Source organism: Fusibacter paucivorans, from assembly GCF_018390735.1.
Taxonomy (GTDB): domain Bacteria; phylum Bacillota; class Clostridia; order Peptostreptococcales; family Acidaminobacteraceae; genus Fusibacter; species Fusibacter paucivorans.
Genome location: NZ_JAHBCL010000015.1, coordinates 1 through 57,671, shown reverse-complemented (window position 1 = coordinate 57,671; position 57,671 = coordinate 1). Strand labels below are relative to the sequence as shown.

The 57,671-nt window shown below is 42.8% G+C and carries 51 protein-coding genes and 1 riboswitch (1 of these 52 running past the window's edge); of the genes, 49 read left to right on the top strand and 2 right to left on the bottom strand.

The genetic code is table 11. The features are described from left to right. The 5 genes from KHM83_RS09900 to KHM83_RS09880 form a co-directional block, all read left to right on the top strand. A protein-coding gene (locus KHM83_RS09900) for a formate/nitrite transporter family protein (RefSeq protein ID WP_213236853.1) crosses the window boundary here: on the top strand, nucleotides 1-615 show its 3' portion. It extends 201 nt beyond the left edge of the window; the window shows 615 of its 816 coding nt (coding positions 202-816); the start codon falls outside the window, past its left edge; its stop codon occupies nucleotides 613-615. A gap of 76 nt (nucleotides 616-691) precedes the next feature. Then, nucleotides 692-783: riboswitch (THF riboswitch) on the top strand. 54 nt (nucleotides 784-837) lie between these two features. Beyond that, the gene (locus KHM83_RS09895) at nucleotides 838-1,365 is read left to right on the top strand and encodes a folate family ECF transporter S component (RefSeq protein WP_246543009.1); all 528 of its coding nucleotides are present in this window, start codon (nucleotides 838-840) and stop codon (nucleotides 1,363-1,365) included. Further along, nucleotides 1,362-2,624 (top strand): bifunctional folylpolyglutamate synthase/dihydrofolate synthase, encoded by a 1,263-nt coding sequence (locus tag KHM83_RS09890; protein WP_213236852.1) that lies wholly within the window; start codon nucleotides 1,362-1,364, stop codon nucleotides 2,622-2,624. The genes KHM83_RS09895 and KHM83_RS09890 overlap by 4 nt, the downstream gene beginning before the upstream one ends. 181 nt (nucleotides 2,625-2,805) lie before the next feature. Continuing rightward, nucleotides 2,806-4,641, top strand: coding sequence for an NAD(P)-binding protein (locus KHM83_RS09885; protein WP_425513870.1), 1,836 nt, complete (start codon nucleotides 2,806-2,808; stop codon nucleotides 4,639-4,641). Then, a complete protein-coding gene (locus KHM83_RS09880) occupies nucleotides 4,635-6,419 on the top strand; it encodes a [FeFe] hydrogenase, group A (protein ID WP_213236850.1) in 1,785 nt (594 codons plus the stop codon). The genes KHM83_RS09885 and KHM83_RS09880 overlap by 7 nt, the downstream gene beginning before the upstream one ends. 131 nt (nucleotides 6,420-6,550) lie before the next feature. Here KHM83_RS09880 and KHM83_RS09875 read toward each other — a convergent pair whose 3' ends face one another. After that, the gene (locus tag KHM83_RS09875) at nucleotides 6,551-7,126 is read right to left on the bottom strand and encodes a 5-formyltetrahydrofolate cyclo-ligase (RefSeq protein WP_213236849.1); all 576 of its coding nucleotides are present in this window, start codon (nucleotides 7,124-7,126) and stop codon (nucleotides 6,551-6,553) included. 233 nt (nucleotides 7,127-7,359) lie between these two features. On the opposite strand from KHM83_RS09875, the gene ftsE reads away from it, so the two are divergent. From ftsE to uvrA, 7 genes are all read left to right on the top strand, one after another. Next, nucleotides 7,360-8,046 carry a cell division ATP-binding protein FtsE gene (gene ftsE / locus KHM83_RS09870; RefSeq protein WP_213236848.1) on the top strand — a complete coding sequence of 229 codons (687 nt, stop codon included), beginning with the start codon at nucleotides 7,360-7,362 and terminating at the stop codon, nucleotides 8,044-8,046. Then, complete coding sequence (ftsX, locus tag KHM83_RS09865) at nucleotides 8,036-8,929, top strand: permease-like cell division protein FtsX (RefSeq protein WP_213236847.1); 894 nt, start codon at nucleotides 8,036-8,038, stop codon at nucleotides 8,927-8,929. Before ftsE ends, ftsX begins: the two co-directional genes overlap by 11 nt. Before the next feature lie 10 nt (nucleotides 8,930-8,939). Then, entirely contained in the window at nucleotides 8,940-10,076 is a 1,137-nt protein-coding gene (locus KHM83_RS09860) for a murein hydrolase activator EnvC family protein (RefSeq protein WP_213236846.1), read from the top strand. A gap of 10 nt (nucleotides 10,077-10,086) precedes the next feature. After that, complete coding sequence (locus KHM83_RS09855; RefSeq protein ID WP_213236845.1) at nucleotides 10,087-11,295, top strand: S41 family peptidase; 1,209 nt, start codon at nucleotides 10,087-10,089, stop codon at nucleotides 11,293-11,295. A gap of 101 nt (nucleotides 11,296-11,396) precedes the next feature. Then, nucleotides 11,397-11,618: a hypothetical protein gene (locus KHM83_RS09850; RefSeq protein ID WP_213236844.1), complete on the top strand. Its 222-nt coding sequence runs from the start codon at nucleotides 11,397-11,399 to the stop codon at nucleotides 11,616-11,618. A 254-nt stretch (nucleotides 11,619-11,872) separates the two neighbouring features. Then, complete coding sequence (gene uvrB, locus KHM83_RS09845; protein WP_213236843.1) at nucleotides 11,873-13,855, top strand: excinuclease ABC subunit UvrB; 1,983 nt, start codon at nucleotides 11,873-11,875, stop codon at nucleotides 13,853-13,855. A gap of 15 nt (nucleotides 13,856-13,870) precedes the next feature. Then, nucleotides 13,871-17,008, top strand: a complete 3,138-nt coding sequence (gene uvrA, locus KHM83_RS09840) for an excinuclease ABC subunit UvrA (RefSeq protein WP_213236842.1) — start codon at nucleotides 13,871-13,873, stop codon at nucleotides 17,006-17,008. A gap of 106 nt (nucleotides 17,009-17,114) precedes the next feature. On the opposite strand, the gene KHM83_RS09835 is transcribed toward uvrA, so the two are convergent. Beyond that, on the bottom strand, nucleotides 17,115-17,789 hold the full coding sequence (locus tag KHM83_RS09835) for a hypothetical protein (protein ID WP_213236841.1): 675 nt from the start codon (nucleotides 17,787-17,789) through the stop codon (nucleotides 17,115-17,117). 200 nt (nucleotides 17,790-17,989) lie between these two features. On the opposite strand from KHM83_RS09835, the gene uvrC reads away from it, so the two are divergent. The 37 genes from uvrC to KHM83_RS09650 all read left to right on the top strand — a co-directional run bounded on the left by uvrC (nucleotide 17,990) and on the right by KHM83_RS09650 (nucleotide 57,453). Then, on the top strand, nucleotides 17,990-19,897 hold the full coding sequence (gene uvrC, locus KHM83_RS09830; protein ID WP_213236840.1) for an excinuclease ABC subunit UvrC: 1,908 nt from the start codon (nucleotides 17,990-17,992) through the stop codon (nucleotides 19,895-19,897). A 332-nt stretch (nucleotides 19,898-20,229) separates the two neighbouring features. Next, the gene (locus KHM83_RS09825; RefSeq protein WP_213236839.1) at nucleotides 20,230-20,709 is read left to right on the top strand and encodes an NADH-quinone oxidoreductase subunit NuoE family protein; all 480 of its coding nucleotides are present in this window, start codon (nucleotides 20,230-20,232) and stop codon (nucleotides 20,707-20,709) included. 52 nt (nucleotides 20,710-20,761) lie between these two features. Further along, entirely contained in the window at nucleotides 20,762-21,130 is a 369-nt protein-coding gene (locus KHM83_RS09820; RefSeq protein ID WP_213236838.1) for a (2Fe-2S) ferredoxin domain-containing protein, read from the top strand. A 21-nt stretch (nucleotides 21,131-21,151) separates the two neighbouring features. Beyond that, nucleotides 21,152-22,948, top strand: coding sequence for an NADH-quinone oxidoreductase subunit NuoF (gene nuoF, locus KHM83_RS09815; RefSeq protein WP_213236837.1), 1,797 nt, complete (start codon nucleotides 21,152-21,154; stop codon nucleotides 22,946-22,948). A 36-nt stretch (nucleotides 22,949-22,984) separates the two neighbouring features. Beyond that, complete coding sequence (locus KHM83_RS09810) at nucleotides 22,985-24,736, top strand: NADH-dependent [FeFe] hydrogenase, group A6 (RefSeq protein WP_213236836.1); 1,752 nt, start codon at nucleotides 22,985-22,987, stop codon at nucleotides 24,734-24,736. A gap of 262 nt (nucleotides 24,737-24,998) precedes the next feature. After that, nucleotides 24,999-25,880, top strand: coding sequence for a DUF6282 family protein (locus KHM83_RS09805; RefSeq protein ID WP_213236835.1), 882 nt, complete (start codon nucleotides 24,999-25,001; stop codon nucleotides 25,878-25,880). Nucleotides 25,881-25,889: 9 nt separating this feature from the next. Then, nucleotides 25,890-26,612 carry a PIG-L deacetylase family protein gene (locus KHM83_RS09800; RefSeq protein WP_246543008.1) on the top strand — a complete coding sequence of 241 codons (723 nt, stop codon included), beginning with the start codon at nucleotides 25,890-25,892 and terminating at the stop codon, nucleotides 26,610-26,612. 23 nt (nucleotides 26,613-26,635) lie between these two features. Continuing rightward, nucleotides 26,636-27,682, top strand: a complete 1,047-nt coding sequence (locus KHM83_RS09795) for a TAXI family TRAP transporter solute-binding subunit (protein ID WP_213236833.1) — start codon at nucleotides 26,636-26,638, stop codon at nucleotides 27,680-27,682. A gap of 24 nt (nucleotides 27,683-27,706) precedes the next feature. Continuing rightward, on the top strand, nucleotides 27,707-29,587 hold the full coding sequence (locus KHM83_RS09790; RefSeq protein WP_213236832.1) for a TRAP transporter permease: 1,881 nt from the start codon (nucleotides 27,707-27,709) through the stop codon (nucleotides 29,585-29,587). Between the two features lie 119 nt (nucleotides 29,588-29,706). Next, a complete protein-coding gene (locus tag KHM83_RS09785; protein WP_213236831.1) occupies nucleotides 29,707-30,393 on the top strand; it encodes an RraA family protein in 687 nt (228 codons plus the stop codon). A gap of 136 nt (nucleotides 30,394-30,529) precedes the next feature. Then, the gene (locus KHM83_RS09780) at nucleotides 30,530-31,171 is read left to right on the top strand and encodes a GntR family transcriptional regulator (protein WP_213236830.1); all 642 of its coding nucleotides are present in this window, start codon (nucleotides 30,530-30,532) and stop codon (nucleotides 31,169-31,171) included. A 217-nt stretch (nucleotides 31,172-31,388) separates the two neighbouring features. Beyond that, nucleotides 31,389-32,078 (top strand): dTMP kinase, encoded by a 690-nt coding sequence (locus tag KHM83_RS09775; RefSeq protein WP_213236829.1) that lies wholly within the window; start codon nucleotides 31,389-31,391, stop codon nucleotides 32,076-32,078. Between the two features lie 247 nt (nucleotides 32,079-32,325). Continuing rightward, nucleotides 32,326-32,673, top strand: a complete 348-nt coding sequence (locus KHM83_RS09770) for a DRTGG domain-containing protein (RefSeq protein WP_213236828.1) — start codon at nucleotides 32,326-32,328, stop codon at nucleotides 32,671-32,673. A 10-nt stretch (nucleotides 32,674-32,683) separates the two neighbouring features. Beyond that, nucleotides 32,684-33,133: an ATP-binding protein gene (locus tag KHM83_RS09765; protein WP_246543006.1), complete on the top strand. Its 450-nt coding sequence runs from the start codon at nucleotides 32,684-32,686 to the stop codon at nucleotides 33,131-33,133. Nucleotides 33,134-33,206: 73 nt separating this feature from the next. After that, entirely contained in the window at nucleotides 33,207-34,469 is a 1,263-nt protein-coding gene (locus KHM83_RS09760; RefSeq protein ID WP_213236827.1) for a [Fe-Fe] hydrogenase large subunit C-terminal domain-containing protein, read from the top strand. 157 nt (nucleotides 34,470-34,626) lie between these two features. Further along, entirely contained in the window at nucleotides 34,627-34,962 is a 336-nt protein-coding gene (locus tag KHM83_RS09755) for a DRTGG domain-containing protein (protein ID WP_213236826.1), read from the top strand. After that, nucleotides 34,962-35,660, top strand: coding sequence for a PHP domain-containing protein (locus KHM83_RS09750; RefSeq protein WP_213236825.1), 699 nt, complete (start codon nucleotides 34,962-34,964; stop codon nucleotides 35,658-35,660). Before KHM83_RS09755 ends, KHM83_RS09750 begins: the two co-directional genes overlap by 1 nt. A 5-nt stretch (nucleotides 35,661-35,665) precedes the next feature. Beyond that, entirely contained in the window at nucleotides 35,666-36,226 is a 561-nt protein-coding gene (locus KHM83_RS09745) for an ATP-binding protein (protein ID WP_213236824.1), read from the top strand. Beyond that, nucleotides 36,223-36,396 (top strand): hypothetical protein, encoded by a 174-nt coding sequence (locus KHM83_RS09740; protein ID WP_213236823.1) that lies wholly within the window; start codon nucleotides 36,223-36,225, stop codon nucleotides 36,394-36,396. The genes KHM83_RS09745 and KHM83_RS09740 overlap by 4 nt, the downstream gene beginning before the upstream one ends. A gap of 385 nt (nucleotides 36,397-36,781) precedes the next feature. Next, nucleotides 36,782-38,629, top strand: a complete 1,848-nt coding sequence (gene typA, locus KHM83_RS09735) for a translational GTPase TypA (RefSeq protein WP_213236822.1) — start codon at nucleotides 36,782-36,784, stop codon at nucleotides 38,627-38,629. Between the two features lie 508 nt (nucleotides 38,630-39,137). Further along, nucleotides 39,138-40,388, top strand: coding sequence for an amidohydrolase family protein (locus KHM83_RS09730; protein WP_213236821.1), 1,251 nt, complete (start codon nucleotides 39,138-39,140; stop codon nucleotides 40,386-40,388). Between the two features lie 281 nt (nucleotides 40,389-40,669). Next, nucleotides 40,670-42,049 carry a sigma-54 interaction domain-containing protein gene (locus tag KHM83_RS09725; protein ID WP_213236820.1) on the top strand — a complete coding sequence of 460 codons (1,380 nt, stop codon included), beginning with the start codon at nucleotides 40,670-40,672 and terminating at the stop codon, nucleotides 42,047-42,049. A 180-nt stretch (nucleotides 42,050-42,229) separates the two neighbouring features. After that, entirely contained in the window at nucleotides 42,230-42,607 is a 378-nt protein-coding gene (locus KHM83_RS09720) for a hypothetical protein (protein WP_213236819.1), read from the top strand. Nucleotides 42,608-42,612: 5 nt separating this feature from the next. Further along, nucleotides 42,613-44,433 carry a DUF5702 domain-containing protein gene (locus KHM83_RS09715; RefSeq protein WP_213236818.1) on the top strand — a complete coding sequence of 607 codons (1,821 nt, stop codon included), beginning with the start codon at nucleotides 42,613-42,615 and terminating at the stop codon, nucleotides 44,431-44,433. Continuing rightward, nucleotides 44,426-45,040, top strand: a complete 615-nt coding sequence (locus KHM83_RS09710) for a hypothetical protein (RefSeq protein ID WP_213236817.1) — start codon at nucleotides 44,426-44,428, stop codon at nucleotides 45,038-45,040. Before KHM83_RS09715 ends, KHM83_RS09710 begins: the two co-directional genes overlap by 8 nt. Before the next feature lie 94 nt (nucleotides 45,041-45,134). Further along, nucleotides 45,135-45,737 carry a protein kinase domain-containing protein gene (locus KHM83_RS09705; protein ID WP_213236816.1) on the top strand — a complete coding sequence of 201 codons (603 nt, stop codon included), beginning with the start codon at nucleotides 45,135-45,137 and terminating at the stop codon, nucleotides 45,735-45,737. Between the two features lie 89 nt (nucleotides 45,738-45,826). Beyond that, a complete protein-coding gene (locus KHM83_RS09700) occupies nucleotides 45,827-47,497 on the top strand; it encodes a glycosyl hydrolase family 18 protein (protein ID WP_213236815.1) in 1,671 nt (556 codons plus the stop codon). Between the two features lie 557 nt (nucleotides 47,498-48,054). Further along, nucleotides 48,055-49,245, top strand: a complete 1,191-nt coding sequence (locus tag KHM83_RS09695; protein WP_213236814.1) for a carboxylate--amine ligase — start codon at nucleotides 48,055-48,057, stop codon at nucleotides 49,243-49,245. A gap of 47 nt (nucleotides 49,246-49,292) precedes the next feature. Then, nucleotides 49,293-50,123: a PHP domain-containing protein gene (locus KHM83_RS09690; protein WP_213236813.1), complete on the top strand. Its 831-nt coding sequence runs from the start codon at nucleotides 49,293-49,295 to the stop codon at nucleotides 50,121-50,123. Between the two features lie 145 nt (nucleotides 50,124-50,268). Beyond that, nucleotides 50,269-51,636: a polysaccharide deacetylase family protein gene (locus tag KHM83_RS09685; protein WP_213236812.1), complete on the top strand. Its 1,368-nt coding sequence runs from the start codon at nucleotides 50,269-50,271 to the stop codon at nucleotides 51,634-51,636. 255 nt (nucleotides 51,637-51,891) lie between these two features. After that, nucleotides 51,892-52,782, top strand: a complete 891-nt coding sequence (locus KHM83_RS09680; protein ID WP_213236811.1) for a Rossmann-like and DUF2520 domain-containing protein — start codon at nucleotides 51,892-51,894, stop codon at nucleotides 52,780-52,782. 1 nt (nucleotide 52,783) lies between these two features. Next, nucleotides 52,784-53,614: a 3-methyl-2-oxobutanoate hydroxymethyltransferase gene (panB, locus tag KHM83_RS09675; RefSeq protein ID WP_213236810.1), complete on the top strand. Its 831-nt coding sequence runs from the start codon at nucleotides 52,784-52,786 to the stop codon at nucleotides 53,612-53,614. A gap of 20 nt (nucleotides 53,615-53,634) precedes the next feature. Continuing rightward, on the top strand, nucleotides 53,635-54,486 hold the full coding sequence (gene panC / locus KHM83_RS09670) for a pantoate--beta-alanine ligase (protein ID WP_213236809.1): 852 nt from the start codon (nucleotides 53,635-53,637) through the stop codon (nucleotides 54,484-54,486). Between the two features lie 145 nt (nucleotides 54,487-54,631). Next, a complete protein-coding gene (gene panD, locus KHM83_RS09665) occupies nucleotides 54,632-55,015 on the top strand; it encodes an aspartate 1-decarboxylase (protein WP_213236808.1) in 384 nt (127 codons plus the stop codon). Nucleotides 55,016-55,065: 50 nt separating this feature from the next. Then, nucleotides 55,066-55,971, top strand: a complete 906-nt coding sequence (murB, locus tag KHM83_RS09660) for a UDP-N-acetylmuramate dehydrogenase (RefSeq protein ID WP_213236807.1) — start codon at nucleotides 55,066-55,068, stop codon at nucleotides 55,969-55,971. A 226-nt stretch (nucleotides 55,972-56,197) separates the two neighbouring features. Continuing rightward, nucleotides 56,198-56,500: a hypothetical protein gene (locus KHM83_RS09655; protein WP_213236806.1), complete on the top strand. Its 303-nt coding sequence runs from the start codon at nucleotides 56,198-56,200 to the stop codon at nucleotides 56,498-56,500. A gap of 134 nt (nucleotides 56,501-56,634) precedes the next feature. Next, complete coding sequence (locus KHM83_RS09650; protein ID WP_213236805.1) at nucleotides 56,635-57,453, top strand: DUF6597 domain-containing transcriptional factor; 819 nt, start codon at nucleotides 56,635-56,637, stop codon at nucleotides 57,451-57,453. Nucleotides 57,454-57,671: the final 218 nt, after the last annotated feature.

The following is a 57,671-nucleotide window of genomic DNA, read 5'->3' as shown; positions in this document are numbered from 1 at the left end:
CCAATTGGACTCATTATGGTTATTTTAACGGGTTCGGAACTTTTTACAGGTAATTGCCTTATCACTATATCAGTGCTGTCAAAACGAACGACATGGCTTAAAATGGGGAGAAATCTCGTCATAGTATATGCAGGCAACTTTGTCGGTTCGATTTTGGTTGCGGCGGGATGTGCCTATTTCGGTCAATTAAACTATGCAGGTGGTGCACTTGCCGTTTACACCGTGAAAATTGCCAGTGCCAAATGTGCGCTGCCATTTGCAAATGCCTTTGTATCAGGTATATTCTGTAATATTTTAGTATGTGCAGCCGTTATGCTGTCTCTCAGTGCAAAAGATATCATGGGAAGAATCGCTGGCGCCTATGTGCCGATTGTTTTCTTTGTCATTTGCGGTTTTGAGCACTGTATTGCCAATATGTATTATATAACAGCAGGCCTATTCGCAATGAATGTTCCTAAATATGCAGCATTCGTTGCAAACGCGGGCATTGATGTCTCTCACTTGACTTGGGGGACGATGTTCAGTGCTAATCTGCTGCCGGTGACTTTAGGCAATATCGTGGGCGGTGTTTTCTTTGCAGCGGCTATGTGGTGGAGCCATCGCAAAGTTGCATAAAAAAATCGTGAGATTCGCCAACAATGAAATACAGACAGTTAGCAAGGTTACAATAATGATACAACATTAAAAAGATTACAGAGTAGGTACGACGCGTTAAGTGCCGCCGGATGGGAGGTTGCCGACGGACGAAAGAGTTTTCTGCGATGACGTACCGCATCCGCTGATGAGAAAGAGAAACCCTCTTTTCAATACAGCGAAATTAAAGGAGGGTTAAATAAGATGAAAATGAGATTAATGGGCGTAAAATGGTCGACGAATGTGATGGTGACACTCAGTGTCTTAGTGGCAATGGAAATTGTGTTGTCGCGATTTCTATCTTTCTCAGTTTGGAATATGAAAATTGGATTGAGTTTTATACCGGTCGTTATTGCTGCGACTGCATTAGGACCGATTTATGCGGGGATCGTTGGCGCATTAGGCGATTTTATAGGTGCAATTCTATTTCCAATTGGCGCATATTTCCCAGGTTTTACATTGACAGCCTTTTTGGTGGGGATGACTTTTGGCTTGTGTTTATACCATCGTCAGACACTATGGCGTTCATTCGTTGCCGTTAGTATTAATCAATTGGTCTTTGGTTTGTTTGTCAATACGTATTGGATCTCACTATTGTATGGTGCACCGTTCCAAGGGTTATTACCGGCGCGTTTGCTTCAAGTGTTATTGATGGTGCCAATCCAAATCATTGTGATTATGCCGGTATCAAAGGCATCTGAACGCGTTTTAGAGAGAAGGGCAGCTGCATGACCGTTTTAGAAGCTGCTGCATCTTTAGAAGCCTATACATCGCCGGGAAGCCGACTGGGGCTGGAACGCATACAGACCCTGATGCACGCGCTCGGCGATCCTCAGGACGGCTTGCGCTATATCCATGTAGCGGGAACAAATGGCAAGGGTTCTACTGCTGCGATGATCGCAGCGATTCTGTCGGCAGACGGTTATAAAACGGGCCTTTATACGTCGCCGGCACTCAATCGATTTAACGAGCGCATTCGCATTGACGGCAGAGAAATTGATGAGGTCAGTCTTGTGAAAATCGTGAAGACCGTGACAGCGCATGCAGCCGTTATGCAAGATAAACCGACGACATTTGAATTAATGACGGCTATCGCTTTTGTATACTTTAAGACAATGGCCTGTGATTTTATTGTTTTGGAAGTGGGATTGGGCGGCAGAATGGATGCTACCAATATCATAAAAGAAACAGAGGTCTCGGTGATCACGCAGATTGCAAAAGATCATACGGCTGTGCTCGGTGATACGCTTTCAAAGATTGCAGGTGAAAAAGCTGGGATTATTCGTCGGCAGACGCCGGTCGTTGCCTTGGAACAATCGGAAGCGGCGATGAATGTTGTGAAGAAGGCGTGTGCTTTGCACGATGCACCATTGACCGTCGTATCAAAGACGGCAATTCATCAAAGTGTATGGCAGGTAGATAAACAATGTTTTGATTACGGTGTATTCAGGCAATTAAAAATACCGCTGCTGGGATCGTTTCAACTCATCAATGCATCATTGGCCATTGAAACGATTAGCATCTTAAAGACAAGGGGCTATAAGATTACAGAGACAGCTGTTAAAAACGGCCTTGAAATGGTTCGGTGGCCGGGTAGATTTGAACAAATGAGCCAAAAACCGATGTTTGTTATAGACGGCGCTCATAATGTCAATGGCATTAAGGCTGTGCTGGATAGTCTGAAGATTTATTTCCCAAATGGAAAAGCAACGTTTTTAATCGGTGTCATGGCAGATAAAGACTATCGAGAGATGATCGAATTGATCTTGCCGCATGCAGAGCGCTTTATTTGTGTTACACCTGAGAATGAACGCGCGCTGCATTCCCACTTGCTTCAAAAACACATTTCAAGTGTCTTTGACGGCAGTGTTTTAGAGGCATCTAACGTCGAAAGCGGTGTTGAGATGGCTTTGGCAATGGGATGGGATACTTGTGCTCTTGGGTCACTCTACATGGTTGGGAGTATACGTGCGCAATTCGAAAAAACATAACGTAAAGCATGTCCAACCATTTTATAAATAATTGAGAAAACGTAAAGGCGTATGGTTTGTCTTTTACGGGGGATTCGTGCGCACAAAATTATTGTGAAATAAGTAACAATAAATGTCTATAAAGATTGAAAAATGGACCTATAGGTAATTTTAAGTTAATGTGATTAGGAAGGACAAAATGTTGGATAGGTTGACTTTGCAAAATAAGAGCCATTCACAAGAGGTGCTCGAAATGCTTTATGAGGATGTTGAACGTCGACTGGCAACGAGCATCTCTGGCGCGTGCCCCGTTGATGTGGCTTTGAATCTGTTAACGCTTTGCCACGCGCAAAGTTGCGGCAAATGTGTGCCGTGCCGCATTGGTTTGCAGCAGTTGGCATCAATGATAAGGGCGATACTGGATGGCAAGGGGGAGGCGTCAGATCTCGAAAGAATTGAAGAGCTCGCCATGGTCATTATGGATACGGCGGACTGCGTCATTGGCGCAGAAGCAGCTAAACAAGTATTTTTAGGTGTCAGAGGATTTGCAAGTGATTATTTATCACATATTATGACCGGTCACTGCAGCGGCGATTTCAAACAGGCGATTCCGTGTGTATCGGCTTGTCCGGCAAATGTCGATATTCCAGGGTATATTGCACTTGTGGAAGCAGAGCGATATGAAGATGCCATCCGATTAATTCGAAAAGATAATCCTTTTCCCACTGTCTGCGCCTATATTTGTGAGAACCCATGCGAAGCGCATTGTCGAAGAAATATTATTGATAGCGCTGTCAATATTAGAGGCATTAAAAAAGCTGCAGTGGATTATGCCGGCGATGTACCGGCACCTATGCCTGAAAATAAAACCAATAAGAGAGTTGCAGTTATTGGTGGAGGGCCAGCTGGTTTGACAGCGGCCTACTATTTGAGGCTCATGGGGCATCAAGTGACGATCTTCGAAAAAAGGACGCAGCTTGGCGGGATGCTTCGCTATGGCATTCCCAGTTATCGATTGCCGAGAGAAAAGTTAGATTCGGATATTTACACGATTCTTTCTTTGGGTGTTCAGGTTAAAACCAGTTTTGAGGTTGGCAGACAGTTGTCTATGGAAGATTTAAAGCAGTCTTTTGACGCGCTGTATATTTCAATAGGTACGCATGCAGGGAAACAGCTGGGTATTCTAGGTGAAGATGCGCGTGGCGTCTATTCAGCAGTGACGATGTTAAGACAAATTGGTGATGGTCAAATGCCGAATTTTAGCGGTATGAAAGTAGCTGTAATCGGCGGCGGCAATGTGGCAATGGATTGTGCACGAACAGCTGTTAGGCTTGGCGCAGAACGCGTATCCTGTGTTTATCGACGCCGTCAGGAAGATATGACTGCTTTGGCAGAAGAAATTGAGGGAGCAGTGGCTGAAGGCGTTATACTGGAGACACTGCAAGCACCAGTTGCGATTGAAACGAATGAGGATGATTCGGCAGTTGCACTGATTGTACAACCCCAAATGATCAGTTATGTTGATCGTGGTGGAAGGCCGAAACCAACCGAAGCTTCGCTGAGTGAAAAACGCATTCCCGCTGATATTGTCTTAATTGCCGTTGGACAGGCAATTGAGCCATTAAAGGGCGATCATGCGGCAGATAAAATGAATGGCAGTCGCATTCAAACCGATGCTGCCGGTCGTGTTGGCAATCTTAGCGGTGTTTTTGCTGGCGGTGATTGTGTGACGGGGCCGGAAACGGTCATCAAAGCCATTGCAGCGGGTAAGACAGCAGCTGCAAATATTGACAGTTATTTGGGCTATGAACATCAGATTACTTCAGAGATCGCTATTCCACAGCCCCATCTTATCAATCGGCCGCCATGCGGCAGATCGACAATTGCCCATCGTCATGCAGCAGAACGCAAAAATGATTTTAGCAGCATCGTATGTGAGATGTCTGAACGAGAAATAAAACAGGAAACATCGCGATGTCTGCGCTGTGATTGTTATGGCTATGGTAGTTTTAAAGGGGGGAGACAAGTCAAATGGTAACGGTTGAAATTGATGGACACATCATAACGGCAGAAGCAGATATGACAATTTTAAGTGCGGCGAGAGCTGCTGCTATTCACATCCCCAGTCTTTGTTATCTTGAGAATATTAACGAGATTGCTGCCTGCCGTGTCTGCGTGGTGGAAATTGAAGGATTAGATCACCTAGTACCGGCTTGTGCAACGAAGATTCAGGAGGGGATGCGCGTTTTTACAAACACGATGCGCGTTCAAAAGGCAAGGCGAATAAATGTAGAACTTTTACTGTCTCAGCATGACTGCCAATGTGCACTTTGTCTTCGAAACGGCAATTGTGAACTTCAAAATTTGGCAGGTGATCTGGGGATATTAACGATACCCTTTCCAGTTGAACCGCGGACCGGTTCGTGGGATTCGCTTGCGCCATTTGTAAAAGAGACTGAGAAGTGTATTCAGTGTATGCGTTGTGTGCAGGTTTGCGACAAGATTCAGGAAATGCATATCTGGCAGGTATTTGGTTCAGGCGGACGTTCGACCATTGGGATACCGACAGCTGTGCTCAGTGACACGGATTGCACTTATTGCGGCCAGTGCGTAACACATTGCCCGACGGGAGCGCTTCATGAACGCGATGATACAGCTGCGGTAAGGCGAGCACTTGCAGATCCGGAAACGACGACTATTATTCAAGTAGCACCTGCTGTCCGTGTTGCGTGGGCTGAAGGAATGGGTCTTTCCGAAACTGAGATGTCGACTGAGAAAATGGTTGGGATTTTAAAAGCTATGGGCTTTGACTATGTATTTGACACGAATTTTGCTGCGGATTTAACCATTTTGGAAGAGGGATCGGAGCTTCTTGAGCGTTTGCAGGATAAAGAATCACATCAATGGCCAATGTTTACCTCGTGCTGCCCGGCGTGGGTTAAATTTTTAAAGCAACAGTACCCGTTGTTCAATGATGCACTGTCGACGGTAAAGAGTCCTCAGCAGATGTTTGGTGCAGTAACCAAAAGTTATTTTTCCGACACATCCGGTATTGATCCGCATAAGATGATGGTGATTTCCATTATGCCGTGTATTGCCAAAAAAGAAGAAAATAAGCTGGAAAATATGCGATCGGCATGCGGCGATTTAGATGTTGATGTCATATTGACGACGCGTGAGCTGATCAGATTGATGAAAGCACAGCACGTTAACATCAATCAAATTGACAGTCAGCCGTTTGATTCGCCTTTAGGAAGCAGTACGGGTGCCGGTGTTATCTTTGGTGCATCAGGAGGCGTGATGGATGCTGCATTGCGAAGTGCTTACTACCTTATCGAAGGGAAAAACGCCGATGCGGATGCTTTTAATGTCGTTAGAGGGATAAAAGGCTGGAAAGAGGCAACCTTTACAATACCAAGTTTTGGCCAAATACGCGTAGCCGTCGTATCGGGATTGGGAAATGCAAAAGCACTTATGGAAGCGGTTTCAAAAGGTGAAGCAGCTTATGATTTTGTGGAAGTGATGGCGTGCCCGGGTGGCTGTGCAGGCGGCGGTGGACAGCCGATACACGAAGCGATGGAATGTGCCGAAGCAAGAGGTGAGCAATTGTGGTTAATTGATCAACGCGCTGCAATACGTTATTCCCACGAAAATGAAGCAGTTTTAACGCTTTATCGAGATTTCTTAGGCAAGCCGCTGGGGGCAAAAGCACATGCCTTACTGCACACAGATGAAAATTGGCATCATAAGGCTGCCTATAAGTCGCAAGAAATGGTTAAGGCAATTGCAATTAATATTGCCATGAGCAGAAAATAATGCCAGTTAAGCATGGGCATTTCATCATTCCCTTAAGTATTTAAAAGATGATAGACAGGTTTAAATGAGGACAGTGATTCGTTAATCACTGTCCTCGCCGATTCATCGATAAGGTATCATTTACAAAAGGATTACTTAAAAGAAACTTCATAAATATGCTGCTCCGTAACGACACAATGAACGCGAATATCATGGGATTCATGCGGTATTTCCGGGAGCATTTGCAGTTCAAAAGCAAGGCCGACCCGTTGAACATCTTCACTAATCGTTTGGAAAAAGCGATCGTAATACCCACCGCCATAACCGAGGCGATAACCGTCTTGCGTAAAGGCAACACCTGGCGTCAGCACGATGGAGAGCTGCTGAGGGTCACCTAATTCACAACGGCTGGGATCGGGTTCCTTAATCCCCAAACGACTTGTTTTCAAATGTTCCAGGGTATTGACTTGATAGAAAATCATTTGCTTGCCGTCATCGCTGATTCTTGGCAGCATTAACGGCATATTCGCTTGCAGTATAGATTCTAAAATTGGTCGCATATAGACTTCATTGCGAAAATCGACAAAGCCTGCTGCGGCACGTGCAAACTTGAAGGCGGGTAAACTAAGTACTTTCTGCTGAATTTGCTTACTCAATGCAAGACGTCTTTCGACGTCAAGTGAATTTCGAGCCGTGATAACCTGTTGACGCAATTGCTTTTTATCCATTCTCAGCACTCCGTTCGTGTAATATTTATTTAATAATTATACTATTAAAAATGCCGAAAATACAGGTATAATAGTTAGTAGATAAGAAAATTGCATCATTCAAATTATAGTTCTTTCGCTGTAATACGCATCACCTTCTTAAGACGGGAATTCAATACATATTGATGAAAGGCCAACTTAGGGACAGTATGCAATTTTTTTCGATAAAACTTTGCTTAGATTAGGAGCAACTTATGATTGAATTTCAGAATGTATCCAAGAAGTATGACAATGGTGTCATGGCGCTGGATAATGTTAACATAAAAATTGAAAAGGGAGAATTTGTCTTTATCGTCGGTCCAAGCGGCGCAGGTAAATCAACTTTTATCAAGACAATTCTCAAGGAAGTGGACGTATCGACCGGCAAAGTATGGGTTGACCAAACCAATATCACACGACTTCATCAAAGGCGTGTTCCCTATTTGCGACGGAAAGTCGGCGTTGTCTTTCAGGATTTCAGACTACTGCCCAATAAAACAGTTTACGAAAATATTGCGTTTGCCATGGAGATTATTGGCACGAATCAGCGAATTATTCGAAAACAAGTCCCCATGATTCTAGCATTGGTTGGTTTAATGGGAAAAGGCAACGTCTACCCCAACCAGCTTTCAGGCGGCGAGCAGCAACGCGTCTCCATTGCACGCGCTATGATTAATAATCCTCCGATTCTTATTGCAGATGAACCGACGGGGAACCTCGACCCAGAGACATCTTGGGAAATTATGAAAATTTTAAGAACCATCAACCGCCGCGGCACGACGATTTTAATGGCAACGCATGATCGGGAAATTGTGGATATTATGCGCAAGCGCGTCATTGCACTTGAAAAGGGCAACGTAGCAAGAGATGATAAAATAGGAGTTTATGGATATGACGATTAAGCCCATTTTCACAATAAAGACAGCACTCAAGAGCTTGTGGCGAAACCGTATGATGAGTGTTGCTTCGATCTCATCTGTTTCTGCAACACTGATTATATTAGGGATTATTTTTGCATTGATTATCAACATTAACGCGATGGCTCAGTCGGCAAAAGATCAATTTAACTCCATACAGGTTTATATTGGCGACGAAGTCAGCGCTGAAGATCGCGAAGCGCTTCAAACGACGATTGAAGGGATTACAGGCGTTGATCAGGTTATTTACGAAAGTCGTTTGGATGCACTTGAGCAGATGAAAGAATCCTGGCAGGATAATGCCTATTTGTTAGAAGGGCTGGAAGAAAATCCACTGCCAAATTCTTTTGTCGTCTACTTGACGGATATTTATTATTCAGCACAAGTGGTAAGTACAATGTCGGCGCTGCCAGGTGTTGAGGAAGTAAAGTCGTATCAGGATATCGTCGAAACGCTGCTGAACTTTACAGAAATGATGCGCAAGGCGGGAATGATCATTATGTTTGTGCTCATTGCGATTTCAACATTTATTATCCATAACACCATTAAACTTGCCGTGAATGCACGACGACGTGAGATTAATATCATGAAATACGTCGGTGCTACCAACTGGTTTATACGATGGCCTTTTCTGACAGAGGGAACCTTGCTCGGCATGATAGGAGCAGGGGTATCCACTTTGGTAATGAAATTTTTATATACTTATGTGTATGATTTGTTGAATTCTGACTTTTATGCACTGATATCAGCCTATGTTGTAAAGCCGGAAGCACTGGTTGGCGATTTGATTTTTCTGTTCTTTATTATTGGCGCAGGGATTGGTGCGCTCGGCAGTATCTGGTCGATGCGCAAGTATTTAAATGTCTAGGGGGCATAACATGATGAGATGGCGAAAAATTTTAGTCATATTGCTTTCACTGATCATTCTAGGGAGTTCAATCGCATGGTCTAACAATGATGAACTTAAGAAAAGAGAGCGAGAACTGGAAACATTAAAGGGAAAGATTGAAGCGCTTGATGCCTCCATCAGTCAGAACAAATCACTTCAAAATACAACCAATACAAAGATTGTCAACACAACTGAGGCCATAAAAGGGCTTGAACGGGAGATCGAGAAACTTGATGCGGATATCGCGCAGACAGAGGATAATATTGGTGTTAAGACAGAAGAATTAGCAGTTGCGGAAACACAAATTACCGATAAAAACGATTTGTTGGATTCAAGGCTTCGCGTCATGTATAAAACGGGAACGATCGGCTATCTCGAAGTGCTGTTTGGTGCTGAAGATTTTTCAGATCTCTTGAGTCGTATTGACATGCTTCAAAAGGTACTTGCGCACGATCAAAATCTCATAAAAGAATTAAAAGCACAGCGCGATGCTATTATTGCAAAAAAGGCTGAACTCGAAGCAGTCAAGCAGGAGCTCGAAACGTTGTTTCAAGATAAAAGCAGTAAACAGGATCAACTGGAAGTTCAGCTAAAAGATTTAGTAGCTTACAAAGAAGACCTTAAAAAAGATGAAGCCGCTTTGAATGAGGCGGAAGGTGAACTGCTGGATGAAGCAAATCAGCTCACAAATGTCATCAAGAACTTAAAACTTTCTGAAACATATGTAGGCGGCGAGATGATGTGGCCCGTGCCGGGCAATACGATTATCACTTCTGATTTCGGCGTGCGCGTTCATCCGATTACGAAAAAGGAGACGATGCACACGGGGGTTGATATTTCTGCGTCTATGAACTCAACGGTTGTCGCGGCACAATCCGGTACAGTCATTTATGCCGACTGGTACGGCGGTTATGGCAAAGTTGTGATTATTGATCACGGCGGAGGCTATTCGACATTGTACGCACATAATAACAGCTTGCTCGTCGCAGTGGGGGATGCCGTTTCAAAAGGTGATTCAATTGCAAAATCAGGCAGCACTGGTTTTTCAACGGGACCACATGTCCATTTTGAGGTTCGCGTCAATGGTGAGTACGTGGATCCAATCCCATATGTAAAAGGAAATTGAGGTGTAAATTTTGAGGAAATCAAATGTTGTAATATTAAGTATATTTTTAGTGCTGATCAGTGTCATGGGAACATTTTTTGTAACTAATTTTATCGAGCTCACCGTTGGTGACAAAGTCGTCATTAGCCGTGAGAGTATGGATGCTTACCAGAAACTCTATTCGGCGTATTCGGAAGTGAACGATCTCAAATCGTACATTGAGACCAATTATTATAAGGAAGTCGATGATGAACTGCTTTATGAAGGCATGAAAAAGGGGATGTTTGAAGTGCTGAATGATCCCTATTCCGTGTTTATGAATGCCGAAGAATTTTCCAGCTATATGGAATCTTCTTCCGGTGAATATCCAGGGATCGGCATCTATCTGACGCCCAATGACAATAATGAAATTGAAATCGTTTCACCAATAGAAGATACGCCGGCAGACCGTGTAGGCCTTCAGGCAAAAGATCTCATCGTCGCCGTCAATGGTGAGGAAGTTAACGCAGACGTTATGGATGATGCGATCAGCAAAATTAAGGGTGAACCCGGAACTGCTGTAACGATTACGATTTACAGACCTGCTAAACGTGAAAAATTCGACGTCGAAATCGTTCGGGCATGGATTGATGTTAAAGTTGTTAAATCGAGAATGATTGATGATGAAATCGGTTACCTTAGACTGTCGATGTTTGATGAAAATGCAGCAGAAGAATTTAAAAAGCATATGGATGAACTGGTGTCACAAGGTGCAAGTAAAGTGGTGATTGATCTCAGACAGAATCCAGGCGGCTATTTGGATCAATGTGTAGAAATTGCCGATAGTTTACTGGGCAAGAATCTGATTGTCTATACGGACAGCCGGAACGGCGGCCATGAATCGTTTGAATCCGATGCAAAGCATTACGATGTGAAAATGGCAATACTCGTTGACGAAGGATCGGCAAGTGCTTCAGAAATTTTGACAGGTGCATTAAAAGACAATCAAGCTGCGACTATTATCGGTGTCACGACGTTTGGCAAGGGCATCGTTCAGGTGGTCAGACCTTATTTAGATGATACGGGTTACAAACTGACAACAGCACAGTACTTTACACCAAACGGTGAAAACATTCATGGGATCGGCATCGAACCTGACATTGTCATACCGCTGGATGATGCTTATTTGGAAAAAGAAGACCCCACTGATGAAGATGATAACCAGCTTCAAAAGGCCCTTGAAATTTTAAGGGCTGAATAAATATGACTGCATGTGTTGGTGATGATGCTGCGATGATTGTCGAATCATGAGCTGGTATCGCTGAGGCGGCTTTAGTGATCAATAAGGAGGCGAAGGCTTTTATGTTTAAAAAGTATTTGACACATGCTAAACGTATCCAGCAGGATGTTGCATCAATCAGCAGCACGTATGGTAAGGCGGCGGATGCACCGGCACAGGCCAAACCGCCAGCACAGGCCAAACCGCTTGTCGTTGAACAGCGCGACATGAAAATGCTCATTGGATTAATTGGCGGCGTGATCCTTTTAACCATCATCGGCATACATTTCTGGCTGTTGAATTGAAATGGTTTGGCAGTTGGAAAGACAATTTGATATTTAGATTTGTGCGTAACAGCATTTTAATAGAAACAATGTAGGCCTTTCGTCATACATTGTTTCTTTTTTTTAACTTGGCATTCATAAATTCGTGGTATAATGTTGGTCTATAAATTGGATTGTCAATAGGGAAGAAAATTTTGACCCTTTTAAGACACGCGTTGACGAATGGAATCAAAAATCATATAATAGAAAAAACGAACACACGTTTGGAGGTTTGCTTGGATAAATTTGTCGTCAAATCAGAATATCAACCAACCGGCGATCAGCCTGCTGCTATTCAGGAGATTGCCAATCGCATTGATGCCAATGAGAGGGCGAGTATCCTCTTAGGTGTCACGGGGTCAGGCAAAACATTTACAGTGGCCAATATCATTGAAGCCGTTCAGCGACCTACGCTGATTATTGCCCACAATAAGACGCTTGCAGCTCAGTTGGCGTCAGAATTCAAGGAATTCTTCCCTGACAATGCCGTTGAGTTCTTTGTCAGCTACTATGACTACTATCAGCCTGAAGCTTATGTTGCCGCCAGTGATACGTACATTGAAAAGGATGCATCGATTAATGATGAAATTGATAAACTCAGACACTCCGCAACCTCTGCACTCTTTGAGCGTCGGGACGTTATCATCGTTGCCTCGGTTTCCTGTATTTACGGCTTGGGAGACCCAATTGATTATGCCAACATGACGTTATCCATTAGGCCGGGGATGACAAAGTCGCGAAATGAAATATTAAAGCGTCTCGTCGACATTCAGTATTCACGAAACGATATTAACTTTACGCGGAACACCTTTCGAGTACGCGGTGACGTCATTGAAGTCATGCCTGCCTACGAGTTTGAAAAAGCTTATAGAATTGAGCTCTTTGGCGATGAAATTGAACGCATTGGGGAAATCAATGCGTTGACGGGTGAGATACTGGGTTATCGCACGCATATAACCATTTATCCGGCATCTCACTACGTCACGCCGAAAGAAAAACTGGAAACGGCAATTGTAGAAATTGAAAAGGAACTTGATTCCCAAGTTAAACAGTTTAAAGATGAGAACAAACTCATCGAAGCACAGCGCATTGACCAGCGGACGCGCTATGATATTGAAATGCTCAAAGAAGTTGGATTTTGTCAGGGCATTGAAAACTATTCACGTGTTTTATCCGGGAGGCCGCCGGGGAGCAGGCCGTTTACGCTGCTCGATTATTTTCCGGATGATTTCCTACTGGTAATTGATGAATCCCATGTTACGATTCCGCAGATACGCGCCATGTACGGCGGCGATAAGACACGTAAGGAATCTTTGGTCGATTATGGTTTTAGACTGCCTTCGGCGCTTGACAACAGACCACTTAATTTCAATGAATTTGAATCGCTGATCAATCAGATTATCTTTGTCAGTGCAACACCGGGGCCGTATGAATACGATCAGACGGCACATATTACAGAACAAATCATCAGACCGACAGGACTTTTGGATCCAATCATAGAAGTGAGGCCGATAAAAAATCAGATTGACGATCTCTACAGTGAAATCATGAAGCGCGTCGAACAAAATGAACGCGTCCTCATCACGACGCTGACGAAAAAAATGGCTGAGGATTTGACAGATTACTTTAAAAAACTGGAAGTAAAAGTTAGATACATGCATTCAGATATCAAAACGATGGAACGCATGACAATCATTCAGGATCTTAGACGCGGCCAATTTGACGTATTGATTGGAATCAACCTGCTGAGAGAGGGGCTCGATTTACCGGAAGTGTCGCTGGTGGCGATACTCGATGCGGATAAAGAAGGGTTCCTACGATCAGAAACATCACTGATACAAACGATTGGCAGAGCTGCGCGGCATGAACACGGCAAGGTCATTATGTATGCTGATCAGATGACGCGTTCTATGAATGTTGCCATCAGTGAAACCAATAGAAGACGCGAGATACAGGAAGCTTATAATCATGCACATGGGATTATACCGCAAAGTATCAAGAAAGGTATTCGCGATGTCATTGAAGCAACGGTGGCTGCGGAAGAAACAGCGCCTTATGGCATTGATCGTATTGAAGAAATGACGAAACCAGAATTTAATCAATACCTTGAATCGCTGGAAAATGAAATGTATGATGCCTCTAAACAGCTGCAATTTGAACGCGCGGCGGAACTGAGGGATTTAATTATTGAACTGAAACAGACACGAAAGCGAAAATAGTGACGAGGCGGAGACATGAGTAAGAATGAAATATTTGTAAAATGTGCAAAGGAACATAATCTAAAGGGCATTGATGTCCATATTCCCAGAGATCAAATGGTTGTTATCACGGGGCTTAGCGGCTCCGGCAAATCATCGCTTGCATTTGATACCATTTATGCAGAGGGACAGAGGCGCTATGTGGAGAGCTTGTCGGCATATGCCAGACAGTTTCTCGGACAGATGGAAAAGCCAAATGTAGAATATATAGAAGGGCTGTCGCCGGCTATTTCAATTGACCAGAAGACGACCAGCCGGAACCCAAGGTCTACTGTTGGAACGGTTACAGAGATATACGATTACCTAAGACTGCTTTACGCCAGGGTTGGCATTCCGCACTGCCCTGTTTGCGGCATTGAGATTTCACCGCAAACAGTTGACCAGATTGTCGATAAAATACTGGCACTTGATGAAGGCACGCGTATTCAAGTATTGGCCCCAGTGGTTGTTGGCAAGAAAGGTCAGCATCAGAAGCTGCTGGCACAGTTGAAAAAAGAAGGTTATGTGCGTGCCCGCATTGATACAGAGACTTTTGATCTCGCAGATACGATCGAACTCGATAAAAATAAAAAGCATACCATCGAAGTGGTCATTGACCGCCTTGTTGTGAAACCGGAAATTCAGCAGCGCCTTACTGACGCACTGGAATCTGTTTTAAAATTAACAGAGGGATTAATTATCATTGATGTTATCGGCGGTGAAGATCTTTCGTTTAATACACAGTTTTCATGTCCTGAGCACGGTGAGGGCATTACTGAAATGGAACCGAGGATGTTTTCCTTCAATGCGCCTTATGGTGCGTGTCCGACTTGTAACGGACTTGGTTTTACAAAAAAGGTTGACCCGGAACTGCTCGTACCGGATACGAAACTCAGTATTGAAGAAGGGGCACTGCTGCCAATTGCCAATAGTTCAGAGGGTTCTTTCTATGTGAGCATGATTAATGCCATGCTCGAATCATATGGCGTAACACAGCAGACGCCATTTAGAGCATTCCCTGAAAAACTTAAAAATGAAATCTTTTATGGTACTGGTGATCGTGTGGTCACTTTTGAATACGACAGTAAATATGCAGGGTATACTTCGTTCAGCCGCCCTTTTGAAGGGCTTGTTAATAACTTTGAAAGGCGTTATGCTGCGACGAATTCTGAGTACATCCGCGAAAAAATTGATGAATTTATGAGTTTGATCGAATGCGAAACCTGTCATGGCAAGCGTCTTAAGGATGAAGTGTTAGCAGTGACCGTGGGGGACATGCGCATTAGTGACATCACAGAGATGTCCGTTAAAGATGCACTGATCTTTTTTGATCAACTGACACTGTCGGCGACAGAGCGGAAAATTGCAGAACAGATATTAAAAGAAATCGTGGCGCGCTTGACTTTTCTCCAGAATGTCGGCTTGGAGTATCTCAACCTTTCACGAGCTGCGAGTACTTTGTCCGGTGGAGAGTCACAGCGTATCAGACTGGCGACACAGATTGGCTCCGGCTTGGTTGGCGTCCTCTACATTCTAGATGAGCCTAGTATTGGTCTGCATCAAAAAGACAATCAAAAACTATTGAAGACCCTTCGAAGCTTAACAAATCTCGGCAATACCCTTATCGTGGTTGAACACGATGAAGAGACGATTACTGCGGCGGATTACATTTTAGACTTGGGACCCGGCGCCGGAGAACACGGTGGTTATATTATTGCCGAGGGCCCCTATGAAACAATTCTCAATTCGGAAGATTCAATTACGGGACAATACCTCTCCGGCAGAAAGCACATTGATTTGCCGAAGGTCCGAAGACTGCCAAGACCGGAACACATTACCATCACGAAAGCAGTAGAAAATAATTTGAAAAGCATAGATGTTGATTTCCCACTGGGCGTACTCTGTGTCGTGACGGGTGTTTCAGGTTCCGGCAAGAGTACACTGGTCAATGAAATTCTCTATAAAAGCTGTGCGCTTAAAATCAATAAAAGTCGAGTGAAACCCGGGAAACACGAAGATATATTGGGGCTTGAACACATAGACAAGATTATTGATATCGACCAATCGCCGATTGGGCGCACACCGCGTTCGAATCCTGCTACCTATACAGGTGTCTTTGATCATATTCGCGATATTTTTGCACAAGTGCCGGAATCGAAAATGAGAGGCTACCAAAAGGGGCGTTTCAGTTTTAACGTTGCAGGCGGCCGATGTGAGCATTGTAAGGGTGACGGTATTATCAAGATCGAAATGCATTTTCTGCCGGATGTTTATGTCCAGTGTGATGTGTGCAAGGGCAAGCGCTATAATCGCGAGACATTGGAAGTTAAATACAAGGGAAAGACAATTTCAGATGTTTTGGATTTGACAGTAGAAGAAGCGCTTGAATTCTTTGCCAATATTCCGAAGATTAAGCGTAAAATAAAAACACTGCACGATGTCGGACTGGATTATATTCGCCTTGGTCAGCCGTCAACACAGCTTTCTGGCGGTGAAGCACAGCGAATTAAACTCGCGACAGAACTTAGTAAAGTCAGTACGGGCAAGACACTCTATATTCTAGATGAGCCGACAACCGGACTGCATACGGCTGATGTTCATAATCTTATCCATGTTCTGCAAAAACTTGTTGACGCAGGCAATACGGTGATTGTCATTGAACACAACCTCGATGTTGTAAAATCTGCGGACTATATTATTGACTTAGGTCCTGACGGTGGTGATAAAGGCGGCTGTATTGTAGCGCGTGGGACGCCGGAAGAAGTGGCACGCATTGAAGGCTCTTATACAGGTGCGTTTTTAGCGGATATGCTTGCAAAAGAACCTTTTGTACCAGAAGTAGCTGCGCCTGTTATCAAGCGCGCTGGCAGAGCGACGACGAAGACAGACACAACTGCCTCAAAAAAATCAAGTCAAAAAGCGACCGCTAAAACGAAAGCGTCAGCGAAACGCAAGCCGGCAGCTAAAGAAAAGTCATCTGTAAAAGCGACGACGAAGACCAAAACGACTGCGAAGCCAAAATCAGAGACAGCCGCTAAAACAACTGCGAAGACAACCGAGAAGGCGACCGAGAAGGCAACCGCTAAAACAAAAGCGACAGCAACCGTAAAAAGCAGTCAAAAAGCATCTAATTAATGGCTGTTGATTATTAAAAAAAGACACCTGACAAGGTGTCTTTTTATCGGTATCTCCAGAATCGGCACGCGCTGGTTTGAGAATAATCGGCTAGTGTTTGCTCGCTTCAATAGATGTTCTGACGTTTTTTGGGCTTATCAAGTTGTTGTGCTTTTAAGTATTCCCCGACCTGCTCTTGCATTTCGGAAGGAACAATGAGAACAATCTTTCCAAGTTCTCCCTTTAACCGAAGTGTCAGTCGACCGTTATCAAAAAAGTAGTATTCAAAATCGCTGTAAGCATAGACGCCTGAGTGACTGTAGAGCGGGTTGCCAAAGGGAAAATCCATTCTTAGATCCCAACCATAGATGAGGATGTGCTCACGGCAAAACTGCGCCTTGGTCGTTCGATAGGTGAAAGTGATAAAAACTTGACCAGCAGCGAGCCAACCGATGAAGCTGATCCAATTGACTGCTTCAACATGGCTAAAATCTGTTAAAGATGTCGTCAACGGCCGGATGAGCATGAGATAACCGATCACGAGATAAATGAGATATTGAACGGCAATGGCATCGTGAATACGAAATTCATAGAGGTGATCATCTTTAAATCGCGCTAAAATACGTCGCCTAAGCAGCATTTGCGTGGCGGGAACACAGATAAAAAAGGATGAAAAGGAATAATTAGCGTAAAGGATGGCATTATCGAATGCCATTGGCAAACGCGGGATAATCATGAGATAATATAAGAACATCATCACGAGGCTTGAAAAGAAAATAATGGTTCGCGTCGTTTGATTCATAAAATCACCTTTCTAAAGTTAAGTGTCTGATCGATCTGTCTTTGGTAAAGTTAAACGGTCGTCATCTCTGCGTATGATGGATAAATGCTATAAATTGATTGTTAGAATATGCTAAGATGCAATTGGTATAGAAAACGGCACTATTACTATTATAACGATTATCCTAAGAAATGTCTTTAAAAATTATAGAAGGAGTCTGCATGTCAACATCTAAATTCGTTGTTAAAGAGCATATTAAGGAGCAGCTCAAGCGCCTGCCGCACTTGCCGGGGATTTATATAATGAAGGATAACCGCGGCGAGATTATTTATGTTGGCAAATCGAAAAATCTAAAAAATCGTGTAAGCTCTTATTTTAGAGGTTTTAATACACATATGCCAAAAGTACAGACGATGGTTGTCAACATTGCCGATTTTGATTATATCATTACCGACAGTGAAACCGAAGCACTCGTCCTTGAAGCAAACTTAATCAAGAAACATTTACCGAGATTCAACATTTTATTAAAAGATGATAAAATGTATCCCTATATACGGATTACACTTGAGGAAGATTTTCCGCGTGTCTTTATGACACGAACGGTTGTGAAAGGAAAGTCTAAATATTTTGGTCCCTTTACAGGTGCTGATCAAGTTAAAAAGACACTGGACGTCATTCAAACTATTTTTCCCATACGAGAATGCAGTAAAAAAATAACGGAGAAGATAGATCGACCGTGTCTTAATTACCATATTGGCAGGTGTGCCGGTGTCTGTAATCATAAAATTACAAAAGAGGATTATGCCGCTTATATCGAACAGATCATTCGTTTTCTAAACGGTGACAAGGCATGGCTGATTAATGATCTCGAACAGCAAATGAAGCATGCCGCATCAAAAATGAATTTTGAGGATGCGGCGGTCCTGCGGGATAAAATCATTGCCTTAAAAGCATTGAATGAAAAGCAGAAAGCGATTCAGAACAATGACAAAAATCAGGATTTTATTGCCTACTATCGCTTTGAGTCGCGTACATGTGTCATGCTTTTTCAAGTACGAGGCGGCAAGATTGAGGGGAGAGAAGCGTATAATATTACTGGCGGTGAAGGCGAAGCCGGCAGTGCATTGCTGAGTTCTTTTCTCCTTCAGTATTATGCAGGCGCACTCTTTATACCAAAGGAAATCTATTTATCAACGGAGATTGACGAGCGTGAAGCTTACGCCAGCTGGCTGACAAAACTCGCCGGCAGCAAAGTGGAGATTGCCGTACCGCATAAAGGTGAAAAACGACAGATGATGGCTCTTGTTGAAAAAAATGCAAAGGAATATATTATTAAGTTTCAAGAACGCATTGAAAAAGAGAGTGCGCTAAAACAGCAAACCGTTGAAGAACTCCGAATGCTGTTAGGATTGCCTGATAATCTGCCGCTCAATCGCATCGAAGCTTATGATATTTCCAATACATCTGGGGTCTATACAGTTGGCAGCATGGTCGTCTATGAAGATGGCAAGAAAAAACGAAGTGATTACAGGCGCTATCGCGTGAAAACTATTGAGGGCGCTAACGATTATGGGGCCATGCAGGAAGTACTGTACAGACGTTTTAAACGTGGTCTCGAAGAACAAGCAATTGCAGCGGATACAGGTGTCGATACCAATAAATTTTCAGTATTTCCGGATTTATTGTTGATTGATGGTGGAAAGGGCCACGTCAATGCTGTCTTGGATGTTTTGAACGCACTGGAGCTGCATATTCCAGTTGCGGGGATGGTGAAAGATGACTATCACAAAACGGAAGACCTCTACTATAACGGTGAAATATGCGGATTAAAGCAAAAAAGAGCAGCATATCGTTATATTTATGACGTTCAGGAAGAAGTCCATCGATTTGCAATTGAATACCATAAGTCGCTTAGAACAAAGGCAATGACAGCATCTGAACTAGACGAGATTGAAGGCGTCGGCGAAAAGCGTCGAATCGCCTTGATAAAGCATTTTAAGTCGATTGAAGCGATTCGAAAGGCTTCAATTGAGGATTTGGCAGCACTATCCGAAATACCAAATAGCGTTGCCGAATCAATTTATGCCTTTTTCCATACCGTCGATTCTAAAGATGTTACGGAAAGTTAACAAAATTCGTTCAGCAGGTGAAAAACAACTCGAATTTTCCTAAAAACAAAACATAATCGAAATAAACATTACAAAAAAGACACATTTCGACGATAGGACGAAGTGTGTCTTTTCCATATATTGAGCTAAATTCTATACAATAATATTACGATTTGTTAATATTTCTTTATCCCGAATAAGCTGTATACATACAGAAAAATCTGTGTTATAATCATTTCGAATAAAGGTTAATTTATTAACAAACAACCTTAAACCTAGTAAATTACTAGGATTTAAACGATTAGGGTGTTGCTTTAACTCAATCGTTACGATTGTATAAGGAGGAACGATTAATGGCAAAAAACTTTTTGACGGCAGAGAATTTTGCGAAGCTTGAAAGTGTCATCGAAGCGCATAAGGACATGCAGGGACCCTTAATGCCGGTGTTACACGAAGCGCAGCATATTTTCGGTGCTATTCCTATGGCAGTTCAAAAGGTCATCTCGGAAAAGTTAAATGTCCCGCTTGCTGAGATTTATGGCGTCGTGACATTTTATTCGCAATTCACACTTGAACCAAAAGGCGATTTCCTCATCAGCGTTTGTTTGGGAACGGCTTGCTATGTTAAGGGTTCTCAAAAGCTAATTGACAAAATTACCGAGTTGACAGGTGTCTCAGTGGGAACGACATCTGCAGACGGTAAATTTTCACTTGAAGCGACACGCTGCATTGGTGCGTGCGGTCTGGCACCGGTAATGACGGTAAACGATGATGTCTACGGAAGATTAGTTGTCGAGGATGTTCCAGGTATTATCGCGAAATATCAAGGTTAATGATGGATCTGTTATTTCAGAGTACATCGGAATACACTGAGGAGGAAGCTTAATGAAATCGTTAGCGGAATTAGCGAAAATTAGAGAAGAAGCACTTAAGCGCGTCGATTTGAGAACAGACAGAAAAGGTACGCGTATTGTCGTTGGCATGGCTACTTGCGGGATCTCGGCTGGGGCAAGACCTGTTTTAACAGCGCTGCTTGACGAAGCACAAAAAAGAGGTTTAAAAGAAGTTGAAATCACTCAAACCGGTTGTATTGGCGTATGCAGATTAGAACCGATTGTCGAGGTATACAGTGAAGGGCAAGAAAAAGTCACATATGTAGAAATGACAGAAGAAAAAGCGAGACGTGTCATTGCAGAACATATCGTGAATGGAAACGTCGTAACGGAGTATACCATCGGCGCTGCTGATAAATAGACGATTTGAGGAGGTATTTTAATGGATTTTTATAGAGCGCACGTGCTCGTATGCGGCGGAACTGGCTGTACGTCATCCGGCTCTTTAACGATTGAAGAGATGTTCAATACGGCACTAAAGGCAAGAGGATTAGAAAAAGAAGTAAAGGTCGTCAGAACGGGTTGCTTCGGTCTTTGTGAAGCGGGCCCTATTTGTATTGTTTATCCAGAGGGATCTTTCTACTCGCATGTTAAAATGGCAGATGTTGAGCGCATCGTCGAAGAACACTTGCTCAAAGGTAGAATCGTTAAAGATTTACTCTATATCGACCATGCCAATGAAGTTAGAGATATCACCACTTCAATTAGCGAAGTGAATTTTTATAAAAAACAGAAACGCGTTGCCCTCAAAAATTGCGGTGTGATCAATCCAGAAATCATTGAAGAATATATCGCATTTGACGGTTACCGTGCACTTGGTAAAGCCTTGACGGAAATGACGCCGCAAGATGTTATTGATACGATTAAAAAGTCTGGTTTAAGAGGCCGTGGCGGCGGTGGGTTCCCAACTGGGCTGAAATGGGAATTTGCCAGCAAATCTGAAGGCGACGTCAAATATGTTGCCTGCAATGCCGATGAAGGCGATCCAGGTGCATTTATGGACCGTTCTGTCTTGGAAGGCGATCCACATGCTGTTATTGAAGCGATGGCGATTGCCGCTTATGCGATTGGTGCAAAAAAAGGTTATGTTTATATCCGTGCTGAGTATCCAATTGCCGTTAAGCGTTTAGGGATTGCGATAGCACAAGCAAAAGAAATGGGCCTGCTCGGAACGGATATTTTTGGTACTGGGTTTGAATTTGACCTCGAAATTCGCTTAGGTGCCGGTGCATTTGTCTGCGGTGAAGAAACAGCGCTGATCGCATCAATCGAAGGCGAACGCGGTATGCCGAGACCAAAACCACCATTCCCGGCAGTTAAAGGTATTTTTGGCAAACCGACCATTATTAACAACGTTGAAACGTATGCTGTTATTGCACAGATTATTTTAAATGGCGCCGATTGGTTTACATCAATGGGAACTGAAAGATCACCAGGTACAAAAGTATTTGCACTTGGCGGTAAAATTAATAACACGGGTCTTGTGGAAATTCCAATGGGAACAACGCTTAGAGAAGTTATTTATGACATCGGCGGCGGTATTCCCGGCGGCAAAGAATTTAAAGCGGTTCAAACTGGCGGACCGTCAGGCGGCTGTATAACGAAACAACATTTGGACACACCAATTGATTTTGATAACTTGACCGCAATTGGCTCCATGATGGGCTCTGGCGGTATGATCGTCGTTGACGAAGACAACTGTATGGTAGACTTTGCACGCTTCTTCTTAGACTTTACAGTTGATGAATCCTGTGGGAAATGTGTGCCGTGTCGTGAAGGAACAAAGCGTATGCTTGAAATCCTGGAAAAGATCACTTCTGGCAAAGGAACGCTCGAAGATCTTGATACATTGGAGCAGCTTGCTTACTCAATTAAGGATTCGGCACTTTGCGGTTTGGGACAAACTGCACCAAACCCAGTATTATCGACACTTAGATATTTTAGAGATGAATATGTTGCGCACGTTGTCGACAAGAAATGTCCTGCGGGCGTATGTCAAGATCTCTTGCAAATCGTTATTGGCGATGGCTGCATTGGTTGTACAGCATGTGCACGCGTTTGTCCAGTCGGCGCCATTAGCGGCGAAGTGAAAGGACAGCATGTCATTGACCAATCGAAGTGTATCAAGTGTGGCGCTTGTATTCCTAAATGTCCTAAAAAGGTCATCTACAAGCAGTAATTTTGGGTTGAACATTAAAAGAAAGAGGTGTGCATCGTGAAGAATGTTACGATTACGATAAATGGCAATCAGTACGCAGTGCCGAGTGACTTAACGGTACTTGAGGCTGCTAGAACAGTCGGCATTGATATCCCGACGCTTTGTTTCTTAAAAGATATCAATGAAGTGGGCGCATGCCGTGTCTGCGTTGTCGAAGTGGAAGGGGCTAGAGCGCTTCAAGCATCGTGTGTCTTGCCTGTTAGAGAAGGCATGGTCGTTAAGACAAACAATCAACGCGTCCGGAATGCGCGTAAAACAACGGTTGAACTCATTCTCGCCAACCATAACAGAGAATGTACAACTTGCGTTAGAAGCAAAAACTGTGAACTGCAATCCGTGTCTGAAGAACTCGGCATTCGAGATATTCGTTACACTGGTGCAAAACGCGAAGGCAAATACGATAACTTTTCGCATTCAATTGTCAGAGATTCCAGCAAATGTATTCTATGCGGACGCTGTGTAAGCGCTTGTAAAAACGTACAGGGAATCGGCATCTTGGATTTCGTCAACAGAGGTTTTGAGACGACTGTTGGCCCTGCTTTTGAAGTGAGTATGAAAGATGCGCCTTGTATCTACTGCGGTCAGTGTATGGTCGTCTGTCCTGTGGGCGCGTTAACTGAGAAACCGGCGATTGACAAAGTTTGGGATGCACTTGAAGATCCTAAGAAACATGTAATCGTTCAGTCAGCACCGGCTGTTAGAGCGGCACTGGGCGAAGAATTCGGTTATCCAATTGGCACCAATGTGACTGGCAAATTAGCGTCAGCGCTTCGCAATTTAGGTTTTGATAAAATTTTCGATACGAACTGGGCGGCAGATGTTACCATTATGGAAGAAGGAACAGAACTGCTTGGCAGACTCCAAAACGGCGGAAAATTGCCGATGATTACATCGTGTTCGCCAGGATGGGTTCGCTTCATTGAATTTAACTATCCGGATCTCTTAGATCATCTGTCTTCGTGCAAATCGCCGCAAAATATGTTTGGTGCTCTTGCAAAGAGCTACTATGCTGAGAAGAACAATATTGATCCAAAAGATATTTTTGTCGTTTCCGTTATGCCGTGTACTTCTAAGAAATCGGAAATTGAACGTCCTGAACTCGCTGTTGAAGGTGTTCGCGATGTCGATGTTTCCATTACGACGAGAGAGCTTGCGCGCATGATTAAAGAAGCGCGTATGGAATTTGATAAACTTGAAGACGGTACCTTTGATCCATTTATGGGTGACTATTCAGGTGCAGGTGTTATCTTTGGTGCAACTGGTGGCGTTATGGAAGCGGCTATTCGAACAGTCGCGGATGTCCTGACCGGTGAAGATCTTGAAAATGTCGACTACACAGCTGTTCGCGGCGTTGAAGGCATTAAAGAAGCAACTGTTAATATTGCAGGCAAAGATATTAAAGTTGCTGTTGCCCACAATACAAAAAATGCAGCGATTATCCTTGATAAAATCAGAGCTGGCGAAGCGGATTACCACTTTGTCGAAATCATGGCTTGCCCTGGCGGCTGTGTTAACGGCGGCGGACAGCCAATTCAGCCTGCTAGTGTGCGCAATGTCATTGATATCAGAGCGGAACGCGCAAAAGCACTTTACAGTGAAGATGCGGCTTTGACAGTGCGTAAATCGCATAAAAACCCTGAAATCAAGCGTTTGTATGATGAATATTTGGGAGAACCTAATTCTCATAAAGCGCATGATCTCCTGCATACGCATTACTATGCAAGAGAAAAATATCCAGTTCAAGATTAATGAACGATCTGAGATTGAATAGCAATCCATGATCTCTTGACCAGTGAACATTTAGCCGTTAAAAAGTGAAATGCATGAAAGTGCCATAACGTTTGAAAACCCTTTGCAATTGTCGTTTGTGATTATTGCAGAGGGTTTTTTTATGTATTAATTTTAAAAATAGACATTGACAGAAGAAAAATTGAAATATATAATGTAGATACAATATTGTAACACAATAAAGTCGACTAATTAGAAATACAATGTGGCTCAGGAGGTTTACATGAAGTCATTAATTGATGGGGCGTATGATTTACACGTCCATTCAGCACCAGATGTTCTTCCCAGAAAAATGAATGATATTGAGATGGCAAAGCGCATTATCGATGCGGGTATGAAAGGTTATGCGATAAAGTCGCATTATTTTTGCACATCTGAACGGGCAGAACTTATGAATACATTATATCCCGAATGTCATACAGTTGGTACGATTACTTTGAATAATTCAGTTGGCGGCATCAATCCATCGGCTGTTGAAATGGCAGGGCGATCAGGGGCAAAACTCGTTTGGTTTCCAACTTGTGACGGTGCTTATGAACAATCGCATGTCTTTTCGGGTGATCCCAATAAAAAGATGCCGTATTGGGCGAAGATCGTTTTGGATATGAAGGCAGAAGGCATTGTTGCACCGCCAATCAGTGTATTAAAAAATGGCAAACTGACGGATGAAACGATTCAGGTCTTGGAAATCATTACGAAGTACAATATGATATTAGCGACGGCGCATCTCTCACATGAAGAGGTATTTGCACTGCTTAAGGAAGCCAAAAATAGAAAAGTTGAACGCATTATTGCAACACATGTTGATTTTCCAACAACTTTCTACAGTGTTGATGAACAACGTGAATTGGTAAGACTCGGCGCCGTAATGGAACACTGTTATACGACTTTTGCCACTGGCAAGGTTGATTTTGAGACGACATTGACCCAGATTAAAACAATTGGTGCGGATCATGTGGTACTTGGAACGGATTTGGGACAAAAGACGGCGTTATACCCAGATGAAGGTCTCTTGCTATTTGCAGAAAAATTGTTTGAGGCCGGTATCTCAGAATCGGATATTGAAAAAATGACCGTGCATAACAACACGGCATTACTGAAATAGGAGGCTGTGTTGAAAGACAAGAAATTACTGGTCGTCAGTGCACATGCAGCAGACTTTGTGTGGCGTGCCGGCGGAACAATTGCAAAATATATTAAACATGGCGCTGAAGTAAAGATCATTGTGTTGAGTTTTGGTACCAGAGGAGAGTCCAATGATCTTTGGAAGCAGGAAGGTCAAACGGCGGAAAGTGTCAAGGCTATTCGGAAAGGAGAATCTGCCGGGGCAGCGGCAATTCTTGGGGTTGAGCAAATTGAATTTTGGGACTTTGAAGATTATCCGATGACAATCACGCGTGAGCGCCTCGATCGTATGGCAGAGACCATTCGCATGTTTAGACCGGACATCATTTTGACACATGACAAAAAAGATGCGATTAATCCAGACCATGATGCCGTTCGAAACTTTGTTTTCCAAGCGAGCATTATGTCAAATTCGGCGGGTGTGAGATTTGGTGAGACATTGGCGACGAAGCAGATGCAGCTTTATGGTTTCGAACCGCATCAAACAGAGATCAGCGACTTTATGCTGGGAACGATTATTGACATTACCGAAACCTATGAACAGAAAGTACAGGCGATGAAATGCTTTAAAGCACAAGGGCATCTGATTGAATATTACACACAGCGCGCCTTTATGCGCGGCAATCATGCAAGGCGGCTGTCTGGTGTTAAAGACTATCAATACGCGGAGAGTTTTTCGAATTTCTTTCCGAGGGTGGCAACGGAATTTTAATAACTTTTTTGGAGGGTGAAAACATGAGGAATAAGGTAAAGTTTAGTGGTTTATTGAGCTTATTATTGGTTATCATCATGGTTATGACAGCTTGCGGATCGACGTCGCCGGAAGCAGCTGGTGAAACTGCTTCTGAAGGTGCATCATCAACAGAAGCAGAATCATCTGAAACTGTTGAATCCACTGCAAGAGAAGACGTTATTCTAGGAACAGGGGGGACAGCTGGAACCTATTATGTCGTTGGTGCAGCAATGGGGAAAGTGATTACAGAACGCTCTGATAAAGTCAATGTTATTGTTCAAGCGACAAAGGGTTCCATGGAGAATATTAATTTAACCAATGTTGGTGATATTCAAATGGGGATGTCCAATGCAGATGGTGTCTACTTTGGCTACTATGGTACTGGCAGCTATGAAAATATCGGTACGCAAGATATCGTAGGTTTAATGTCATTGTATATGAGTGCAGGCCATATGGTTGTCAAGTCGGATTCAGGCATTGAAAGTTATGCAGATTTAAAAGGCAAAAAAGTGTGTCTTGGACCACCGAGTACAACCATTGTTGAAATGTCAAAAGCTATTTTAAGAGCTTATGGTGTCGATCCTGAAAATGATATTAAGCCCTACTATCTTTCATTTGACGAGGGTGTTTCAAAACTCGTTGACGGCGATTTGGATGCAACATTCTTTGTTGCAGGGATACCAACTGCCGCGTTAATGAATGCCAGTGCAACAGCTGATGTAGATCTTGTGACCGTTGATGATAATATACTAGATGAAATCGTTGCTGAATCACCTTATTACGAAAAATACACTATTCCTGCTGGAACGTACAAGGGTATTGACCATGATACGGAAACACTCAAAATTATGACGAATATTTTTGCAAAATCAACACTTTCTGATGAAGCGGCCTATGACTTTGTAAAGCATGCGCTGGAAGGTGTCGAAGATTATGCAACAGCGCATAACGTGGTAAAGGAAATTACGCCTGAAACTGCTTGGCAAGTACCTGTACCGCTTCATCCTGGAGCAGAAAAATACTATCGTGAAATTGGCGTTATCCAGTAATTGTACATTGTGCAGGAGGGTTAAATGAATCAGCAAAACATCAGTGATGCGAAACGTCATAACTGGGTAGATATCAGTATTGTCGTCATTATCGCCGCACTGGCATCTTTTCATTTATATACCGCTTCTGTCGGCATTTTACCGAGCTACGCCCAAGCATCCGTGCATTGGGCGCTGGTCTCGGCCTATATACTGCTGACAAAGCCGTTAAAATTCAAATTTGGCAGACTGATTGACCTCGCCATTATTGCCGTCAATGTCTACCTGACCTATTACCAAATGGTTATTCAAGAGGATATGATCTTCAGAGCGGGCATTTATTATAAGTATGAAATCGTTTTTTCCATTATTGCACTCCTTATTGCACTCGAAGTGTCTAGGCGCGTGATTGGTTTCATTCTTCCTGTCATTTCCATTTTATTTTTAAGCTATGCACTATTGGGCTCGCATCTTACGGGACTCTTTAAAACCGTAAGTTTTTCGATTAGTCGAATTGCCCCATATCTTTATACATCGACCGATGGTCTGTTTGGGCAGACCTTGCTCGTATCAGCACAGTTTATTTTTCTGTTTGTACTCTTCGGAACGATTTTGGACATGACAGGTGCCGGTAGTTTTTTCGTGGATATGTCATTTTCGCTGACGGGGCGTGCTCGAGGCGGTCCTGCTCAGGCAGCAATTTATTCATCCATGCTCATGGGAACGATTAATGGTTCTGGTGCAGCTAACGTTGTGACGACCGGAACGTTTACTATTCCATTAATGAAAAAAGTTGGCTTTAAGCCAAGTATGTCTGGGGCTATTGAAGCTGTTGCTTCCAGTGGCGGCCAGATTATGCCGCCGGTTATGGGAGCCGTTGCTTTTCTCATGAGTGAAATTACTGGGATTGAGTATGCGACAATTGCCATGGCATCCTTGATTCCAGCGGTACTTTACTATTTAACACTGTCCACAGGGGTATATCTGACGGCGAGACGTGATCACATTCCAGCGATTCCAAAGGAAGAATTGGCAGATTTCTTTAAAACCCTTAAAAGCGGATGGCTCTATTTTTTACCGCTTGTCATGCTGGTGGCACTATTATTTAAAGGGTACAGCCCGCAGCGGTCTGCCTTTGGTGCGATTGTTGCGACATTGGTCGTAGGGTTCATTGTCAATCGTGCCAATATGACGCTTTCTAATTTTGTGACGGCACTAAAAAAAGCGGCTAATGGCATTGCGCCGATTGCAGCTGCCTGCATCCTTGCCGGCATTATCATGGGGGTTATCAATCTAACCGGGTTGGGACTCAAAATCAGCGGTATTATTGAAGGGATTGCCGCGGGAAGACTTTTAGTTGCTTTGATCCTTGCGATGCTGACGAGCCTCTTGTTGGGAATGGGGCTTCCGACATCAGCGGCCTATATGATTTTAGCAGTACTCGTAGCGCCAGCTGTCATTAAAATGGGTGCTTCCACACTTTCGGCGCACTTGTTTATTCTTTATTTTGGTGCGTTGTCAACCATTACACCGCCCGTGGCGCTTTCAACCTTTGCCGCAGCTGGGATTGCAGAGGCAAATATCTGGAAAACCGGTATTGACGCCTTAAAATTGGCGGCAACAGGATTCATTATTCCATTTGTCTTTGTCTTTAATGAAGAATTGCTGCTTGTTGGCAGTGGGGTACAAATTACGATCGCATTTGTAACGGCGATGATCGGCTGTCTGGTGCTTGCATCATCGCTAATTGGATGGTTCGGCACGAAGCTCTCTATCGTGAGCCGTTTATTGCTCTTGCCTTGTGCGATTATGCTCTTCATGGCGAATCCACCGATTTTAAGTGTTGTTGGACTCGTACTCAGCAGTGTGATTATTGGCGGTGAGTTTACCATTCGCAAAAGAATGTCTACGGCAAATGCTGCGTGAAATAATGATTGATGGGTAGAGTGAGAGTACGTACCTTTGAGTGAACGATTTACAAATACAGGATAAATGATAAAACATCAAACATCAAACATCAGGGATAAAGGATAAAGGAATTAGATATGGAGAATAAAAATAAAGGTAAAATTGGTTTTAGAATTAATCATGATTTTGAACGCCTTGACAAGGACATTTTGGAGCGCTTTAAAAAAGCTGGAACCTGCGCGTTAAGCGATGGTCTCAATAAATTTAACGCTATGCATCATGCCATAAAACCTATTGATGAAATGCTTGCAGTTGCCGGCTGTGCACTGACCGTTAAAATGCGACCTGGCGATAATCTGATGCTTCATAAAGCGATTGCGATGGCAAAACCGGGCGATGTGATTGTTGTCGACACTTGTGGCTGTGACAGCAATTGCGTCATGGGAGATCTCATGGCAACCGCGGCGATGGAGCAGGGGATCAGCGGTCTCATAATCGATGGCGGTGTGCGAGACATTTTAGAATTAAAACAGAGCAAAGCACCGGTTTTTGCAAAATGTGTGACGCCTGCTGTTGGTGACAAAGACGGTCCGGGTGAAATAAATGGCCTCATCGCCTGCGGCGGTGTGGCGGTAGCGCCTGGCGACATTATTGTCGGTGATGCAAACGGCGTCATTGTCGTTCCGAAAGGCCAGTGGGAAGCTGTTCTGGAAGGTGCGGAGGCGAAGCTCGAAAAAGATCGTGCGCGCATGGCGGAAATATTGTCGGGTGTCATTGCCAAGAAGGCCATTGATGATACTTTGGCTAAATCAGGTGTTATTTAGTGGGGATACGGAAGCGTGATTCAGCAGGGGTATAGAAATACGTGATACACCTGACCAGCCAGTTTCCAGTCATCACAATTTATGGTATAATAGGCATGCGAATCGTTTGAATTTAGCGAAAGGAAGGTCGATTTTTTTGTCACTGTCTGGAGAAAAGGCGTATGAAACCATTAAAAGCAGAATACTAAATCACGTGTATGTTCCATCACAAACACTGGTTGAATCAGCGCTTGCTGAGGAACTGGGCGTCAGCAGAAATACGGTTAAGAGAGCCTTGATGATGCTAGTGAACGAAAAACTCGTTGAACTGGAAGCCAACAAGAGCGCTCGCGTTAAATCGCTGACTCTAGAAGAAGCTGTCTACCTCTTGGAAATAAGAGAACGTCTGGAAGGGTTAATTGCCTATAGTGCGGCAAAGGTCATCACGGAAAAAGAACTTTCGATTCTTAGAAGCAATTTAGGAGAAATGAAAGGATTTCTAGCGGAAAATAAACTGCTCGAATACTCGGGGATCAACGATATGATTCATCAGGTACTCTATGATATTTGCCCGAATCGCGAAGCCATTGAACTGATACAATCTATCAGACTGCAATTGCGGCGATACAATAAACGGACGGTACTCATAACAGGCCGCAGCAGCCAATCGCTGGAAGAACATACGGCGCTGTTCCATGCACTTGAGGGCGGTGATCCCGATGAAGCGGAGCGCGTGATGCGTATTCATATTCACAATGTCCGAACGACGTTGAGGGATAATTATCATATTTTGTTTTAGAATGAATACCGCAGTAGTGTACTGCGGCAGTAAACGGCAAATCAAGAGATTTGCCGTTTTTATTTGCATACTAAAGTGTTCTAAAAAAGAAAGTGTGCAAAATAATAAAGGACATGCGAGCAGCAGAAAAGCACATGTTTTTTAAATGTATGGTTTCAAAAACATGATAAATAGTTTAAAATAGAGAAAGGTATTATGAAATGAAAGGATATAAGCCATGTCAGGACAAATATTTGTAGTTGAAGGCGTTGATGCCAGTGGCAAAGAGTCACAGACGCGGGCGCTCTTTGAGCGTTTAAAGCAAGAGGGGCACGATGTCATTAGGCTGAGTTTTCCGGACTATGAGTCGGAATCGTCGTCGCTTGTAAAAATGTATCTTTCAGGTGCGTTTGGTGATGACCCGCAAGACGTGACGCCATACGTCGCGTCAACTTTTTATGCAGCGGATCGGTATGCCTCATACATGACAAAATGGCGTGCACATTACGAGCGGGGTGGTCTCATTATAGCGGATCGCTATACGACGGCCAATATGGTGCATCAGGCTTCAAAAATTGACGACGAAGCTGAGAAGAAAATCTTTCTCTCATGGCTGTGGCAACTGGAATATGAGATTTATAAAATTCCAAAGCCCGATATTGTCTTTTTTCTAGATATGCCTCCGTCAATGAGCGAACAGCTTATAATGGCACGTCAGAATAAGATTACAGGTGCTCAGGAGAAAGATATTCATGAGAAAGATACATCGCATTTGACGAAATCGCATGAGAATGCACAGTTTGTCAGTACGCTTTACAATTGGGATGTTATCAGCTGTATACAGGACGGTCAATTGCGATCAATTGAAAATATCAATGATGAATTATATGAAAAAGCGATGGCTTTTTTAGAAAGAGACACGCGTTAAATCTAAAGATTGTCAGCATTTTGAGGGCAATCTAAAATAGATGAAATAGAATGAAGATCAATGATGGAGTGTACTTAAAAGCATTCGTTAAAAAACAAGTTTTTTTCGTAAAATTTCAATGAATAAAATTGAATAGACTTTGAGAAGATGTTATAATAAAAATAGGGATTGTTAAAATATTAACTTTTCAGATCCGCCTTTACGCTGCAAAAAAGAAACAGCAGCGGAAGTCATTTTAGGGGGCATTATGACGTTAAAGGAAATTATGGCGTTTGTAAATGGCGAGGTGATTGCCTGTCAAGAAGGTCTCGACCACGAAGTGAGTTCTGCATTCGGTTCTGATCTCATGAGTGATGTACTGGCGTATGTTGAAGAAAATACGCTGCTTATTACAGGGCTCATCAATCAGCAAGTGATTCGAACAGCAGAAATGCTTGACTTAAAGGCCATTCTCTTTGTACGGGGCAAGGTTCCGTGCGATGAAGTCGTTGCATTGGCGAATGAAAAAGAAATTGTTTTATTGACGACGAAGCATACACTCTTTACTGTATCCGGCATTCTATACAAGGAAGGTTTAAAGGGATTACAGATATAGGTGGGTATGAATGGATAAGTATTTTAAAGATGAGCGCGATGTGGCGATGCGTTTGAAGTATCAAATATTGCGCGATGATTTTACAAGGGCCGGTGAAGCCTCTAGTAAGATTAAAAAAGTCTTAAAGCAATTGGCGATAGACGCGACTGTTATTCGAAGAGCTGCAATTGCAACTTATGAAGCAGAAATTAATCTGGTGATTCACTCTGAAGGCGGGACTTTGGAAGTGTATATAAAACCGGATTGTATTGAAATTTATGTAGAAGACGATGGACCGGGGATTGCAGATATTGAGCTGGCAATGACGAAAGGTTTTTCAACGGCTTCAGTTGCTGTGCGCGAAATGGGATTTGGTGCCGGCATGGGACTTCCCAATATGGAAAAAGTCTCCGATAATTTTGTGATCGAATCGGAAGTGGGCGTAGGGACAAATATCAAAATGACCGTTCGCTATATCTAAAACGATGGCTGAGAAAAAATGACAACGAAGGCGATGACAGTACCGTATTAAGACCGATCGAACGGAGGCATACATGAAGGATTACTGGCATTCGGTTATTCTGGAAAAGGATTATTGCAATGGCTGCACGCATTGTTTGGATCGATGTCCAACGCAGGCTATCCGGGTTATTGACGGAAAGGCGAGAATCATTGAATCCAGATGTATAGATTGTGGTGAGTGCTTGCGCGTTTGTCCTTTTCATGCAAAAGGTGCACAAGTTAGCACACTGGAAACACTTAATAAATATAAATATAAAGTGGCTTTGCCAGCAATATCATTTTATGGTCAATTCGGTTTGGAACACGACATGAATACAATATACAACGGGTTGCTTCAGCTTGGTTTTGACGACGTCTTTGATCTGGCACATGCTGCCGAAATATTATCTATTTACCAAAAGAAGATTATTCAAGAGACAACGGCAAACAAACCGTTGATTTCCACTTATTGTCCAGTGATCACAAGACTTATTCAAATTAGATTTCCATCGTTGATTGACAATATCATTAGACTCGAATCACCAATGGAAATTGCAGCGCGTTTTATAGAACAGAAACTTTCGGATGCAGGGATGAAGCGAGAAGATATTGGTATTTTTTACATAACGCCTTGTCCGGCAAAGATTACGAGTATTAAAAATCCAATTGGCTTAACACATTCCCATATTGATGAGGCAATTTCAACAGAAGAAGTTTATTATCGTCTGATGAAATTCATTGATAAAATTGAGGTAAAGCGTCAAATTCAGTGTGCAACGGGCAAAGGCATTGGATGGGGACGTGTTGGCGGGCAAAGCATTGCAATGGAAATAGAAGATTACATTGCGGTCGACGGGATTGAAGAAGTTATTAAAGTACTCGAAACAATGGAACTTGGCAAACTCAATACCTTAGACTTTTTTGAAGGCTATGCCTGTGTCAATGGCTGTGTCGGTGGACCGCTTAATGTAGAAAATACGTTTATTGGGAAAAATCGTATTCGGAAACATGTGAAAAATTATGATCTTGCAAAAGAGATCAATGTTGATATGCCGTTAAAAGCTGAAAACATGGCATGGGATTCGCCAATTGAGGCGCTGCCGATTTTCAAACTGGATACGGACTTTAGAAAGGCGCTGGAAAAGATGGCGCAGATTGAAGAAATTTCTCAAATACTGCCCGGCATTAACTGCGGTGCCTGCGGTGCGCCAACATGTCGCGTACTGGCAGAAGATATTGTCAATAAAAAGGCGACAATTGCACGATGCGTAGTGCTTCAAATGCAGCAGGGTGATAAAGATGAGCCTTCAAAATAAGCTTCAGCGTGTGATCTAAATGCGCTAACTAACATAAGTCAAATGATAATCACATCAAGTGGAAACTTAAAGCTGATAGCATTGTTATCAAGCATTACAATAAAGTATGAAACATTGAAAGTAAAGGATTAAGAATTGAAAGAATAAGGAGAATGATATGATCACCGTAAATGATTTGGTGGCAAATTATGATTTTACAAAGCTGTCGGCCGAGACGCTTAACAGGACAATTGAAAATGCTTACTCATGTGATTTATTGAGTTGGGTCATGGCAAAGGGGAAGCATAACACGGCTTGGATTACGGTTCAGACGCATAATAATATTTTGGCTGTTGCAGCACTTTTGGACTTTGCATGCGTCATTATTCCAGAGGGCATTAAAGTCGATACAGAAATTATTGAGAAAGCTAATGAACAAGAGATTATACTGTTGTCAACACCTTTGGATGCCTATCATATTTTCAAGATCCTATATGAAGCGGGTATTGAGTAGTGAAACTGTCTTATGACTTGCATATACACAGTTGTCTGTCGCCATGCGGCGACGATACGATGACGCCTAACAACATCGTCAATATGTGTGCGCTGAAAGGATTGGATGTTATTGCCGTGACAGATCATAATCATTGCGGCAATGTTCCACCAGTATATGCACTGGCGCGTGCGCAAGGGATTATATGTATTCCGGGCATGGAAGTGCAAACGCGGGAAGAGGTACATGTTCTCTGCTACTTTGAAACGATTGAGAAGATGCAGTCTTTTTTTGATATATTTGATACGTATCGGCTGCGGTTGCCAAATCGTCCCGATTATTTTGGTGAGCAGTATTTCATGGATATAGAGGATGTAATTGTTGATACTTATGCCCACACATTGATTACGTCGATGGATTTGAGTTTTGAAGCGCTCATTGCATTGGTGAAGCAATACGATGGCATTGCCATACCGGCGCATGTTAATAAGGGTAGCAATAGCATTCTTGCCAATTTGGGATTTATGCCTAAAACAGCTGATATCAATACGGTTGAAGTATTCAAAGGGGCGCCGTTGCCGGACGGTATTTTTGATCATTACGTCCAATTGTTCAATTCTGATGCACATGCACTAGCTGCTATATCTGAACCTGAACATTTTATTGAGGTGGATGAAAAAAATATAACGGCAGTGTTTAAGTGTTTGCGGGGAGCGTGATTTGATTGAGAGAATTGTCATTACACATTTTAGATATTGCACAAAATTCGATTAAGGCAGAAGCTGAAACGCTCAGAATTGCTATTATTGAAGACTACCAAAGCGATTTGCTGACGATTAAAATCAAAGATGATGGCGTCGGTATGGACGAAGAGACAGTGAAGCGTGTTGTTGATCCTTTTTACACGACGCGGACGACGCGAAAAGTAGGCCTTGGCATACCGCTCTTTAAGATATCTGCACTGCAATGCGGCGGCAGTTTTGAAATTAAAAGTCAACTGGGAAAGGGTACAGAGATCATTGCTACGTTTCAGTATAGTCATATTGATCGTGTACCGCTTGGCAACATGGCGGAAACGATTGTTACCATTTTAAATGTTTGTGAAGATATGGATCTTATCTATACCCATCAAATTCAAGGTAGGACGTTTACACTGAATACAAAGGAAATTAAAAAGCTGTTAGAAGGCATATCCATTAATAATGTCGAAGTTCTCAGCTGGCTTAGAGGCTACATCAATGAAGGTCTGGCAGAAATCAGTATAGAAGAGAAGGTTGTCATATGAGTTATCGCAAAGTTGGCCTTATTCTCATTGCACTTAGTATCATTGCCATGTTTTTTGGATCAGTGGTGCCTATTGATCCCTATGTTCGCGTGGCATTGACGACGTTTATGCTGGGATCAGGTGTATTCTTGATTTTCTTTAAAGGTTATGATGATAATGATATGGATTAGTTTGAACGAGACATCACTTGCAGTATGCAGTGATGTCTTTTTATGTGAGGTAAAAGAAGAAAAAAATCCCATTTGGCCCGGTGCATATATGGATGCATTAAAATAATGCTCATTTGTAAATTTACTGTTAAAATAAAACTTTAAGTATCTTTTAAATCAAAAATGTTATACAATATATAAGTTGTATACAATAATAGAAATAATCGTAGATACCAGACTTGAAGATGCACGTCATTAATTTGACAATACACCTAATGATACGATTATGTCATACAATACTCTTGTGTCACCATGCTGTAATGGGTCGATAGCAGGACAGTACAGCTTTTTATAAATGCGCTTGTCTGCGCAGATTGAAAGTATCATATTAGATTAGGAGTAAAAAATGTCAAATCGTAAAGGGATCATTAATATTGCCGTTATTGCACACGTCGATGCCGGAAAATCGACACTCGTCGATGCATTTTTAAGCCAAAGCGGCGTGTTTAGAGCCAATGAGGCCGTTCCTGAGTGTGTTATGGACAGCAATGATCTCGAGAGAGAACGTGGAATAACGATTTATTCCAAAAATTGTTCCATTATGTACAAGGATTATAAAATCAACATTGTCGATACACCTGGACATGCCGATTTCTCATCGGAAGTTGAGCGTATTATGAAAACCGTTGACGCGGTTATTCTGTTGGTGGATTCAAGTGAAGGTCCCATGCCGCAAACGCGGTTTGTCCTCAAGAAATCGCTTGAGTACGGCTTAAGGCCAATTCTGATGATTAACAAAATTGATAAAAAAGATCAACGTGCAGAAGAAGTCGTCGACTTGACGTTTGATCTCTTTGTCGAGCTCGACGCATCTGATGAACAGCTCGAGTTTCCAATTATCTACGGGATTGCAAAACAAGGCATTGCAAAATACGAAATTGAAGATGAAAGCACTGATTTAACACCGCTTTTCGAAACGATTCTATCACATGTTAAACCTTATGACGGTTCATCAGAAGCGCCGCTAAAAATGCAGATTTCATCACTTGGCTATGATGAATACGTTGGTAGGTTAGGGATTGGCCGCATTGTTCAGGGAACGATTGAACAGGGCGGACAGGTTGCTGTATGCAAGCGCGACGGCAGTGTTGCCAAATCAAAAATTGGTAAACTCTACGTTTATGAGGGATTGGCCAAAACGGAAGCCAAATCGGCAGTTGCCGGTGACATGGTCGTTATTTCAGGAATCGCTGATTTATCTATTGGCGAAACCATCTGTGCAACAGATGCCGTTGATCCAATGCCGCTTATTGAAATTGAAGAACCAACGCTTTCAATGAATTTTCTTATCAATGATTCGCCTTTCTGCGGTAAAAGCGGTAAATTTGTTACAAGCCGTCATATTAAGAGTCGTCTAGAGAAAGAACTTGAAGTCAATGTCGGTCTGCGCGTCGAAGCGCTGGATTCTGTACAAGACGGTTTTAAAGTTTCGGGCAGAGGTGAACTGCATTTGTCCATACTACTTGAGAATATGCGTCGTGAAGGCTATGAAATAGCCGTGTCAAAACCACAAGTACTGACAAAAGTTATTGACGGCGCACGTTGCGAACCGATTGAAAAAGTAACGGCGATTGTGCCGGATGAATACGCAGGGACTGTTATATCAGAACTCAATCAGCGCAAAGGCCAAATGGAAACGATGTCGACAGAAGACGGCCATACGCGCATTGAGTTTACAGTGCCAACACGTGGGCTCTTGGGCTACCGCAGTGATTTTATCAATACGACGCGCGGCGAGGGTATTCTGCTTCGATCGTTCTATGAATATGAACCTTACAAAGGTGAAATACCAAAGCGCAATAACGGTGTACTCGTATCACAAACCGGTGGTACAGCAATGGCCTATTCGCTTTTCAATCTGTCTGAGCGCGCAGTGATGACCATTGATGCCGGTACAGATGTGTATGAGGGGATGATCATTGGTATTAATTCCCGAAAAGAAGATATGACGGTTAATCCGACAAAAAATAAAAAATTGACCAATACGCGTGCTTCAGGTTCAGATGATGCGATTAAACTATTGCCGCCAAAAATCTTTACCATGGAAGAAGCACTGACATTTATCGAAGATGATGAGCTTTTGGAAATCACTCCGGATTCACTTCGTTTGCGTAAACGTATTTTAAATGAAACGGATCGTGTTCGCGCTCGAAATCGCGTCAATCGCGAATTGACAGATCGGGAAATCGGCTAATTAACATGTTGAAGAGACATTTTTTCTAGCCAATAAAATGACAATTAATGAAATGCTTTGCATATTAAAATGCACCCTTCACCCTTTTGGATAGCGATCGAAAAGTATCTGGTGAACGGGTGCATTTTGCTGTTTTTGAAATGGCAATAATCCTTATAATAGAAGGAGCGTTGAAAAAGCATCAGTCAGCAAATAAATTCGACATGCGAAAAGAGAGGATACATGTTGCTGCATGGTGCAAGACGTGCAATATTGCATGTATGAAATGATTGGAAATGCAATGCTGGTGATATATCGCACGCCGAAACATGCAATAATGCATGTTGTGAGGTTGGTTATAATCGAAACAGTGCGAAAGTGCACGGATTTTATTGATGGGAGGCTTCGAACATAAAAAAATAGATCAATTCGTACGGTTTTGCCCTATTCTTTTGTTGGCATAAAGTTTGCGTATGATAAAAGGTATCACATTATCAATGAAAGAGGCTTGAATAAGAGGGAGGCCATGATGTATTTTGAATTAAGACGTATCACAGATACCATTCCGATCGTAGATGATCATGCACATGTGGGCATAACACAGGCAGTTAGTGAGCTAGGGGCTCAAATCAAGCCATTGCTTCCGGCATCAGATGTCTATTTACCGCCGGCGCAGAGTTCTTTTGGCTTTCCATATTTAGAGGCATTGCACGAAGAAGCCTATGTGAACTATTATGGCTTCGTACCTGAAGACCTCAATCAAGCAAGTCAATATAAAAAACTTGCGGCGGCCTATGATGCAAAACGACGTGACCTGAAACAGACATTTAATGATTTTATGAAAATGGGAAATGTCGAACACGTTATTTCTAATCTCTTCTTGCCGGAAGCGCTAAAAAATGAAAACAATATTTCGCTGATCCCAATGATTGATCCGTTGATGTACCCTTTTGGCGATTATTTTATAACAGACCGGCCGATGGCAAAACCATATGTGCTGAGTTTTGGGCATATACTGAGTGAGATGAAAAGGGCATACGGTGTCTGTGACGAGCCCAGTTATATGGAATACATGGCATTGGTCGATCGCGTGCTGGATGATTATAAAAGCAAGGGGTATAAAGGGTATAAAATCATTTCTGCATATGTTAGAAGTTTGCATTTTGAAAAACCTTTAGAATCAGGTGAAATACTATATGAAGCGGCGCGCGGTGGCGATGCTGATTCCTATCGTGCCTTTCAGGACTTTATTGTTTGGAAAGTGATGGAGAAATCAGCACAAAACGGGATGCCGGTACAGTTGCATACGGCTTTGATTGATGGGCATATTGATGTAACAGATCCTATGAATCTATCTGATTTTTTAAAAGATGAAACGACCTATAATGCCAAAATTGTTTTGCTGCATGCCGGTTATCCGATGTTTGACAATGCTAAAATGATGGCAATGGCATCGAAGCCGCTGACGGTTAATAATGTCTATATTGATATTTCCGGCAGAGTGATGTTTGCTAACCATCCGGCTATTATTGCGAAGATGTTGAGGAATTTTTTAGAAGTGCCGGCATTGTGGAAAAAGATCCTCTACGGATCAGATACGCTTCTAGGCGAACGATTTCTCTTTACTTGTGCAAAGACGGGTAGAAAAGCAGTTTACTTAGCTTTGGCCGGGATGATTGACGAAGGAATCATCAGCGAGAGCATGGCTGTACAAATTGCAAAAGACATTTTACGAAACAATGCCATTCGACTCTATCAATTGCCGCTTGAAATCATGTAATTATCGTTTGATTAAGTGATTTGAAGGCTATATTGGATAGGAGACTGTATTTAAGACCGTATTTAAGGCTGACTATTTAGATGACCGTCAAGCGTTGCAAATAAGTGTGAAATATGAGAATATTCATTTAAGACCACAAAAATAGAGCCGAAATAAAAGCTTACCATAAAAAGCAAGATGAAGCAGATATACGAATAAAGGGAAAAGTTCGAAAGATATAAACGAGAAGAAAGCACAAAATGAGGATTTAGAAAAAAGATGGCGTAAAGGGGGAAGATTCGATGCATGATGCGGCGCTATATAAGATGATGCTTGACACCATGGCATTTGGGATATTTGTAACAGATCAAAACGGATCAGTCGCATATGTCAATCAATCAATGCTGGATTTAGTAGACCTGGACAAAGCGGCATTTATGGCGCTGGACTTTGATGAAATGTATCGGCAGGGACTGATAAAACGCAATATTACAAAACGCGTGCGGGAAAGTAAGAAGCCTATGTTTTTATCAAACACGTACTATACCGATGAGGGGAAAGGGCATAAAATCATTGGTTTTTCTTCACCTATTTTTGATGAACACGGCAATGTTCTTTATGTCATGTCAATGACTATGGGACATTTACAAGAGTTGCTGCTGAGTGTTTGGATGGAAGGCGAGAGTGTAGAGCGCGAGTCAGAGCAAATGACAGATCAGTCTTTAGAACTGATTTACGAAAGTACTTCGATGAAACGATTGGTTGCACAGGCAAAACGCGTTTCAAAAGTTGATACAGCAGTGCTCATTACCGGTGAATCCGGTACCGGCAAAAGTGTTTTGGCAAGATATATTCATAATGACAGCCGATTTGGCGGAAATGAACTCGTAGAAGTCAATTGTGCGGCATTTCCAGAAACACTGCTGGAATCAATGTTGTTTGGTTATGAAAAAGGTGCTTTTACCGGCGCGCTGGCGACAGGGAAACCCGGTATGATTGAAGCCGCTGAGAATGGGACACTCTTTCTCGATGAAATTGATTCACTTTCATTGAATTTACAGGGGAAATTATTAAAAGTTCTTGAAGAAAAAAAAGTTCAGCGTATTGGATCACTGAAATCACGAGCGATCAATTTTAGGTTGATTACAGCGACAAATGCGGTTTTGGAAGAAAAGGTAATGGAGAAAGCGTTTAGAGCCGACCTCTATTATCGCATTAATGTCTTGCCATTGACGATTCCGCCGTTGCGTGAAAGACCAGAAGACATTCGTGTCCTCAGCAAATACTTTTTAGCAATGTTTTGTAAACGGTACGATAAAATTAAACTATTAACCCCAACGGCTTACAAGGATTTAACGGCATATCACTGGCCGGGTAATGTAAGAGAGCTTAAAAATTTTATCGAGCGCCTTGTCATTATGAGCGATAATGAAAAGGTGGAATTTCTCTACTTCCCGGAACTCTTTTTAAATGACGGCGACATGCAGGAGAATGAAAATCATCTCTTTAATGCACAGACATTTAAGGCAAGGGATTTTTCCTTAAAGACGTCGGTTGACAACTATGAAAAAGCACTGTTGTCATTTGTCCTATCGCAATATGGACTGAGCAAGGCAGCAGAAATATTAAAAGTTGATCCGTCAACCATTACGCGGAAACGTCATAAATACGGTATTGATTAAAGCCAATACAACACTTATTCAGCACATAATGAACAATAGCAATAAACCCTTCAACAAGCGATGGCTCACTGGGCGACTTATTAATAGTGATGAGCAGTGAGAAATTGTTGAAGGGTTTATCTTTTTATGTTAAAATGTAAAAAAATAACAATTATGTAAAATAAAACTTTGGAGGTGCCAATGCTGACTTTAGAATCAACGATTGCCTTTACGGTAGTCTTTATTTTGTTATTAGGTATTTTAGGCTTTTTTATTGATATTGCACTGGAGACATATGCGGCAATTGAGCTGGAAAATAATTTTTTAGCAGCTGTGAATGGCGTCAATAATTCATCAGGCAACAGCGGTATTGACGCTAATGTTCAGACGACAAATTTTATCTTGATGAAGCGCTATAAAAGTCATAAAACATTTACCATTGAAAATAGTGTTAATGCAGCGCTGGGGGCAGAATCGACAGAAATTGAAATTGAACGCCGCGATTATAAGTTTGTTTACAGGCGTCTGCTGATACTTGGACAGTATATTCACGAAGCAGCAAATCTGTTTGGGAGGTGACAGAAATGCTGAATCGTGTATCGCGTGGCAGTGTTTCTATTTTTGCTGTGATTGTCGTCCCCGTTTTTTTATTCGGTATTTTTACAATTTACCAACTGCTCGAAGAGCGAAAACTTGAGAACAATGCGATTATAACGGGCGTTGAGGTTTCTGAGGTGAGATTGGCCAAGTACAGCAGTGCGCTTTATGATGACTACCGCATTTTAGCCTATGAAAAAGGTGATCAAATGAATGATCTCTTTAATCAACTCATTGAGAGAAATGGTTACGGTGATCGCATTCGCTATGATGTTGCCTATGAAACGCTTTCCGATGCAGAATATTTTAAATCTGCGGTAGTGATGGCTGGTACTGCGGAAGGAGTTTCTGAAGTGATTGATCTGGCTTCGAGCTGGGCAGATGAAAAAATGGCGAAAGAGGGGGTCTATCAGAAATTTGAATCGGTCAAAAAAGTAAATGAAAAATTTCTGGATACATTTGAAAATCATCATGTAGCAGAGAAACTCAGTGATTTACGTGACTGTGTTGGGATGACGTCGGCGGCGATTACAGGCAGGCTCAATGATCTGTCAGAGGCAAAGCACGCATTGACACAAGTGATTGATGAGGCGCGTCCCACTTTTGAAGATCAAGATGCCTACGATCAAGATGTCGCTGCTTCAATAACACTTGCAAATGAAATGCAAGTGTTTATTGAACGAGGAACGCGAAAAGCATCGACGATGCGCATTGTTGAAAACGCTTTGGAGGGTGCGAACAACGAACTGCGTAGTCACAAAGCACGGCGAAGGCGATTGAGAGAAAGGATTCTGACTGCGCCTATCTCGCAGATTTCTGAAATCAATGAACGTATTCGGGATGTAAATGATGAGATAGATGATGATGAGGAAGCGATTGAACGGTTGGAAGAGCAGCTTGAAACGATACAGGAGGAGTTTTCTGCACAGGCAGAATCTTTCAGTGATACATATGCAAGTGAATCAAGCAGTCTTTGGGATCAGCTGAAATCGGTTAAGGAAACGTTTTCGACGTTTTATGATAATACCGTAAGCGTTATCGCAGGCGGTGAAAATGATGCGATAAGACTTAAGCGAGAAGCCTTCGAGCAAATTAGTATAGAAATTCACGAAAAAATGATCATCAATGAATTTTGCCTTGGCGTATTAAAGAGCAAAGACCCCGGAACGGTGCGTAATTTTGATTTTACTAATAAGAAAGCAGATCGAGACGGCACTTATGAAGGGGAAGTTGAGTACTTAATAGGGCATACTTCAAATGATCAATTTAATCAAACGATTGTAGATGGCAAGATTCTCGCAACCAGGACATTGAGCAATGCTTTAACCTTGTTGACAGATGCGACGGCAAGGCAGCAGGTAATTAGTGTGACAGTAGCAATTCCCATGCCTTTTCAGGTGCTGGCTCAAGGGGCACTGGTAACCGCGTGGAGTATAGGCGAGTCGATCTATGACATAACGGCGCTGCACAATGGCAAAGGACTACCGCTGGTGAAGACATATGCGGATTTTGAACTGAGTTCAACAAACCTTATGGCAACAGTTGCCACAGATATTGCAGCCATGACCAGTGCCCAGACGACGAACGGTCATGCCGGTACCAGCGATATATTGGATACCGACTTGTATTATCAGGATTACTTAAGACTACTGCTGTTAGCGCAGCCTGTGGGGGAAACAATGGCTTATTTGCAAACGATTCTGGAAACAAATATTGGTTCGCCGCTCACGGATTATGCTGTTGGTCATCAGGTGGACATCGTGCTGGATGACCAAGTCATTATGACGACGGAGCGTCACTATGAATAGCATAGAAATGAAACAACCAGATCATAGAAGCAGTCGCCGGGGCAGTATTGCCATTGAGAGCCTTATTGTAATGACGGTTACAATGCTGATTACATTTACGGCAATTGGATTTGTCTACAGTATATTTGTAGAAACGCGTATTGTTGGTGAAATGCAGACGATCTCAAAAGAAATGTCTGTGATTATGTCTGCGACCTTAACGTCGAATGAGCTTCCCGTCAGAGAGGTCAATCGATTGGCACTGGCCGGATGGGGAACGGCACGTATTAGAAGCAAATGCAATGACTTAGAGCTTGTAACGGCTTACAGCAGCGCCACGAGCACATTAGATAATGAAGGGGTTTTTATCTGGACCCTTACATATGATATTTCATTGCCGCTCAATGTCATGAGAAAGAAATTCTCGGTTCCGGTTTCAGCTGCATTGGTAGGGGATGCCATTAAACCGGAAAGTACAGTCGTCTATATCACGAGAACCGGCGAATGCTACCATCGAGAGACCTGTTATCATTTAAGACAGAGCAAGATCAAGACGACGCTTGAGAAGGCGCGGGCTGACGGTTACAGAGCATGCAGCCATTGCAGGCCGCATCGATCGACACGCTGATCATGATGATAAGATTTTAATAAAAAGTGAATAAGGACAAAGGGGGCAATGCGTACAAATGTGGGAAAGAGAACAGATATTTAATGAGAATTGTATGATAGAAGTGAATGCGATGACAGGTGCTAAGCGCGTAAAAAAAACACTGCCGCTGCATCGCGGACTTGAAGAAGTTAAAAATTTGAAGGCACTCAATGGCATTCGTGGGATTCCGAGTCTTATGGACTATCAAGTCGGCGATGGTATTATGCATTTATTCCTTCAATATGCCGAAGGTGTTTCGCTGGATCGATGTCAGCAACCTTTTGACGACTTATTCAAGGAGGGTTTAAGAATTCTGAGTGCAGTTCATGATCGACATATACTGCACCGTGATATTTGTCCGAGGCATCTGATTGTTGATGAAACCGGCAGTTTGACATTTATTGATTTTGGTAGTGCCACGTGTCAGGAAGCACAGGATTCGATCGTTGGAACCATTGCCTATGCAGCGCCTGAGGCGCTCTTTGAGCCGGCTAAATACAACGAGACTTCTGATATATTTGCCTATGTTAAAACATTTTATCGATGTTATGAAAACCGTTTAAAATCATTTAAGCCGGATCAGCTCAATGTGCTCTCAAAAGCTTTGGCCTTAAACCAGGCGGATCGCTATGAGACGGCAGAGGATTTGAACTCAGCCTTTAATCGATGTCTGTAGCACTAGTTGTAACGGCACTGTAAAGCGCATCTCTCTGATGTCGTGATATAATAAAGATAGAAAATATTAGACATTAGCGAGGAGGCATCATGAAATCCAAATTGGCCATTGCCGTATTACTCATTTGTGTTATTGGGCTTAGTGCAAAGCTCTTTTTTTTAAATCAAAGTTATCAGTCGCTGTTGACATCGCTTATTGATGAAGAAGCAGATTTCAATGCTGTGTATCTCAATGATCAACTGATTGGGTCGGATTATTTGACAGATTATGAAGGTCAGCATTATATCGCACTTGATTTACTGACGCAGTATATTGATGAGACGGTGACGCTTTCAAATAGCGGACAGCGCATCTATGCAGATTTATCTGAGATTGCTTTTGACGTTGGTGATGAGGCGATTCAAGCATACCTTGAAGCCAATATGAGTGCCGTCAACGTTCCGCTTATATACAGCGAAGACCGTGCGTATCTCTCTTTGGATACAGTCTGTCGGCTTTACGCATATCGCTATGTGTATTTCGATGAGACAGGTGCCCTGCTGCTTTATGATGATAGGACGAGTGTCAGTACGGGCACGTTGCAGCAAGGCGCAACAAAATATAAAGCGCTGCCGAATGGCTTCGCGAAATACAGTGAGACAGGTGTCAGTGAAAAGATTTATATGCTTAGCAGTGCAGATGATTATGCTTCTGCGCTCGATGCCGCAGGGCATTTTATTTACTTAAAAGAAAATGTTCAGACCACACCGTTGCCATTTGAGCCGCAAGTGGTATACGATCCTGTAAAACTATCGACAAATGAGCCGATCAGCTTGACGTGGGAGGCGATTGAACAGTTCGGCAATAATTTTTCGAAACTAGAAACGCCATTTGAAGAGGGTGTTAATGTTGTATCGCCAACGTGGTTCAACTTAAATGTCAACGGTATTCTCATCAACAGTGCAGAGCTTTCTTACGTGCGAACGGCACACGAGAAGGGTGTAAAAGTATGGGGATTGGTTAAAAATAATTTTGATCCAGATTGGACACATGACCTATTAACCAATGAAATTGATCAACGTTACGCTGTTGCACAGCTGCTTTTTTACAGCGCGTTTTACGAACTCGACGGTATCAATTTTGATTTTGAGAACATGTATTTAAAAGATCAATCTGCATTTTCAGATTTTATTGCACACGCTTCAGAGATGCTCCAAGCGGCAGATTTAACGGTGAGTATTGATGTGACAAGGCCTGGCGGCAGTGATCAGTGGTCAAAAGTTTATGATAGAACGCGTCTGGGACAAGCAGTCGACTATGTATGTCTGATGGCGTATGATGAATTCTGGGGATCAAGTCCGCAAAGTGGTCCCGTTGCCTCATTGCCATGGACAGAAGAGAGCATTCAAATGACGTTAGAGGAAGTACCGGCGTCAAAAATACTCTTGGGAGTGCCGCTCTATATGCGTGTGTGGGAAGAAACGAAGAACAGCAGGGGAACGTACGTGAAAACGGGTTCAAAAGCCATAACAATGAATGGTTTGGCACAGATTAAAGCAGATAAAGCGTTGGAAATTCAATGGGATCCGGATTCCGAACAATACTACGGAGAATATTACGAAAATGATAAAAAGTATCGTATTTGGATTGAAGATGAAACATCTCTGCAATCGAGACTCAATTTGGCTGAAAACTATGAACTGCCTGGAATTGCTACATGGCGACGTGGTTACAGCTCGGATCCGATTGATTTGTTCCTCGAGAAATGGTTAAAGGAGTAGGTTGCTGCTCAAGTTGCAAGTTAAATGTTCGTAAATTTCATTTTTATTAAAAAAAATCAAAAAACCGCAAAAAAAGACTTGAATTATGCAATGACATTCGATATAATATTCACATAAAGAATAATTGTATACAAAAATACTCGAGGACAACTATGTGAGGTGATTATATGAGAAATATTGTTAAAGGCAACCAATTCAAAGTCGAATTTTGTAAGCGTTGTGGCGATGAGAAAAAAGTTAACAAGTTTGGATTATGTAAAGGATGCGAGAGTGAAGTTGATTTAGAATATTCGCTCATGTATGAAACGAAGACAAAGGAACACTAAACTTTTTAAACGATAGAAGCCATTATGAATGCAAGCGGTTTGGACGATAGTCTAAGCCGCTTTTGGTTTTTTGAAAAACATATTTATTGACAATTTGCGTGTTCGCATTAGGGCTGATTGACACGGTTTAGGCGATTTGATACAATTTTGATACTTATCGGACAGTGTTGCCGATAACCGTTTTAACGAGATAATAAATTATTTCGTTCAAGCTATTTTTCAGGAGGCGATATGAGAGAAGTCGTCATTACCGATATACAATATAGGATGACCATGACGGCAATATGGTCGTTGGGCAGAAAAGGAATTCCCATAACAGCGGTTGCTTTTGAAAAGACAAAGCCTTATGAGCGATTGGGTTTTTTTTCGAAATATGTGACCCAGCAAGAAATTATTCCAGGGCCCGAACAGTCTAAACAGGCATTTATCAATCAATTGGCCGCCATCGGCAGTCGTATTTTGGAGCGAACTGGCGAGTGCCCCGTATTGATCGTGCCCAGGACTCAGACACATGAATGCATTGTGCAGTACAGTGAACTCATTAAGCCGTATTTTGAATATCATTTGGTCTGTCATGAGAATTTGGAAAGGGCCAATAATACTTTTTTACTTTCAGAAGTTGCAGGTGATGTCAATGTGCCGTTTCCCGAAACGACATGGTTGAAGGAAAATGAAACCATTCAGTCATTGGCGAATCGACTGACATATCCGGTTGTTGTAAAATATAGATTTGCTGAACGCTTAACGCTTAAACCGGAACAGCGTTATCGCATTATTGACAATGCCAATGACTTTGTTGCAGCCTATTCAAATATGCACGCCATTCAATCATCACCTTTGGTGCAGCGGTATGTCACTGGTAGTGGTTTTGGCGTCTCATGTGTCTTTGATGCTTCACACGAACCAACGGCGATCTTCTGCCATAAGCGATTAAGGGAGTATCCTGTCAGCGGCGGGCCAAGCACGCTTTGTGAGAGCATATGGGATGACCGTATGGTGCGTTATGCTGTAGATTTACTGAAAGCGTTAAATTGGCGAGGGTTTGCCATGGTTGAATTTAAGGGCGAAATTGGCGGTGACGTCTACTTGATGGAAATTAATCCGCGTTTCTGGGGGAGTATGATGCTGTCGCTGCAAGCTGGCTGCGATATGCCCTTTGCCTATTATAAATCTGTCCAGCGATTGTCTACGGCGCATCAGGGTCAAATTTCATTTGGCAACCGTTATCAGTTGGGGGTTCGTATGCAGTTTATCTTACAGGATTTTTTAGCCACCGTCTGTAATATTCGGAAACGTCCTATGGGGCTTTTAAGTTATTTTAGCCATTTGCTCAGTCCGTCGACCAAAGATGGCCTGTTGAGTTTTAGTGACCCGCGGCCGGGTATTAAATACATCATGAATGCCTTCTTGCATCGGCAATAAAATTAGCATCACAGTGAAAGCATCGCCTTTCAACTTGGAGTAAAAATATGAAGATAGATTTTCATGTTCATTCAGCAATTTCATTAGATTCCTATATGCAGTTTGAAACGATATTGGAACGCGTTGACCTTCGTGGATTAGATGGGGTCGTCATTGTTGATCACAATAATATGTCTGAGGCTGAAACACTTAACGAGGTGATCGAAACGCATTATAGGAATATAGATCCCAAAAGTCGGCCGCTCATTATAAGGGGGGCAGAATACTCAACCGAGTGCGGCCATTTGATTGTGCTGGGATTGCGAACGCCCCTTGAAGCAATTCTAATGTGTGAAGACAGACGTTATCAATGTACCGCTGTTATTGAGGCGGCGCGTTTGCAGGATGCTTTTATTATCTTGGCGCATCCGTATCGCATCAAGGGAAAGCAGCCTTCAGAAGAACTGCTTCAAGCGGTGGATGCCATAGAAGTATATAATGCGCGCTCAGCTTATTTGCGAAATAATTTTCAAGCAAATGCGCTGGCTGTACAAGCGGCAAAAAAATATGGTAAACCAATTGTCGCAGGTAGTGATGCACATTTACCTATGGAAGTGGGCAATGCCTATTTGGAAATTGACTGCCCAAGAGATGTTTTTTCACTGGAGCAGTTTGCCGCTTATCAAACGCAGGCATTTGGTTTTCCGACGCATCCCATGTATGAGTGCATAAGTCAAGGATACAAGGCGATTTGTCAGAAAAACCCCGTTGCACTTTTAAAAAATGCCGTGAAACTTTTATACAGTCTTTTTTTAGCCCTCAATCCATCGGGAAGAGCACTGGAAGGATTGATTATGACTTATTATGGTGAGACTGTGGAGGCGCTGAGAGATCAGTAATGATCAGTCATGTGATAATGCCCCAACTGAGGCACTTTTGAAAGCAGATCTGTAAAATGACATTAAGATGGGATTAATACAGGCTGCTGTAGCCATTATGAAATTGAAGGTTTAACGAATAGGAAGAGATGAGTGAGGAAAGGCTATGATTGGATACGATAGTTTGAGAAAGATAAATCGTCAGTTTAAGCAAATCAAAAAAGATCGCGCTGGAAAATTTCTTTCGCCTGTAAGGCGCATTGAGCGCGTATATCCTTTAGCTTCAAAACGCATATGCGCCATGACCTTTGATGACGGTCCCAGTGCATTGGCGCCATCGCCCGATACTGCGGCAACTGGGAAAGGGCTGACAATGCAAATAAATGAGATCCTTCGTTCCTACGGCGCAAAGGGAACTTTTGATATTATTGGCACAACGGCTGACAATTATCCAGATCAGCGCGGTAAGCTGCATACTGCAAGCTGGGGAGGGCGTAAGCACGATCATTATCCTGATTTTGAAAGAGATGCATTAGCGGGTGCGGCGAATCAGCCAGAGCTGGTGAAAGCGCTGTTCGAATCTGGCCATCAACTGGCTAATCACGGTTATCGGCATGTTTTGTTCGGCAAAAATAGAATGGTCTATGGCAAGCGGGAAACTTTTCATAATCTCATTGAAGTTGTTGAGGACTTAACGACTTTAGAGGATGCCGTCGAAGCGCTCACTGGAAATGGGATGCGGTTTGCGCGCCCGCCTCACTATATCGACCGTATCAAAGACGGTTATGATGCCTATGATGCCTATGCCATTATGGGTTATCATTATATGGCGGCTAGTTATGACGGCGGCGGATGGATGCCGTCGAGCGGCAACTATGAAAAGGATGTTGAGGCAATGGTAGCGCCAATGCGAGAATTGCTTGAACGCGATCCAAATGCCTTAAATGGACAGATTATTTTTCAGAAAGACGGCTGTAATATGTCGCTTCAAACACCAATCGCCGATGCGCTGTCAAAGCAACTCGCGCTGCTTGAATCCTATGATTATGAAGTCGTCTCTGTGGCAGAACTGCTAGATTTGTCCCCATTTGAAGATTTTGGTGAGGGCATGCCGGGCTTTGAAGCGGCACGCAGCATGGATCATGCGGGCTTTATTGTAGGTTATCGCAATAACACTTTTCAGCCAAACCGGAAAATGACCATTGGTGAACTCGTCACGATGGTAACGCCCAGAGATTATTATAAAATGCTGCGGGAGGAACTGCTTTCGGAACCACGGGATAAGCGGCTGAACGTTCGAAAGTACAGAGCATCATATGCGAAGCATCTAGCGTATGCACGGTCAATGGGGTATTTAAATCGTATTGGAACCGTCAATGCAGAGGCAGAGGTGTCGATGGAGTTTATGGTTGATTTTATTGGTGGCGTTGCCAAAGCGGTTGGAAGCCATCACGCTTATGTGAAAGAGCCTGCAAGCGAAACCTATACACGTGCAGAAGCTGTTGAAATATTAGCGTCAGTCTTGTTTGGTTAAATAATTGTTAAAAAAAAGTAATATTTTGTTTTAGATAGTGTGTTATAATAAATGCGATAGTACCTAATGGACTATACGCAATTTGGATTTAGAACGCACGAAAATGTATAAAAAACAAATACTGCTCTGAGCATATGCCCGAGACAGGAATAGCAAGGTTATGATACCATAGCTCTTTTTGTCTTGTGCAAAAAGAGCTTTTTAAATGGAGAAAAAGGTTTAAAGTATCAATGAATCTTTAGAATGGAGAAGAACATGAAAATTGGATTTATTGGCGCCGGCAGAGTGGGACGCTCGCTTGGACAGGATTTACATCGTAAGCATTTTAATGTTATCGGCTATTACAGCAAAACATTGGATCATGCTGAGGAGGCGGTAGCAGTCGTTGGCGGTGTAGCATTCAAGTCAGCTGAAGCACTCGTCAAAGCGTGTGATTTTGTGTTTTTAACCGTTAATGATGATGCTATCCAAAGTGTTGTCAATTTACTCCTTACAATTTCGATGCGGTTTGATGACAAGATCATTGCACATACCAGTGGTGTTCACGCGTCTGAGCTAATTGCGCCGCTCTTTGAGAAAGGCGCATCAGGCTATGCCATTCATCCGCTTCAAGCATTTGCTTCTGTTGAACAGGCGCTAAAATTGCTGGGGCAGACAGTTTTTAGTGTAGAGGGAACCGGATTGACGCATACCGACGGTCAGCCGATCGCCTCAACGCCATCAGCGCAAAAGGTTATTGACCTCATGAATCGCGCTGATTATGAGCACTTTGTCATGCTGGCGGAAGATAAAGCACTTTATCATGCGGCCGCGGTGATTAGCTCTAATTATCTCGTCGCAACACTGGATTTCGCACTCAGCCAGTTTGAAAAAATAGGTTGTGATCAGCGATTTGCAATGAAAGCATTATTTCCATTAATCCAAGGTACCATTGATAACATTGATCGCTTGGGAACGGTAGATGCCCTAACGGGTCCTATCGCAAGAGGGGATGTCCATACCGTAGAAAAGCATCTTGCAAAACTGTCGGGGGAAGATGTAGTGCTTTACAAAGCGCTAGGCCGACGGACGCTTGCACTGGCGGATGCAAAGGGGTTATCGAGGACGTTAAGCGATCAGTTGCTCAATCGACTTAAGGAGGATTAATATGGCAACAAAGAGTGTCAGCACATTTTTAGAAATGAAGGCAAAGGGTGAAAAAATCACCATGTTGACGGCATACGACTATAGTATGGCCAAGCTTCTAGATGATGCAGGTGTCGATAGTCTGCTCATTGGCGACTCTCTTGGCATGACGATGCTCGGCTATGAGAACACGCTGTCCGTGACGATGGAAGATATGCTTCACCATGTTAAAGCAGTGGTGAGAGCGGCAAAACAGGCAATGGTCATTGCCGATATGCCTTTCCTTTCATATCATACAACACCGGAAGCGGCTGTTTTAAATGCCGGAAGATTTATTCAGGAAGCGGGTGCACATGCTGTTAAACTCGAAGGCGGATTTGCCGTAAGGGATAAAATCGAAGCGATTATAGCCGCTCAAATTCCCGTGCTTGGCCATTTGGGTCTGACGCCGCAATCTGTCAACATGATGGGCGGCTTTAAAGTACAAGGCAAATCTGAAACACAGGCACGCAAACTTATTGAAGAAGCAAAACTGCTTGAATCGCTGGGTTGCTTTGGTATTGTACTGGAATGTGTGCCGGCTAAACTCGCCAAGATGATTTCAGAAGCGATTAGTATTCCGACAATCGGCATCGGTGCAGGCAATGGCTGTGACGGTCAAGTGTTGGTAATTCAGGATGTGTTGGGCATGTATGATGCTTTGAGTCCAAAGTTTGTTAAGACGTACGCCAACTTAAAAGTTGCTATTCAAGATGCGACAAAAGCGTATTGTGAAGAAGTCAAATCAGGTGCTTTTCCAGAAGAAAAGCATACGTTTAAAATAAATGAAGAAGTATTAGAAAAGCTTTATTAAGCAAGACCAAGAGGTGAAGAATGAGAGTCTTAGAAACCGTTGAAGCCGTAAGGGCCGCCGTCAAAAATGCCAAGTTAAAAGAACAGGAAGTAGGGCTGGTCCCGACAATGGGCTTCCTTCACGATGGACATCTGTCTCTGATGAAGCGGGCGCGAATGGAAAATGAGTTGGTAGTTGTCAGTATTTTCGTCAATCCGACACAATTTGGGCCAAATGAGGATCTTGAATCCTATCCGAGAGATCTTGCAGCCGATTTGGCGAAGTGCGAATCCGTTGGTGTCGACATCGTCTTTACACCATCTGTGTCAGAAATGTATCCAACGGGTTACAGTACGTATGTCAATGCTGAAGGCAATATTACAAAGACGCTTTGCGGTGCTTCCAGAGAGGGGCATTTTAAAGGCGTTACATCAGTCGTTACGAAACTGTTTCATATTGTTGCACCGACAAGAGCCTACTTTGGTCAAAAAGATGCCCAGCAGGTGGCTGTTATTCAGAAAATGGTACGGGATTTGAACTATGATCTGGAAATTGTTCCTTGTGAAATCGTACGCGAAGCGGATGGGTTGGCCATGAGTTCTCGAAACACGTACCTAAGTGAAACACAGCGAAAAGAGGCGTTGGTATTGAGCCAGTCGCTTAAAATTGCGAAGCAGGCGATTGATCAGGGCACAAAGGAAGCGTCAGCAGTTATTGAAATTATGAAAAAGCACATTGAAACAGCACCTTCGGCTACTGTTGATTACATTCAGATTGTCGATGCGCGTTCGCTGGAAGACCTTGATATCATTCGAGGTGAAGTGCTTATTGCAATGGCTGTTCGCATAGGCAAGACGCGACTCATTGACAATATGAGATTCATCGTGGTGTGAGGCCTATTCTTGAAACGCGATGATGAATATAGAATATGAAGCTAGGCAGTTTATCAAATTGTTGAAATGTTTTACCAAGAAGATAGCGGTAGGCATTCTAGCGAACCGTTATAGGCATTAGAGAGAAGTATATTGGAGGTCAACCATGTTTTTGAACATGTTTAAAAGTAAATTGCACCGTGCGACGGTAACAGAAGCGAATTTAAACTATGTGGGAAGTATCACCATAGACAGCAGCTTGCTGGATGCAGCGAATATTTTGCCCGGCGAAAAAGTTCAAATCGTTAATAACAATAACGGCGCACGTCTTGAAACTTATACAATTGCAGGTGAACCGAACAGCGGTGTCATCTGTCTGAACGGCGCTGCGGCGCGTCTGGTCCAGCCAGGCGATACCGTCATTATCATTGCCTATGCGATGATGACCGCAGAAGAGGCAAAATCATTCGAACCCAATGTCGTTTTTTTGGATGATCAAAACCGCATTGTTGAAATTGATCACGTTGAAAAACATGGAGATATCAAGTAGGCTGTGCTACAATATTAAATAATACGGCAATACTTGAAAAGGAGCAGCACATGACAGTCGATTTTCAAAGTTTAATGGCAATTGACCCGCAATGTACGATTCAATACCATGAACCTTTAAAGAATCACACGACATTTAAAATAGGCGGTAAAGCTGATATTCTCATAATACCGGGATCAGTGGATGGAATCGCAATGGCTATTGAGCTCTGCCGTAAGGCAGAGCTTCCCTATGTCATTCTCGGCAATGGTTCAAACGTCCTTGTAACGGATAAGGGATTTCGCGGTGCGGTTATCAAGGTTTCGGCCCCCTTTAGTCAGGTAACCGTTAAAGGAACAGAACTGGTGGCAGAAGCAGGTATTTTGTTGTCGATGCTGGCAAATGAAGCGAAAGAAGCATCGCTCTCAGGACTGGCTTTTGCATCGGGGATTCCCGGCACGTTGGGTGGCGCCATTTTTATGAATGCAGGTGCTTATGGCGGTGAGATGAAAGATGTTGTCACATGGGTGGAAGCATTGACACCGGAGGGGGATATCATCAGACTGACACCGGAAGCCATGCAGTTTGGTTATCGAACCAGTATTGTCAAAGCGAAGGGGTATGTTGTTTTAAGATGCGGCTTAACACTCCATAAGCTTCAGAGAGAGACAATACAATCAGAAATGGATGACTATACGATGCGCAGGACATCGAAGCAGCCTTTGGAACTGCCAAGTGCAGGCAGCACCTTTAAACGTCCGACAGGTCATTTTGCAGGACAGTTAATTGAAACGGCAGGATTGAGAGGACTTCGATATGGTGACGCACAAGTTTCGCAGAAGCATTGCGGTTTTGTTGTCAACAGAGGACAGGCAACTTGTGAAGACGTGCTAACACTCATCGGCATTATCCAAAAGGTCGTGTATGATCATGCGCATGTAAGACTGGAGCGAGAAGTACAGCTTATCGGCGAATGAGATGCTGAAGGATAAAGCGGCATACTGAATGATGAAGGCCGTCTATTTGGCTTTATGCGAAGATCGCTTTAATGAATTGCAAAAAATGAATTGCAAAAAATGTAATAAGGGATAGGCAAATGATAAGGGCTTATTCCTTTTTTAATGGGATTTTAAGAAAACTCTCAGTGTCTTGTAATGGGCATACGCTACAATAAATATATCGGACAGAATAGGAGGCAACCTCGTGAAACGCATGAATTGGCTGGATTCTGAACAGGTGACATTGATGCTCAGAATTCTTATCACCATTAGTCTCGTACAACTTATTTTTATTGGATCGGGCTTCTTTTTCAGCCATTACTATTTTGACTTGGTTGAAGGGATGCAACTGCTGGCACATCTTTCATTTTTTGTATCAGGTGTCTTAATCGTTGAAGCTGCGCTTCGCCATATCAAACATTTTCAGAATAGGCGTCTTCTCAATGTTTCTTTTGGTCTCGCTTTAATCAGCGAGCTTTCACTTTTTATCAAGCAAATTTTGCAGTAAAAGGACTTGCACGATTACCTTAGTAAACGCGTTCAGAAATGGGTAACATATTAATAGCAAGTGAATAAGAAAACAGACTGAGCAAGCCGTCATACGGCAATGTGATTGTCAAAGCAGTTATAATAGGAGTTTTTATGACCATTAGACAATTTTTACCGAATCACAGCCTAAAAAATGAGGTTGATTATATATGGGCAGTTACAATTGAAAATATGACAGAAGCTAATCAGAATGATATTATCATGCCGCTGGGACACGTCAATATCATTTTTAATTTTGCATCGCGCTATTATATGATTGATAAGAATCAAGGACTGCTGATACCGGATGCCGCTATTATCGGACAGATCAAAAATGCGAAGCATGTTCGTTATGGAGAGACCGTTGACCAAATTGGGATATCATTAAAGCCAGCAGGTGTCTTAGCCTGCCTTCAAACGCCGAGTATTGCATTGACAGAAAAAATAGTTGCTGCGGATACCGTTTCATCCTCACTTGATGCATTGTATACAGCTGTTGAGGAAGCTGAAAGCATGCCGCAGCGCATTGAAAAGATTTATGCATATCTCGAACAGTGCTGTACTGCGGGCAGAGAAGACAACCGAGGGCGTTATGAACGTGTGGTGGAGATGACAGCATATGTCGAAACGTATTGGGAAGCGCTCAATATATCGGCAATGGCAGCCTATTTTAATGTTTCGGTTAGCGCTTTGGAACGCTTTTTTAAAAAATATGTTGGGTTATCGCCAAAAGCGTATGGTGAAATTATCAAATTTCGAAAAAATGTTGAAGATGAATCGCTTCGAAAAGATATTAAGAGCCAGTATTATGATCAATCGCACTTAATCAAGCAGACAAAAAAAATGTCAGGCAAGACGGCGGGAACGCTTGAGCGTGTACAGGATGAGCTGACGCTGCATTACTTGATTAAAGGCGAACCACCCTCGCAGTGATAAATAATCACTGCCAGTGCGTCAACTACTGCAAACGCCGATTTTTTACAATACAGATTTGTCCTTCTTTGTTATGATGGGGTCATCAAATCTTTATGAAAGACTAACTATAAAAAGTCAAGTCTTAAAAAAAATAATTCCAAGGAATAATTATTGAATAAAAATGCATGACAAAAAGACCTAATCACTGGATAGGCTACACTATGTCTAAGCCACCC

What these genes read in the sequence shown, in the direction of transcription:
- KHM83_RS09895 (WP_246543009.1), top strand. Translation starts at nt 838, where the DNA reads ATGAAAATGAGATTAATGGGCGTAAAATGGTCGACGAATGTGATGGTG.
- KHM83_RS09890 (WP_213236852.1), top strand. Translation starts at nt 1,362, where the DNA reads ATGACCGTTTTAGAAGCTGCTGCATCTTTAGAAGCCTATACATCGCCG.
- KHM83_RS09880 (WP_213236850.1), top strand. Translation starts at nt 4,635, where the DNA reads ATGGTAACGGTTGAAATTGATGGACACATCATAACGGCAGAAGCAGAT.
- KHM83_RS09875 (WP_213236849.1), bottom strand. Translation starts at nt 7,126, where the DNA reads ATGGATAAAAAGCAATTGCGTCAACAGGTTATCACGGCTCGAAATTCA.
- ftsE (WP_213236848.1), top strand. Translation starts at nt 7,360, where the DNA reads ATGATTGAATTTCAGAATGTATCCAAGAAGTATGACAATGGTGTCATG.
- ftsX (WP_213236847.1), top strand. Translation starts at nt 8,036, where the DNA reads ATGACGATTAAGCCCATTTTCACAATAAAGACAGCACTCAAGAGCTTG.
- KHM83_RS09860 (WP_213236846.1), top strand. Translation starts at nt 8,940, where the DNA reads ATGATGAGATGGCGAAAAATTTTAGTCATATTGCTTTCACTGATCATT.
- KHM83_RS09850 (WP_213236844.1), top strand. Translation starts at nt 11,397, where the DNA reads ATGTTTAAAAAGTATTTGACACATGCTAAACGTATCCAGCAGGATGTT.
- uvrA (WP_213236842.1), top strand. Translation starts at nt 13,871, where the DNA reads ATGAGTAAGAATGAAATATTTGTAAAATGTGCAAAGGAACATAATCTA.
- KHM83_RS09835 (WP_213236841.1), bottom strand. Translation starts at nt 17,789, where the DNA reads ATGAATCAAACGACGCGAACCATTATTTTCTTTTCAAGCCTCGTGATG.
- uvrC (WP_213236840.1), top strand. Translation starts at nt 17,990, where the DNA reads ATGTCAACATCTAAATTCGTTGTTAAAGAGCATATTAAGGAGCAGCTC.
- KHM83_RS09825 (WP_213236839.1), top strand. Translation starts at nt 20,230, where the DNA reads ATGGCAAAAAACTTTTTGACGGCAGAGAATTTTGCGAAGCTTGAAAGT.
- KHM83_RS09820 (WP_213236838.1), top strand. Translation starts at nt 20,762, where the DNA reads ATGAAATCGTTAGCGGAATTAGCGAAAATTAGAGAAGAAGCACTTAAG.
- nuoF (WP_213236837.1), top strand. Translation starts at nt 21,152, where the DNA reads ATGGATTTTTATAGAGCGCACGTGCTCGTATGCGGCGGAACTGGCTGT.
- KHM83_RS09805 (WP_213236835.1), top strand. Translation starts at nt 24,999, where the DNA reads ATGAAGTCATTAATTGATGGGGCGTATGATTTACACGTCCATTCAGCA.
- KHM83_RS09795 (WP_213236833.1), top strand. Translation starts at nt 26,636, where the DNA reads ATGAGGAATAAGGTAAAGTTTAGTGGTTTATTGAGCTTATTATTGGTT.
- KHM83_RS09790 (WP_213236832.1), top strand. Translation starts at nt 27,707, where the DNA reads ATGAATCAGCAAAACATCAGTGATGCGAAACGTCATAACTGGGTAGAT.
- KHM83_RS09785 (WP_213236831.1), top strand. Translation starts at nt 29,707, where the DNA reads ATGGAGAATAAAAATAAAGGTAAAATTGGTTTTAGAATTAATCATGAT.
- KHM83_RS09775 (WP_213236829.1), top strand. Translation starts at nt 31,389, where the DNA reads ATGTCAGGACAAATATTTGTAGTTGAAGGCGTTGATGCCAGTGGCAAA.
- KHM83_RS09770 (WP_213236828.1), top strand. Translation starts at nt 32,326, where the DNA reads ATGACGTTAAAGGAAATTATGGCGTTTGTAAATGGCGAGGTGATTGCC.
- KHM83_RS09765 (WP_246543006.1), top strand. Translation starts at nt 32,684, where the DNA reads ATGGATAAGTATTTTAAAGATGAGCGCGATGTGGCGATGCGTTTGAAG.
- KHM83_RS09760 (WP_213236827.1), top strand. Translation starts at nt 33,207, where the DNA reads ATGAAGGATTACTGGCATTCGGTTATTCTGGAAAAGGATTATTGCAAT.
- KHM83_RS09755 (WP_213236826.1), top strand. Translation starts at nt 34,627, where the DNA reads ATGATCACCGTAAATGATTTGGTGGCAAATTATGATTTTACAAAGCTG.
- KHM83_RS09740 (WP_213236823.1), top strand. Translation starts at nt 36,223, where the DNA reads ATGAGTTATCGCAAAGTTGGCCTTATTCTCATTGCACTTAGTATCATT.
- typA (WP_213236822.1), top strand. Translation starts at nt 36,782, where the DNA reads ATGTCAAATCGTAAAGGGATCATTAATATTGCCGTTATTGCACACGTC.
- KHM83_RS09730 (WP_213236821.1), top strand. Translation starts at nt 39,138, where the DNA reads ATGTATTTTGAATTAAGACGTATCACAGATACCATTCCGATCGTAGAT.
- KHM83_RS09725 (WP_213236820.1), top strand. Translation starts at nt 40,670, where the DNA reads ATGCATGATGCGGCGCTATATAAGATGATGCTTGACACCATGGCATTT.
- KHM83_RS09720 (WP_213236819.1), top strand. Translation starts at nt 42,230, where the DNA reads ATGCTGACTTTAGAATCAACGATTGCCTTTACGGTAGTCTTTATTTTG.
- KHM83_RS09715 (WP_213236818.1), top strand. Translation starts at nt 42,613, where the DNA reads ATGCTGAATCGTGTATCGCGTGGCAGTGTTTCTATTTTTGCTGTGATT.
- KHM83_RS09710 (WP_213236817.1), top strand. Translation starts at nt 44,426, where the DNA reads ATGAATAGCATAGAAATGAAACAACCAGATCATAGAAGCAGTCGCCGG.
- KHM83_RS09705 (WP_213236816.1), top strand. Translation starts at nt 45,135, where the DNA reads ATGATAGAAGTGAATGCGATGACAGGTGCTAAGCGCGTAAAAAAAACA.
- KHM83_RS09700 (WP_213236815.1), top strand. Translation starts at nt 45,827, where the DNA reads ATGAAATCCAAATTGGCCATTGCCGTATTACTCATTTGTGTTATTGGG.
- KHM83_RS09695 (WP_213236814.1), top strand. Translation starts at nt 48,055, where the DNA reads ATGAGAGAAGTCGTCATTACCGATATACAATATAGGATGACCATGACG.
- KHM83_RS09690 (WP_213236813.1), top strand. Translation starts at nt 49,293, where the DNA reads ATGAAGATAGATTTTCATGTTCATTCAGCAATTTCATTAGATTCCTAT.
- KHM83_RS09685 (WP_213236812.1), top strand. Translation starts at nt 50,269, where the DNA reads ATGATTGGATACGATAGTTTGAGAAAGATAAATCGTCAGTTTAAGCAA.
- KHM83_RS09680 (WP_213236811.1), top strand. Translation starts at nt 51,892, where the DNA reads ATGAAAATTGGATTTATTGGCGCCGGCAGAGTGGGACGCTCGCTTGGA.
- panB (WP_213236810.1), top strand. Translation starts at nt 52,784, where the DNA reads ATGGCAACAAAGAGTGTCAGCACATTTTTAGAAATGAAGGCAAAGGGT.
- panC (WP_213236809.1), top strand. Translation starts at nt 53,635, where the DNA reads ATGAGAGTCTTAGAAACCGTTGAAGCCGTAAGGGCCGCCGTCAAAAAT.
- panD (WP_213236808.1), top strand. Translation starts at nt 54,632, where the DNA reads ATGTTTTTGAACATGTTTAAAAGTAAATTGCACCGTGCGACGGTAACA.
- murB (WP_213236807.1), top strand. Translation starts at nt 55,066, where the DNA reads ATGACAGTCGATTTTCAAAGTTTAATGGCAATTGACCCGCAATGTACG.
- KHM83_RS09650 (WP_213236805.1), top strand. Translation starts at nt 56,635, where the DNA reads ATGACCATTAGACAATTTTTACCGAATCACAGCCTAAAAAATGAGGTT.